General features: G+C 43.3%; 52 protein-coding genes and 2 pseudogenes (2 of these 54 running past the window's edge). 31 read left to right on the top strand and 23 right to left on the bottom strand.

All coding sequences use genetic code 11. The features are described 5' to 3' along the window. Positions 1-333 carry the end of a sensor histidine kinase gene (locus B9T38_RS05520; protein WP_086195830.1) on the top strand. The gene continues 942 nt to the left of window position 1, outside the view, so only the last 333 of its 1,275 coding nucleotides appear in the window; its start codon lies off the left edge, out of view; its stop codon occupies positions 331-333. 69 nt (positions 334-402) lie between these two features. On the opposite strand, the pseudogene B9T38_RS05515 reads toward B9T38_RS05520, so the two are convergent. Next, positions 403-1,710 (bottom strand): annotated as a pseudogene (locus tag B9T38_RS05515) (RNA-guided endonuclease InsQ/TnpB family protein). A gap of 56 nt (positions 1,711-1,766) precedes the next feature. Here B9T38_RS05515 and tnpA point away from each other — a divergent pair. The 6 genes and pseudogenes from tnpA (at position 1,767) to B9T38_RS05485 (ending at position 8,843) form a co-directional block, all read left to right on the top strand. Further along, positions 1,767-2,165, top strand: coding sequence for an IS200/IS605 family transposase (gene tnpA / locus B9T38_RS05510; RefSeq protein ID WP_086195829.1), 399 nt, complete (start codon positions 1,767-1,769; stop codon positions 2,163-2,165). A gap of 135 nt (positions 2,166-2,300) precedes the next feature. After that, on the top strand, positions 2,301-5,060 hold the full coding sequence (gene glnE, locus B9T38_RS05505; protein ID WP_086195828.1) for a bifunctional [glutamate--ammonia ligase]-adenylyl-L-tyrosine phosphorylase/[glutamate--ammonia-ligase] adenylyltransferase: 2,760 nt from the start codon (positions 2,301-2,303) through the stop codon (positions 5,058-5,060). An 18-nt stretch (positions 5,061-5,078) separates the two neighbouring features. Further along, positions 5,079-6,005 carry a branched-chain amino acid transaminase gene (locus B9T38_RS05500; protein WP_086195827.1) on the top strand — a complete coding sequence of 309 codons (927 nt, stop codon included), beginning with the start codon at positions 5,079-5,081 and terminating at the stop codon, positions 6,003-6,005. A gap of 165 nt (positions 6,006-6,170) precedes the next feature. Continuing rightward, complete coding sequence (locus B9T38_RS05495; protein ID WP_086195826.1) at positions 6,171-7,238, top strand: RNA-guided endonuclease InsQ/TnpB family protein; 1,068 nt, start codon at positions 6,171-6,173, stop codon at positions 7,236-7,238. A gap of 9 nt (positions 7,239-7,247) precedes the next feature. Then, a pseudogene (locus B9T38_RS05490) lies at positions 7,248-7,550 on the top strand (hemerythrin domain-containing protein); the annotation flags it as partial. A gap of 141 nt (positions 7,551-7,691) precedes the next feature. After that, the gene (locus B9T38_RS05485; RefSeq protein ID WP_086195825.1) at positions 7,692-8,843 is read left to right on the top strand and encodes an IS4-like element ISAbe18 family transposase; all 1,152 of its coding nucleotides are present in this window, start codon (positions 7,692-7,694) and stop codon (positions 8,841-8,843) included. A gap of 54 nt (positions 8,844-8,897) precedes the next feature. Here the strand turns inward: B9T38_RS05485 and B9T38_RS05480 are convergent, their stop codons facing one another. Together B9T38_RS05480 and serA are read right to left on the bottom strand one after the other, a co-directional pair. Beyond that, complete coding sequence (locus B9T38_RS05480) at positions 8,898-9,764, bottom strand: EamA family transporter (RefSeq protein WP_086195824.1); 867 nt, start codon at positions 9,762-9,764, stop codon at positions 8,898-8,900. A gap of 387 nt (positions 9,765-10,151) precedes the next feature. Then, complete coding sequence (gene serA, locus B9T38_RS05475) at positions 10,152-11,384, bottom strand: phosphoglycerate dehydrogenase (protein ID WP_086195823.1); 1,233 nt, start codon at positions 11,382-11,384, stop codon at positions 10,152-10,154. 355 nt (positions 11,385-11,739) lie between these two features. Between serA and B9T38_RS05470 the strand changes: the two genes are divergently transcribed. The 5 genes from B9T38_RS05470 (at position 11,740) to craA (ending at position 16,845) form a co-directional block, all read left to right on the top strand. Then, the gene (locus B9T38_RS05470; RefSeq protein ID WP_086195822.1) at positions 11,740-13,149 is read left to right on the top strand and encodes a D-2-hydroxyglutarate dehydrogenase; all 1,410 of its coding nucleotides are present in this window, start codon (positions 11,740-11,742) and stop codon (positions 13,147-13,149) included. Positions 13,150-13,261: 112 nt separating this feature from the next. Beyond that, positions 13,262-13,639 carry a hypothetical protein gene (locus B9T38_RS05465; RefSeq protein WP_086195821.1) on the top strand — a complete coding sequence of 126 codons (378 nt, stop codon included), beginning with the start codon at positions 13,262-13,264 and terminating at the stop codon, positions 13,637-13,639. 84 nt (positions 13,640-13,723) lie between these two features. After that, positions 13,724-14,722, top strand: coding sequence for a phosphoribosyltransferase-like protein (locus B9T38_RS05460; RefSeq protein ID WP_086195820.1), 999 nt, complete (start codon positions 13,724-13,726; stop codon positions 14,720-14,722). A 1-nt stretch (position 14,723) separates the two neighbouring features. Continuing rightward, on the top strand, positions 14,724-15,356 hold the full coding sequence (locus B9T38_RS05455; RefSeq protein WP_086195819.1) for an NADAR family anti-phage protein: 633 nt from the start codon (positions 14,724-14,726) through the stop codon (positions 15,354-15,356). Between the two features lie 259 nt (positions 15,357-15,615). Further along, positions 15,616-16,845, top strand: coding sequence for a chloramphenicol efflux MFS transporter CraA (gene craA, locus B9T38_RS05450; protein WP_086195818.1), 1,230 nt, complete (start codon positions 15,616-15,618; stop codon positions 16,843-16,845). A gap of 148 nt (positions 16,846-16,993) precedes the next feature. Here craA and B9T38_RS05445 read toward each other — a convergent pair whose 3' ends face one another. The 4 genes from B9T38_RS05445 to B9T38_RS05430 form a co-directional block, all read right to left on the bottom strand. After that, on the bottom strand, positions 16,994-17,299 hold the full coding sequence (locus B9T38_RS05445) for a DUF3817 domain-containing protein (protein WP_086195917.1): 306 nt from the start codon (positions 17,297-17,299) through the stop codon (positions 16,994-16,996). 297 nt (positions 17,300-17,596) lie between these two features. Beyond that, positions 17,597-18,145 (bottom strand): superoxide dismutase family protein, encoded by a 549-nt coding sequence (gene sodC / locus B9T38_RS05440; RefSeq protein ID WP_086195817.1) that lies wholly within the window; start codon positions 18,143-18,145, stop codon positions 17,597-17,599. 115 nt (positions 18,146-18,260) lie between these two features. Then, entirely contained in the window at positions 18,261-19,388 is a 1,128-nt protein-coding gene (locus B9T38_RS05435; protein ID WP_086195816.1) for an AI-2E family transporter, read from the bottom strand. 131 nt (positions 19,389-19,519) lie between these two features. Further along, positions 19,520-20,164: a ParA family protein gene (locus B9T38_RS05430; protein ID WP_086195815.1), complete on the bottom strand. Its 645-nt coding sequence runs from the start codon at positions 20,162-20,164 to the stop codon at positions 19,520-19,522. Positions 20,165-20,284: 120 nt separating this feature from the next. Here B9T38_RS05430 and B9T38_RS05425 point away from each other — a divergent pair, with 120 nt between their 5' ends. Beyond that, entirely contained in the window at positions 20,285-20,752 is a 468-nt protein-coding gene (locus B9T38_RS05425) for a Holliday junction resolvase-like protein (RefSeq protein WP_086195814.1), read from the top strand. Between the two features lie 33 nt (positions 20,753-20,785). Here B9T38_RS05425 and B9T38_RS05420 read toward each other — a convergent pair whose 3' ends face one another. Further along, positions 20,786-21,406, bottom strand: coding sequence for a class I SAM-dependent methyltransferase (locus tag B9T38_RS05420; RefSeq protein WP_086195813.1), 621 nt, complete (start codon positions 21,404-21,406; stop codon positions 20,786-20,788). A gap of 173 nt (positions 21,407-21,579) precedes the next feature. On the opposite strand from B9T38_RS05420, the gene B9T38_RS05415 reads away from it, so the two are divergent. Continuing rightward, positions 21,580-22,140: a hypothetical protein gene (locus tag B9T38_RS05415; protein ID WP_086195812.1), complete on the top strand. Its 561-nt coding sequence runs from the start codon at positions 21,580-21,582 to the stop codon at positions 22,138-22,140. Between the two features lie 101 nt (positions 22,141-22,241). Further along, positions 22,242-22,586 (top strand): protease inhibitor I42 family protein, encoded by a 345-nt coding sequence (locus tag B9T38_RS05410; RefSeq protein ID WP_240921589.1) that lies wholly within the window; start codon positions 22,242-22,244, stop codon positions 22,584-22,586. 126 nt (positions 22,587-22,712) lie between these two features. Here B9T38_RS05410 and B9T38_RS05405 read toward each other — a convergent pair whose 3' ends face one another. Beyond that, entirely contained in the window at positions 22,713-23,045 is a 333-nt protein-coding gene (locus B9T38_RS05405) for a HopJ type III effector protein (protein ID WP_086195810.1), read from the bottom strand. Between the two features lie 153 nt (positions 23,046-23,198). Between B9T38_RS05405 and crcB the strand changes: the two genes are divergently transcribed. Next, positions 23,199-23,579: a fluoride efflux transporter CrcB gene (gene crcB / locus B9T38_RS05400; protein ID WP_086195809.1), complete on the top strand. Its 381-nt coding sequence runs from the start codon at positions 23,199-23,201 to the stop codon at positions 23,577-23,579. Between the two features lie 108 nt (positions 23,580-23,687). Here crcB and B9T38_RS05395 read toward each other — a convergent pair whose 3' ends face one another. The 4 genes from B9T38_RS05395 to B9T38_RS05380 form a co-directional block, all read right to left on the bottom strand. After that, positions 23,688-23,942: a type B 50S ribosomal protein L31 gene (locus B9T38_RS05395; RefSeq protein ID WP_086195808.1), complete on the bottom strand. Its 255-nt coding sequence runs from the start codon at positions 23,940-23,942 to the stop codon at positions 23,688-23,690. 107 nt (positions 23,943-24,049) lie between these two features. After that, positions 24,050-25,348, bottom strand: a complete 1,299-nt coding sequence (locus B9T38_RS05390; protein ID WP_086195807.1) for an ABC1 kinase family protein — start codon at positions 25,346-25,348, stop codon at positions 24,050-24,052. 224 nt (positions 25,349-25,572) lie between these two features. Continuing rightward, positions 25,573-26,928, bottom strand: coding sequence for an MATE family efflux transporter (locus B9T38_RS05385; RefSeq protein WP_086195806.1), 1,356 nt, complete (start codon positions 26,926-26,928; stop codon positions 25,573-25,575). A 36-nt stretch (positions 26,929-26,964) separates the two neighbouring features. Continuing rightward, positions 26,965-27,426 (bottom strand): DMT family transporter, encoded by a 462-nt coding sequence (locus B9T38_RS05380; RefSeq protein ID WP_086195916.1) that lies wholly within the window; start codon positions 27,424-27,426, stop codon positions 26,965-26,967. Positions 27,427-27,550: 124 nt separating this feature from the next. Between B9T38_RS05380 and hemW the strand changes: the two genes are divergently transcribed. Further along, positions 27,551-28,705 (top strand): radical SAM family heme chaperone HemW, encoded by a 1,155-nt coding sequence (gene hemW, locus B9T38_RS05375; protein WP_086195805.1) that lies wholly within the window; start codon positions 27,551-27,553, stop codon positions 28,703-28,705. 180 nt (positions 28,706-28,885) lie between these two features. Here the strand turns inward: hemW and B9T38_RS05370 are convergent, their stop codons facing one another. Continuing rightward, positions 28,886-29,095 (bottom strand): cold-shock protein, encoded by a 210-nt coding sequence (locus B9T38_RS05370; RefSeq protein ID WP_086195804.1) that lies wholly within the window; start codon positions 29,093-29,095, stop codon positions 28,886-28,888. A 1,025-nt stretch (positions 29,096-30,120) separates the two neighbouring features. Beyond that, a complete protein-coding gene (locus B9T38_RS05365; RefSeq protein WP_086195803.1) occupies positions 30,121-31,944 on the bottom strand; it encodes an acyl-CoA dehydrogenase C-terminal domain-containing protein in 1,824 nt (607 codons plus the stop codon). A gap of 226 nt (positions 31,945-32,170) precedes the next feature. On the opposite strand from B9T38_RS05365, the gene B9T38_RS05360 reads away from it, so the two are divergent. Further along, a complete protein-coding gene (locus B9T38_RS05360) occupies positions 32,171-34,537 on the top strand; it encodes a hypothetical protein (protein WP_086195802.1) in 2,367 nt (788 codons plus the stop codon). Positions 34,538-34,596: 59 nt separating this feature from the next. Here the strand turns inward: B9T38_RS05360 and aroE are convergent, their stop codons facing one another. From aroE to hemF, 3 genes are all read right to left on the bottom strand, one after another. After that, positions 34,597-35,385, bottom strand: a complete 789-nt coding sequence (gene aroE, locus B9T38_RS05355) for a shikimate dehydrogenase (protein ID WP_086195915.1) — start codon at positions 35,383-35,385, stop codon at positions 34,597-34,599. A 133-nt stretch (positions 35,386-35,518) separates the two neighbouring features. Continuing rightward, on the bottom strand, positions 35,519-35,725 hold the full coding sequence (locus B9T38_RS05350) for a hypothetical protein (RefSeq protein ID WP_086195801.1): 207 nt from the start codon (positions 35,723-35,725) through the stop codon (positions 35,519-35,521). A 250-nt stretch (positions 35,726-35,975) separates the two neighbouring features. Continuing rightward, the gene (hemF, locus tag B9T38_RS05345) at positions 35,976-36,920 is read right to left on the bottom strand and encodes an oxygen-dependent coproporphyrinogen oxidase (protein ID WP_086195800.1); all 945 of its coding nucleotides are present in this window, start codon (positions 36,918-36,920) and stop codon (positions 35,976-35,978) included. Between the two features lie 273 nt (positions 36,921-37,193). Between hemF and hemN the strand changes: the two genes are divergently transcribed. Next, positions 37,194-38,558 (top strand): oxygen-independent coproporphyrinogen III oxidase, encoded by a 1,365-nt coding sequence (gene hemN / locus B9T38_RS05340; RefSeq protein WP_086195799.1) that lies wholly within the window; start codon positions 37,194-37,196, stop codon positions 38,556-38,558. 129 nt (positions 38,559-38,687) lie between these two features. On the opposite strand, the gene ribA is transcribed toward hemN, so the two are convergent. Next, a complete protein-coding gene (gene ribA / locus B9T38_RS05335) occupies positions 38,688-39,290 on the bottom strand; it encodes a GTP cyclohydrolase II (protein ID WP_086195798.1) in 603 nt (200 codons plus the stop codon). Between the two features lie 310 nt (positions 39,291-39,600). On the opposite strand from ribA, the gene dxs reads away from it, so the two are divergent. The 8 genes from dxs to B9T38_RS05295 all read left to right on the top strand — a co-directional run bounded on the left by dxs (position 39,601) and on the right by B9T38_RS05295 (position 48,464). After that, positions 39,601-41,508, top strand: a complete 1,908-nt coding sequence (gene dxs, locus B9T38_RS05330) for a 1-deoxy-D-xylulose-5-phosphate synthase (protein WP_086195797.1) — start codon at positions 39,601-39,603, stop codon at positions 41,506-41,508. Positions 41,509-41,624: 116 nt separating this feature from the next. Further along, a complete protein-coding gene (locus B9T38_RS05325; protein WP_086195796.1) occupies positions 41,625-42,455 on the top strand; it encodes an inositol monophosphatase family protein in 831 nt (276 codons plus the stop codon). A gap of 540 nt (positions 42,456-42,995) precedes the next feature. Next, positions 42,996-44,858 (top strand): DEAD/DEAH box helicase, encoded by a 1,863-nt coding sequence (locus B9T38_RS05320; RefSeq protein WP_086195795.1) that lies wholly within the window; start codon positions 42,996-42,998, stop codon positions 44,856-44,858. 388 nt (positions 44,859-45,246) lie between these two features. After that, the gene (locus B9T38_RS05315; protein WP_086195794.1) at positions 45,247-46,065 is read left to right on the top strand and encodes an ABC transporter ATP-binding protein; all 819 of its coding nucleotides are present in this window, start codon (positions 45,247-45,249) and stop codon (positions 46,063-46,065) included. Further along, on the top strand, positions 46,062-46,841 hold the full coding sequence (gene mlaE, locus B9T38_RS05310; protein WP_086195793.1) for a lipid asymmetry maintenance ABC transporter permease subunit MlaE: 780 nt from the start codon (positions 46,062-46,064) through the stop codon (positions 46,839-46,841). Before B9T38_RS05315 ends, mlaE begins: the two co-directional genes overlap by 4 nt. Continuing rightward, positions 46,841-47,512 carry an outer membrane lipid asymmetry maintenance protein MlaD gene (mlaD, locus tag B9T38_RS05305; RefSeq protein WP_086195792.1) on the top strand — a complete coding sequence of 224 codons (672 nt, stop codon included), beginning with the start codon at positions 46,841-46,843 and terminating at the stop codon, positions 47,510-47,512. Before mlaE ends, mlaD begins: the two co-directional genes overlap by 1 nt. An 18-nt stretch (positions 47,513-47,530) precedes the next feature. Continuing rightward, positions 47,531-48,157, top strand: coding sequence for an MlaC/ttg2D family ABC transporter substrate-binding protein (locus B9T38_RS05300; protein ID WP_086195791.1), 627 nt, complete (start codon positions 47,531-47,533; stop codon positions 48,155-48,157). Between the two features lie 16 nt (positions 48,158-48,173). Further along, positions 48,174-48,464, top strand: a complete 291-nt coding sequence (locus B9T38_RS05295) for an STAS domain-containing protein (RefSeq protein ID WP_086195790.1) — start codon at positions 48,174-48,176, stop codon at positions 48,462-48,464. Positions 48,465-48,702: 238 nt separating this feature from the next. Here B9T38_RS05295 and B9T38_RS05290 read toward each other — a convergent pair whose 3' ends face one another. Next, positions 48,703-49,716, bottom strand: a complete 1,014-nt coding sequence (locus B9T38_RS05290) for a CorA family divalent cation transporter (RefSeq protein WP_086195789.1) — start codon at positions 49,714-49,716, stop codon at positions 48,703-48,705. 149 nt (positions 49,717-49,865) lie between these two features. On the opposite strand from B9T38_RS05290, the gene B9T38_RS05285 reads away from it, so the two are divergent. Together B9T38_RS05285 and B9T38_RS05280 are read left to right on the top strand one after the other, a co-directional pair. After that, complete coding sequence (locus B9T38_RS05285; protein ID WP_086195914.1) at positions 49,866-50,465, top strand: LOG family protein; 600 nt, start codon at positions 49,866-49,868, stop codon at positions 50,463-50,465. Beyond that, a complete protein-coding gene (locus B9T38_RS05280) occupies positions 50,462-50,869 on the top strand; it encodes an NUDIX hydrolase (protein ID WP_086195788.1) in 408 nt (135 codons plus the stop codon). Before B9T38_RS05285 ends, B9T38_RS05280 begins: the two co-directional genes overlap by 4 nt. An 82-nt stretch (positions 50,870-50,951) precedes the next feature. On the opposite strand, the gene B9T38_RS05275 is transcribed toward B9T38_RS05280, so the two are convergent. Both B9T38_RS05275 and recG read right to left on the bottom strand, forming a co-directional pair. After that, positions 50,952-51,584 carry a ComF family protein gene (locus tag B9T38_RS05275; protein ID WP_086195787.1) on the bottom strand — a complete coding sequence of 211 codons (633 nt, stop codon included), beginning with the start codon at positions 51,582-51,584 and terminating at the stop codon, positions 50,952-50,954. Positions 51,585-51,718: 134 nt separating this feature from the next. Then, positions 51,719-53,764, bottom strand: coding sequence for an ATP-dependent DNA helicase RecG (gene recG, locus B9T38_RS05270; protein ID WP_086195786.1), 2,046 nt, complete (start codon positions 53,762-53,764; stop codon positions 51,719-51,721). A gap of 35 nt (positions 53,765-53,799) precedes the next feature. Here recG and B9T38_RS05265 point away from each other — a divergent pair, with 35 nt between their 5' ends. Next, positions 53,800-54,606 carry an NAD-dependent epimerase/dehydratase family protein gene (locus tag B9T38_RS05265; protein WP_086195785.1) on the top strand — a complete coding sequence of 269 codons (807 nt, stop codon included), beginning with the start codon at positions 53,800-53,802 and terminating at the stop codon, positions 54,604-54,606. A gap of 169 nt (positions 54,607-54,775) precedes the next feature. Here B9T38_RS05265 and plsB read toward each other — a convergent pair whose 3' ends face one another. After that, positions 54,776-57,352: a glycerol-3-phosphate 1-O-acyltransferase PlsB gene (gene plsB / locus B9T38_RS05260; protein ID WP_086195784.1), complete on the bottom strand. Its 2,577-nt coding sequence runs from the start codon at positions 57,350-57,352 to the stop codon at positions 54,776-54,778. 292 nt (positions 57,353-57,644) lie between these two features. Here plsB and B9T38_RS05255 point away from each other — a divergent pair, with 292 nt between their 5' ends. After that, positions 57,645-57,671, top strand: the start of a protein-coding gene (locus tag B9T38_RS05255) for an acyl-CoA thioesterase (protein WP_086195783.1). 846 nt of this gene lie beyond the right edge of the window; the window shows 27 of its 873 coding nt (coding positions 1-27); the start codon lies at positions 57,645-57,647; the stop codon falls past the right edge of the window.

Genomic DNA, 57,671 nt, shown 5'->3' with positions numbered 1-57,671 from the left:
GATGGTACGGGGCGCGTCATCATTCATGCAAATGAGTCCGAAACAGGGGTGCATATTTATGTACGGGATACCGGTCTGGGGATGAGTCGGGCGCAAATGGATCAGCTGTTCCAGCAGTCGGTTACGGTCAGTATTAAAGGGACTGCAGGAGAAAAAGGTACCGGTCTGGGCCTGGTCTTGTGTAAGCGTTTTATTGATTTGAACCATGGGCAAATTTTTGTAGATTCTACAGAAGGTGAAGGCACGACATTTAACGTGATTTTACCGGCAGCTACCAGTGCCCATCAGGCTTTAGCCCAGGAACAGCCTAAAATTGAAAAAGTAAAAGTTTGACATACTCCCTCCACTTTCGACTAGCTCCTTGCGAAACTCGTTTCTCAGGGATTCTAAAAGCAAAAGCTCTTAGGTGACTTCCTCACGGATTTCACTTGCTTTCTGCTTCACAGGGTGACCTTTACCGTATCCACCCTCCACAGACAAAACGGTATGTCCTACCGCCAAAATGTTACGAGAAGCATTAATATCCGCATTCTCGCTAAAGCCACACTCGACACAATTAAAGTTTGCCTGAGTGAGCCTGTTTTCTTTTGCAACGTGACCACATGAGCTACAAGTCTGACTTGTATATCTAGGATCAACTTTAACGAGTAAACCACCTCGCCATTGTTGCTTGTAATCCAACATATCGACAAGCATTGACCAACCTTGATCTAGGATTGACTTGTTCAAGCCTGACTTGGCTTTTACATTCTTTCCTTTGTTCTTGATTGTACCTTTTGCTGACTTCGACATATTGGCTACTTTTAAGTCCTCAACGACAATCATTGCGTGGTTTTTGCTGAGCGTTGTCGTGACTTTATGCAAGTAGTCATGTCGAATATTGGCAATATGATGGTGTAATTTATTGATCTTTAGATTAAGTTTTTTCCAATTTTGACTAAATTTGGTTTTCTTTCTCAACTTGCGTTGAAGTCTAGCCAACTTGACTTGATTGGCTTTAAAACTATTGATTGGTTTAAATACATCACCATTGGATGTTGTAAGTAACTTTTTAACGCCTAAATCAATGCCAATCGCTGATTTTGATGGATGGATTGGTGCTTCTACTGTGCTTTCAACACCAAAAGATATGTACCACTTACCAACATGCTTTGAGATTGTGACATTTTTGATTGTGCCAAGAATATCTTGTGATTTTCTGAATTTCACAACACCAATATCATTGGGTAACTTAACTTGATTACCTTTGACCCAACAATATCTATCAAATTGAACAATACGAATTGAATCATAACCATCAGATTTCTTTTTGAATCGCGGCATAAGCGGTCTAAGTTGAAGCTCAGTATCATCGGTCAACTTAAAGAATCTTGGTTTTTTGGCTTTAAATGGTTTTTGCTTTAATTTGGCTTGTTCTTTTGGGTTGAAAAACCTAGCCCAAGCATCACCAAGATCACGAACTTTTTGTTGAAGTGAAACGCCATTTGAGCTCTGTTCTAAAAAAGCACATTCAGGTTTTTTTCTGAGATCTGGTATTTTCTTAACCAAGTTATCCTTGGTGATGCGTTCATTCTTGGCAAGCATTTCAAATGAAATGGCTAAAACCTGATTCCAAACAAAACGTGCAGAGCCAAGCAACTTGTTTTAAACAAGCTCCTGTTCCGCATTAGGCTCAAGCCTAAATTTGTATGCTTTGTTGATTTTCGTCAATGAGTGTGCATGTAGTAATATATGTATAACACTATCACCAAATAAACACCCGATCAATGACAGAAATATATAAAAACCGCAATTCAGCCTTTAATTTACACGTACACTTGGTATTTATTACAAAGTACAGGAAGAAAATTTTAGGTGAGTTACACCATAAATATTTTATTGAGTGTGTATCTGAGATATGTAAAGAATTTGATGCAGAATTAAAAGAGTGTAATGGTGAAGCAGATCATGTTCACATGCTTATTCAGTACCCACCGACAGTTCAACTCAGTAAATTTGTGAATAATTTAAAATCCGTAACAAGCAGAAAAATGAGGAATGAATTTTTAGATTTACGTGGTAGCTATGCCAAGCCTGTTTTATGGTCACGATCTTACTTTGCAGGGTCGTGTGGTAGTGCGCCTTTGGATATTATTAAAAAGTACATTCAAAACCAACAAGGTTAAAATCTGTGAAATTCACCTCTACCCTGACTGTCGGGTGGAGGTGAATTTCACTTTAAGATAGAAAATCAATTTTTCTTTTCCACTATTTCTTTTCAGCTGCTATAACTAGAAAAAAATCAGGCTGAAGGTTTTAAGATGAATGCGGAACAATTGCACAACACATTGCGTGCGAGCCAATATGCAGAACAGGTGTTGGGAAAACACAGCGCTCTATTAGAACAAGATTATGCAATTGATCAATTTCTCCTTCCTTTAACCACCATTCAAATCCAGAACATTGTTCATGACACGCTAGAGCAGATTACAGATGAAAGCACCTGGATGCATGCCATTCGTGTGCTTCGTGCGCGCTTGATGTTCCGCTGGATTTGGCAGGACGCCAACCGGTTGACGGATGTGATAACCCTGACACGCGAGCTTTCCGATTTTGCCGATGCTGCTATTTGCGCGGCTAAAGATTTTGCCCGTGCTCCATTGGTGGTCAAGCATGGTGAGCCTATCGGCTACGGTGGTGAGGTGCAGGATTTAATCGTGGTCGCCATGGGCAAGCTCGGGGCACAAGAGCTTAACCTTTCAAGTGATATTGATCTTATTTTTGCTTTTGATGAACAGGGCGAAACCAATGGTCGCAAATGTATTGATGTACAGCAGTTTTGTATTTTGTGGGGGCAAAAGCTGATTTATCTGCTTGATCATATTACCGCAGACGGTTTTGTGTTCCGTGTCGATATGCGCCTGCGTCCCTGGGGGGATGGTTCAGCTTTGGCAATTAGCCATGTGGCCCTGGAAAAATATTTAAGCCAGCATGGCCGTGAGTGGGAGCGCTATGCTTGGATTAAAGCCCGCATAGTCACCGGTGGAACAGAAGGTGATGAATTATTGGAGATGACCCGTCCTTTTGTGTTTCGTAAATATGTCGATTACACCGCCTTTGAAGCGATGCGTGAAATGAAGGCGATGATTGAACGCGAAGTACAACGCCGTAATATAGAAGATGATATCAAGCTTGGAGCCGGGGGGATTCGTGAAGTCGAATTCATCGTTCAAGTGTTTCAATTGATTTATGGTGGCTCAAAACTTGAATTACAGGATCGCCAGTGTCTGGTCAGCCTGCATCATTTGGGGGAAGTGGGACTTCTTGAACAAAATGCCGTACTTGAACTGGAAGATGCCTATTTGTTCCTGCGCCGGATTGAACATGCCATTCAGGCACTCAATGACCAGCAGACTCAGTCCTTGCCCACTGAACCTGATCTAAGAAATCGCATGATTGAAACGCTGGGTTTTGACAGTTGGGAGCAATTTTTAGAGGTGCTGAATCAAAAACGCGCCAAGGTCATCTACCAGTTTGAGCATTTGATTAAGGAAAAAGAACCTGATCCGTTAATTGAAAGCTTTACTCAATTAGAGAAACAGCTGAATGAAGTGCTGGATGAAGATGCCAAAAATCTGGTGCATGAATTCTGGAATGGGCATGCGCTGAAAAAATTGCCAGCCAAAGCCGTACAGCGTTTAAAGACGTTTTGGCCACACCTGATTGAAGCGATTTTGCAGTCTGATAAACCGCAAGTGGCACTGTTACGTTTGATGCCTTTGGTCGAATCGGTCCTGCGTCGTACCGTGTATCTGGTAATGTTGATTGAAAGTAAGGGTGCGCTACAGCGTCTGGTGAAAATGGCCACGGTGAGTCCATGGATTTGTGAGGAACTGACCCATTATCCAGTACTGCTGGACGAATTTTTATCAATGGATTTTGAATTGCCGAAACGTCAGGATCTGGAAGATTCTCTGCGCCAGCAACTGTTACGTATCGAGATTGATCAGGTTGAAGATCAGATGCGCGTATTACGGTTATTCAAAAAATCCAATGTATTGGCTGTGGCTGCCAGTGATGTGCTGGCAGAAAGCCCATTGATGAAAGTCTCCGATGCATTAACCGATATTGCAGAAGTTTCAGTGAATGCTACGCTAAATCTGGCTTATCAAATTACTGCTAAAAAGCATGGCTATCCTTTAGATGCAGAGGGGCAGCGCTGTTCACTCGATCATATGGCATTCGCGGTCGCAGGCTATGGCAAACTAGGTGGCATTGAACTGGGTTATGGCTCGGATTTGGATCTGGTATTTATTCATTATATGAGTGAACAGGGTGATACCGATGGTATTAAACCGATTAGCGGTTTTGAGTTTGCCATACGCGTGGCACAGAAATTCATGTCGCTGATGACCACACAAACCTTAGATGGGCGCGTTTATGAAATTGATACCCGCTTACGTCCATCGGGTGAGGCTGGCTTACTTGTGACCAGCCTCAAAGCCTTTGAACAATATCAATTAAAAAGTGCTTGGGTATGGGAGCATCAGGCGCTGGTTCGTGCCCGATCCATTGCCGGTGAGGCTTCACTGCGAGAAAAGTTTGAAGATTTACGCTGCCGCATTTTGACCCAGCCACGGGATGAGGCGAATGTTCGAGCAGAAGTGTTAAAAATGCGTCAAAAAATGAAAGACCATTTAGGCTCTTCCAAAGAGCAGCAAAAAGATGGGATTTTTCACTTAAAACAGGATGCAGGTGGTATCGTTGATATCGAATTTATGGCACAGTATGCGGTATTAGCATGGAGTGGGTCGAATCCTGATCTCGCCCATTACTCCGACAACGTACGAATCCTTGAGGATGCCGCAAAAACGGATCGCTTATCCAGCGCCGACGCGACAGCATTGATTCAAGCTTATCTCCGTGAACGAGCCGAGAGCCACCGTTTAGCCCTTGCAAATCAATCCATGCAAGTTGCAGCTGACGACTGGTACGATACCCGAGAGGTCGTTTGCAAGTTATGGCAAAGATTAATTGATCCAACTGCAGCTTTTGCGTTGGATAGAAATGACTGTGTATAAAAATTTGGAGTGTGTGCCATGAATTTGGCTGATCGTGATGGTTTTATCTGGCAAGATGGACAAATGGTTGACTGGCGTGAGGCGAAAATCCACGTCCTAACTCATACATTACACTACAGTATGGGTGTCTTTGAGGGTGTCCGTGCTTATGAAACACCAAATGGTACCGCGATTTTCCGTCTCCAAGATCATACCAAGCGTTTGCTTAACTCTGCAAAAATCTATCAAATGAAGGTTCCATTTGATAAGGCAGCACTTGAGCAGGCTCAAATTGATGTAGTACGCGAAAATAAATTAGCTTCATGCTATTTGCGTCCAATTATCTTTATCGGTTCGGAAAAACTCGGTATTGCTGCAACGGATAATACTATTCATGCCACTGTGGCAGCATGGGGCTGGGGTGCTTACCTGGGTGAAGAAGCGATGGCGAAAGGTATTCGCGTAAAAACTTCATCATTTACCCATCACCATCCAAACGTGACCATGTGTAAGGCAAAGGCTTCAGGTAACTATACCTTGTCTATTCTTGCCCATCAGGAAGTGGCACATTCGGGTTATGACGAAGCGATGTTGATGGATCCGCAAGGTTATGTATGTCAGGGTTCTGGCGAAAACGTATTCTTGGTAAAAGATGGTGCATTGCATACACCGGATATCGCTGGCGGTGCTTTAGATGGTATTACCCGTCAAACGATCATTACCATTGCCAAAGACTTGGGCATTGAAGTGGTTGAACGTCGTATTACCCGTGATGAATTCTATATCGGTGATGAAGCATTCTTCACCGGTACTGCAGCTGAAGTGACTCCAATCCGTGAATATGATGATCGTGTGATTGGTGAAGGCTGTCGTGGTCCAATTACGACAAAAATCCAGAAAGCGTTCTTTGATGCAGTTCAGGGTAAAGATCCTAAATATGCACACTGGTTAACTTACGTAAAATAAGTTGATCGGTTAAGATGAGGAGGCGGAACGAAAGTTTCGCCTTTTTTATCAAATGGAGCGTAAAACTCTGTCCTTCAGGGCAGAAATATAAGCGACACGACATGAAATGTCGTTGAGTTTTTTAAAAATCAGCACCTTTAATTTAACATGAGCTAATATAAGCCCATGAAAACACTTAAATTACGCATAAAAGACAAACATTGCAAGGTGCTAGACCAATTAGCATCTGAGGTTAACTTTGTTTGGAATTATGTGAATGATTTAAGTTTCAAACACCTGAAAAGAACAGGTGACTTTTTCTCAGCATTCGATATGGCTAAATACACAAAAGGGACTTCAAAATTGTGTGGTTTGCATAGTCAAACGGTGGATGCAATCAGAGAAGAATATGCTGGTAAAAGAGAACAGTTTAGAAAAGCAAAATTAAAATGGCGTGTGAGTAACAAAAAGTCAGCAAGACGTTCACTTGGTTGGATACCCTTTAAAAAAGTAGCGATTAAATATGCTGATGGCTATGTGCAATATGGCAAGCATCAATTCAAACTGTGGGATAGCTACGGTATAAGCAAATACAGCGTTAGAACAGGCTCATTTGTTGAGGATAGTCGTGGGCGGTGGTATGTGTGTCTTGTTGTGGATAGCACTAAAGCTGAGAAACCCACCGCCACCAAAGCAATTGGCATTGATTTGGGCTTAAAAGATATAGCCACCTGCTCAGATGGTACTGTGATTTCAAATCCTAAATTCTATCGAAAATATGAAAAGAAATTAGGGATTGCCCAACGAGCAAGGAATAAAAAACGTGTTCGTGCATTACATGCCAAGATTGCAAACTGTCGTAAAGATCATTTGCATAAGGCAAGCACTCTGCTTGTGAAAGAAAATGCACTGATTGTTGTAGGTGACTTAAGTGCGAAAAAGCTGGTGAAAACCAAGATGGCGAAATCTGTTTTGGACACAGGATTTTCAGCACTCAAAACAATGCTCAAGTATAAATGCGAGAACGCAGGGGTATTGTTTGAGGAAGTTAGTGAGAGGTTCACAACCCAAATTTGTTCGTGCTGTGGTGAGATCACCTCTAGCAGTCCACAAGGTAGAACAGATTTGCGAATAAGAGTATGGGAATGTGAGTGCGGAAGTATAAATCATCGTGATTTAAATTCCGCTAAGAACATACTTGCGCTTGGGCATAAGCGTCTAGCAGTAGGAATCACCCTCCTTTCAGGTGGGTGAGGATGTCAAATTCCACTCATGATGACAGATTCTGGACTGAATATTACCCGTCATGCCTTGGCCGAACATCATGAAATGGATGAGATGATTGAAGAGCTGAGCGAAATATATTTCAGCAATCCCGGCTGGATTGTATTAGCCAAAAAGCTTTCTGAAAAGGTGCATCATCATCTGAAAGAGGAAGAACACGGTTTTTTTCAACAGGCTGGAAAAATTTTGGAAGAGGAACAGAAAACAGCTTTAGCAGTGCAGTACAAGAATGAATATCGGCGTTATAAAGAAATGAAAAAAGATATGCTGGTCAAAAACTAAAATTTAAATTCAAAATTACAGGATAAAAAAGATGGCATTAGTGCCACTGCTGTCCCATAGTTTGCTTTAAATAAAAAAACCTGAGTCCTAACAGTTAAAATATGAGTGCAAACAAACACTTTAACGACCAGGATTCAGGTTTTGTCACATCAGAATACCGTATTTCATGAGCTAATTAAACCTGTTGTGCGACAGGATTTTGAACAACTTGCTAAAGTACACCATGTTGGACAGAAATTTAGAGCGGCTTCCCGGTGGGATCAGTTTATTGCCATATTGATGTCTCAATTCTCTTGTAGGCAAAGTCTGAGAGATATTCAATCCAATTTGGAGTGCCAACAGGAAAAGCTAAGTCATCTCGGAGCAAAATCTATTCCCCGAAGCACGCTGGCACGAATCAATGAGCAGCAGCCTGCTGCCTTGTATCAACAGCTATTTTACAAGTTGCTTAAATACTATGAACACTCAAAAGTAGCTCATAAATTTCGCTTTAAGAATCCCTTGTATTCCTTGGATGCCAGTCATATTGACCTGTCGCTTTCCTTAAGTGAATGGGCCAAAGTTCATGACTCAAAAGCCAGCATGAAACTCAGCATAGGATTGAATCACAGCAATGATATTCCTGAGTTTGTTGCAGTTGAAAATGGCAAAGAAAATGACATGGTACAAGGCCGCAAATTCCAGTTTCCTGCTGGCAGCATTGTAGTTTTTGATAAAGGCTATGTCGATTACCAATGGTATGCAAATCTGACTGCTCAAAACATTGGATTTGTCACACGTTTTAGGCCTAAATCTGTGTATCAGGTGATCCAGCAACATCCAGTGCTTGAATCCAAAGGTATTCTAAAAGATGAAACCATTCAGCTGAATAGCGCACATGCCCTAAAAAGAAAAGCCCCAGTGTTAAGAAGAATTGAATATAGAGATCAGCAAAGTGGCAAGCACTTTAGCTTTCTCAGCAATAACTTTCATTTAGCCGCCTCCACCATTGCGGCGATTTATAAAGATCGTTGGAAAGTTGAGCTGTTCTTTAAGGCGATTAAGCAGAATCTCAAATTAAAAGCGTTTCTAGGCCGCAGCAGGAACGCAATTCAGACACAAATCTGGATTGCGATGATCGCCTATTTATTGGTGAGTTTCGCTCAACATTTAGGGAAAACAGGTTGGACAGTTCAACGTTTACTCAGAATAATTCAAGTGAATTTGTTTGAAAGAAGAACTTTAAAAGCTTTATTTTCACCCGATAAAATACCCATAAAACAAGAGGAAGCTCAAATGAGCTTCCTCTTGTGAAAAATTGTGGGACAGCAATGGCATTAGTGCCATCTTTTTTTGGAATTAACGATTTCAAGACTCGACTTTCTGGCTGGCTCTGAATGTCACTCCAACCGATGCCAGCATGACACACAGCAGGGCAATCCACTGTAACCATCCTATTTTTTCTCCAAGTAAAAGCAGTCCCGTGAGTGCAGCAAGAGCAGGAGAAAGGCTGGATAAGGTGCCATAACTCAGTTTGCTTAAATGCTTCAACGCTTGCAGGTCGAGGGCATAGGGAATGGCAGTGGCCAGTACTGCGATTGCCAACGCTTTGCCCCAGTACTGGGTCTCAACCAATGCAGCTGCATTGTGGTAGAGTCCAATCGGTAATAGCGTCAATGCAGACAAACTGATAGCAATGGTTAAAGCGTGCATACCAATATTCTGATGCACCACCTTTTGACCAAAATAAATATAAAATGCCCAGCATAGCCCGGCGCCGAGTGCACAAGCTGCAGCGAAAACTGAAAAATTCGCACTCTGTGTCTGCCCCCATGGCACCATCAAGGCAATGCCTAAAATGGCCATTCCCACCCAGATATAGTCACTGCGCTGCTTAATCGACAGTAAAGCCAGTCCTAAAGGGCCGATGAATTCCAGACCCACCGCAATGCCTTGAGGCAGTTTCCCCAAAGACATATAGAACAGGATATTCATGAATCCAAGTGCTGCGCTATAACACAGCAAATCGCGCCATTTAAAAAAAGACAGCCGCGACAAAATTTTCCAGGAACGGAACATGACCCCAATAATGATCGCAGCAAAACACAGCCTTAAAATCGTCACGGTCAATGGGTCAAGCACCAAGAACAATTGTTTGGCAAATGATGCACTGATTTGATAAGAGATCATGGACAGAACCATGAACACTACGGCAAGAAGTTGAGAGTTTGGCATGAGACACGCAGTTGGATGGTCCGTCGAATAGACCATGTTTCAGGTGCGCACAGTATAGCGGTTCATGCTGAATTTTTAAGTTTTTACTGGAGGAAAATTTAAATTCATAACTTTGAATTTAAAATAATTGGTGGATGCAGGATTGCTTTATCGATTTGAATTTAAATGATCCATTTTTTAATTTGTCTGCAATTTTGTTCTTTGCAAGTGGATCAGGGTAATCAGCAAGAGCAGCGATGCTTGTACAGCAGGAGTGATTTTAAAACTGGGTATAAACTAAATTGGCTTGTTCAAACAGCATGAGATAGATAAAACGCCAGATTTTAAAAATTTTGAAAAATAAAAAAACCACAGCATGAATGCTGTGGTTTTTTAGAAAATTTTAAATTAGAACAATACGCGAACGCGGATTGTGCCTTCAACTTCGTGAAGTGTATCGAGTGCTTCTTTAGATGCAGTTGCATCTACGTCCATCACCAGGTAACCGACATCACCTTTAGTCATCAATGACTGACCAGAGATGTTGATGCCGTGTTCAGCAAACAGGTTGTTGATTTTAGAAAGCACGCCAGGAATGTTTTTGTGAATGTGCAGTAAACGGTGTTTACCTTCAGTCAATGGCAATGCGATTTCTGGGAAGTTCACAGCAGAAAGCGTCATACCTTTATCTGAGTAAGCAACAAATTTCTCTGCAACTTCAAGACCGATGTTCGCTTGCGCTTCCATGGTTGAACCACCCACGTGAGGGGTCAAGATCACGTTGTCCAGGCCACGAAGTGGAGAAACGAATTCTTCACCGTTGGCTTTAGGTTCTTTAGGGAATACGTCCACTGCAGCACCGGCAATGTGACCAGATTTGATCGCATCAGCAAGGTCTTCAATGATCACACATGTACCACGTGCAGCATTGATGAAGATCGAACCTTCTTTCATTTGTGCAAATTGGTCTTTGCCAAAGAAGTTACGTGTAGACGGAACGTCCGGAACGTGTAGAGATACCACGTCTGCATTTGCAAGCAATTCGCCCATGCTACCGACTTGGCGTGCATTACCCATAGGAAGTTTAGTTACCACATCATAATAAATGACATTCATACCCATGCTTTCAGCAAGCACTGAAAGTTGAGAACCGATTGAACCGTAACCGACGATACCTAAAGTTTTACCACGAGTTTCAAACGAACCGACTGCAGATTTGTTCCAGCCACCACGGTGAGTAGAAGCAGATTTAGCAGGTACGCCACGAAGCAATAAAATGGCTTCAGCAAGTACCAGTTCAGCTACTGAACGGGTATTTGAATATGGTGCGTTAAATACTGGAATACCACGAACCATCGCAGCATCAAGATTTACCTGATTGGTACCGATACAAAAACAGCCAACAGCAATCAGCTTGTTGGCTGCTTCAAATACTTCTTCAGTCAGTTGAGTACGTGAACGAATACCAATGAAGTGGGCATCTTTGATCGCTTCTTTCAACGCTTCACCCTCAAGCGCAGTTTTACGATAGTCGATGTTGGTGTATCCAGCAGCATTTAAAGTGTCGATTGCGTTTTGATGAACGCCTTCTAACAACAAGAAACGAATTTTATCTTTAGGCAGTGAAAGATGTTGGCTCATTACGGCTCCGCTACAAAGGCCAAATTTAGTCGCGATATGATAACATACGAGAAGGGTCTATATACATTTCCTTTATGACCGAGACTATAGGTATTTTTGCCATACATATGTCAGGAACTACAGATTTTGGTCTAACTAAAACTGTAATTTTTAAGCCTAGATTGTCAAAATGCTTATTTTCACCGGGTTTTAGTAAAAAATGTCTTATAATGTCGAGTAGTGAAATCGATCACAGTTATAGTGTTGATTTTATGCTCACACCCAGTCTAAGACATTATTTTTTTGTAAATCTCTTTGCAAAGAATGCTCTATAGACCATCCACCACTTGTATATTTCTTGCTAGGTCTGCAAACGATGAATGCTCCAGTCGCTTTAACACCTGAGTTATTAACCCAATTGACAGCCATTGTGGGTGAAAACCGCATTAAAACTGATGCTGCTAGTCTCGATGCCTGGGGCAAAGACTACACCAAGCATTTCGATCCAAACCCATCAGTCATTGTTTTTCCATCAAGTACGGAACAGGTGCAGGCGATTGTTAAATTTGCCAATGAACACAATATTGCCATCACACCATCTGGCGGCCGTACCGGTTTATCTGCCGGTGCAGTAGCAGCCAATGGTGAAATTGTGGTCAGCATGGACAAGATGAACCAGATTCTGGAATTCTTCCCGGCAGACCGTATGGTGCGTGTACAAGCGGGTGTGGTGACTGAACAGTTACAAAACTATGCTGAAGAACAGGGCATGTATTATCCGGTAGATTTCGCGTCTTCAGGTTCATCACAAATTGGCGGTAACATCGGCACCAATGCCGGCGGTATTAAAGTGATTAAATACGGCATGACCCGTAACTGGGTGCTGGGTCTGACCGTTGTGACCGGTAAGGGTGATATCCTGCGTCTGAACAAAGGTATGATCAAGAACGCGACCGGTTATGCCTTACAACATTTGTTCATTGGTGGTGAAGGCACTTTAGGTCTGGTGACTGAAGCTGAAATCAAGCTGGAACGTCAACCGCAAGACCTGCAAGTGATGGTACTGGGTGTACCTGACTTTGAAGCAGTGATGCCTGTACTTCACGCATTCCAGGCGAAAATTGATTTAACTGCATTTGAGTTCTTTGGTGAACTTGCGATGCAAAAAGTGCTGGATCATGGTCATGTACAACGTCCGTTTGAAACGGAATGTCCATTCTATGTACTGCTTGAATTTGAAGCGCCATTTGAGCCAATTATGGACAAGGCGATGGAAATTTTTGAGCATTGCATGGAACAGGGTTGGGTGCTCGATGGCGTAATGAGCCAAAGCCTGGAACAGGTACACAGCTTATGGCGTTTACGTGAAGATATCTCTGAATCAATCGCACCGTTTACACCATACAAAAATGACATTTCCGTATTAATTACGCATGTTCCGGCATTTATTAAAGAAATTGATGCCATTGTTGCGGATAATTATCCTGACTTTGAAATTTGCTGGTTCGGTCATATTGGTGACGGTAATTTGCACTTGAATATCTTGAAACCAGAGAACCTGTCTAAAGATGAATTCTTTGCCAAATGTCAGGTGGTGAATAAATACGTATTCGAAACCGTGAAAAAATATGACGGTTCGATTTCTGCGGAACATGGTGTTGGTATGACCAAAAAACCTTACCTCAATTACACCCGTTCTGAAGAAGAAATTGGCTACATGAAAGCCTTGAAACAGGTATTCGATCCAAACGGTATTATGAACCCGGGTAAATTATTTGATCTTTAATATTTAACCTGTAAGTTCTATGCGCCGATGACTACATAATTGTTATCGAGTATGAAAAAAAGGCATGGCATCATAGATGCTATGTCTTTTTTTTTATGGGGGATATTTCCCAATGTTACGTTTACTCTCTACCTGTATCATTTGTTTGGGGTTAATGTCGGGCTGTGCCACGACCAAAAAACTAGCGTCTAAAGTAAATATGGGTTCATCCGATACCCCAATGGCCCAAGTATTAAAAGAGCGGCCGGAACTGCATAAAAATCTGACTACAGTCGATGTGCGACAATATTTTAACCGCGCCGAGTCACCTACAGCAGCACAGGTGAAAGTGACTGAAACCGGATTAATGGATGATTCGGTTCGTTCGATTCGGACCACGTACAGTTTTAAAAATGTAGAGGGTGACTGGAAGAAAACAGGTACGCAAACAGAGTATCAATGTATGCGCAGCAAAAACACCAAGTCTTTTCAAAAAGCAAAATGCTCTTAATAAATATTTGATTTATGGTTGAAAATTAGGCTGTGATGCCTCATAAAAGGCGTATCGATTGATGCGCTTTTTATTGAGAAAATTATGCAGGAATATATTAATAATATAGTGGAAAAATTGAAAAACTATAAAGGTTTTTATTTTCCTATAATTACAAGTGGAGGTGAATTATCTCCAACAGCTTTGCAACAGCATGTACAAACATGGTTGAATCAATTCGAGGAGCATGAGCGTTTCAGTTTAGCTAGAATTACAAGCGATTTATTGAATAAAAGATATATAGAAGAACATGAAGAAAAAAAATTTATTGATTCATTATTTAATAATAATGGGATTAAAAAAGATAATTTAGTTGCTACTCCCTTAACGATACAAAGAAATGGAGAAAGCCAAAAAGTTATGGTTGATTATTATAAAAGTGTAGTCGCAGAAAAGGGATATGAATATAACCCATCAGTATTTATATATTTGGATGATTTCATGTTTAGCGGAGGTCGTGTTTTTAATGACCTCTCCAATTTTATTTCAATTATTAAAAAAGATATGACAATTGTGGTAGTTGTATTGGGATGGCATGAATATGGACAATGGTATCAGAGTAATAGACTTGAAGAAAAAATTAGAGAACATAATAAAAATAATAATTTAAATGTAGAAATTGAATGGTTATCTATTCCGGCTGCAAGAATGGAAAATAGAAAATCTTATATGAATTGTTCAGATATTTTGTGGCCGATGGAAGAAACTCTTAATTTAAGTGAATTAGCGTCAAAAAAAATAGAAAATTTTTCTTACCGTTTAGGTTTTGTTAAAAATAGTACTTTTGATAATAATCAGGATAGATTATTTCTAGAAAAAATATGTTTAAAGTATGGCTTTAAAATTATTGAAAAATGTATTTCACCAAGCACAACTACTAAACCATTAGGTAATTCACTTTATGGTTACGGTTTTGGTGGACTTGTATTTAACTATAGAAATTGTCCAAATAACACTCCTATTATATTTTGGTGGGGAAGTACAAATCCTTTCGACCCAATGAGTACCCAATGGTATCCATTAATGCCAAGGAGAGTTTATTAATATGGATAAATTAGCTGAAAGAATTTATGATCCAGACAAAGATGACTTAGCTATTTTTAGAAAAACTCATGAACAGTGGGGAGGGTTTTCAAATATGGCTTCAGGATTTCCTATAAGGATCAATGATCATATTTTGTTATCATCTGAGGCTTTATATCAAGCATTAAAATTTACAGATTATCCAGATATACAAAAGAAAATTATAGCTGAACGTAGTCCAATGACTGCAAAGATGGTTGCTAAACCTTTTAAAAATATGATTCGTCAAGATTTTGAAAATAAGAAAATAATTTTTATGAAATGGTGTGTTAGAGCTAAATTATTAAATAATTATGATAAGTTTTCAAAAATTCTATTAGCATCTGAAAATAAGATAATTGTTGAGGAATCTCGAAGAGATAATTTTTGGGGAGCAAAAAAGTTAGATAATGATAGGTTGATAGGCATTAATGTCTTAGGTCGAATTTTAATAGAATTGCGTGAAGAATTAAAAAATAACACGCTCTTAGAAATATTAGGGCCTATAGATGTTCCTGAATTTTATTTATATGGTGAACCTATACAGCCAATAAAAAAATTAGTGGTTCCACCTTTATCAAATACATCTCCATCTATAGAAGACTTATTTAATTAACAATTCTAAAGATTAATCCTCTTATTAAACTCTGCTAAACTACACCTACTCAAGCAAGTAGGTGTATTTGTTTGAGATTAATTATTCTTACGAATTTTTTATTTAAACACCTTGTGAATGCGGTGTTTTAAGTCACTTATAACCAAGTGCATTTCCTAAACTTTAATTTAAACACTCAATGCTTGGCATTGGGCTGACGCTTCTCTCCCTAAAAATAGTGTGTAGCCTTCTACAAGCCTAAAACATATGTAGAAAAACAATGCAAAACGTTAAAACCTCCACCTTAAACCGTGCCACGCTGATGTTTCCATTGGCATTGGTGCTGTTTGAATTTTCAGTCTATATCGGCAATGACCTGGTTCAGCCAGCCATGCTCGCCATTACCAAAGACTTTGGCGTCAGCAGTTCATGGGCACCATCTTCCATGTCGTTTTATCTGCTCGGCGGGGCATGTGTGGCCTGGTTGCTCGGCCCATTGTCCGACCGACTGGGACGAAAAAAAGTGCTGCTGGCAGGGGTACTGTTCTTTGTACTGTGCTGCTTGCTGATTTTACTCACCCACACTATTGAAAGCTTTTTAGCACTGCGCTTTTTACAGGGGATTGGCCTCACGGTTATTTCTGCTGTTGGTTATGCCGCCATTCAGGAAACTTTTGCAGAACGCGATGCCATTAAAGTTATGGCGCTGATGGCGAATATTTCCCTGCTTGCACCCTTACTCGGTCCCGTGATTGGTGCATTCCTGATTGATCACGTGTCATGGCATTGGGGTTTTATTGGTATCGCATTTTTAGCCTTTTTAAGCTGGTTTGGACTGAAAGCCAAAATGCCGGATACAAAGCTGAGCATTCCAAAACAACCATTCAGCTACATTCTGGATGACTTTAAACAGGTCTATAAAAACAAACGATTTTTAATCATGACTTTGGCCTTGCCAATGGTCAGTATGCCGTTGATGCTGTGGATTGCACTATCACCGATCATGCTGGTGGAAGAACTGGGTTTTAGCAGCATGCAATACGGCTTGGCACAGTTTCCTGTATTGGGTGGATTGATTGTCGGGAATGTGGTGCTGATTAAAATTATCGACAAACTGGCTTTGGGTAAATCGGTACTGATGGGCTTGCCGATTATGCTGCTCGGAACTGTGGTTTTACTGGCTGGAGTGATCTGGCAGGATTATCTGATCTGGTGCTTAATTGCGGGCATGACCTTGATTAGCTTTGGTGAAGGCATCAGTTTTTCCGTGCTGTATCGTTTTGCGCTGATGTCATCGGAAGTTTCCAAAGGGACTGTTGCAGCTGCGGTTTCGATGCTGTTGATGTTCAGCTTCTTTATCATTATTGAACTGGTTCGGATGATGTATGAACACTACCATTATTTGGCCTATAGCGTGGCCTGTTTTATTTTGATTGCGCTGTGGTTTAGTTTTCCGCGCACTATACTCAAACAAATTTTAAAAGAACGGGTGGAGCAGGGGGTATTTTGATATTCAGACCTCTCCCTTGCGTAGCAGCGCTGCTCATCTCCTGAAAGGAGGGGAATATACTGATTTCAAATCAGTATTTTCTTCCAGTAGGAAATGAGGGTGTATCCTTATTATTTCCTGAAAAAGAAAATAGCCTTTTAATCAGAAATTATAACTTGGATTCAGCAATCGGCTGCTCAACAGCCTTCAACTTACGATCGAAAACAAAAGTGCCAAACGGTAAAATAGATGCGATTAAACCCAGAATAAACATCTGAATCGACCATTTCTGTTTTTCGCACACGATAAATAAAACAATTAAAAACAGGATAAACAGTACGCCGTGCCCCATACCGACATATTTCACCATGATCGGGTTATCCAGCATATATTTCATTGGCATCGCGATGAAAAGAAGTAACAGAAAGGAAATACCTTCTAAAAGACCGACAACACGTAAAGTTTGAATATTCATGGTCATGTTTAAATCTATGAGAATGAACCCTGAGTGTACCGAATATTGCCGTAAGGGTGAATAAAAGCTCGGTATATTTTAAAAAATTATCAAACACTTATAATCAGGTGTTGAAATCGGTCTTTCAGGCAATTCAGGGTTTTTCTAAAGTTCAATTATGGTGAATATAGCCTATTTTTTCTGTAGTGCTGTCAATTTATCGACCTGAGCGTTGCTCCATACTCTCTGTTATTTGCAGGTCATCATAAAAAAGCAGACACTCTGCCTGCTTTTGGATTTTATGGTTTTAGGGATACATTATTGAATCACACCACAGGCAATTCGGTTTCCGCCACCGCCCAAAGGTTTAGGTTCGTCGGCATAGTTGTCGCCACCGGCATGGACCATAATCGCCAGACCTTGAACATCAGCCAGGTTTAAACGTGGGGCCAGCAGTTTTTGCTGAGATTTGCCTGAAGCCTCCACTGTAATGAGGGGTAAATCGCCTAGATGGCCAGTGAGTGGCGTACCGTGATGTGGTGCCTGGTTTGGATTGAAATGACCGCCTGCTGCAAGCGCTGCGCCCATTTTTCCATCTTTTTCTGCCGGGCCACAGAAGCCTTTTTCATGAATATGGAACCCGTGAGGGCCGGGTGGCAGATCATTTAAATCGGTATTGATGAGCAGACCAGACGGGCTATCGAGTAATTCGACAGTCCCAATTTTATTGCCTACACCTTGCGCAGTGACGGCATTGACTGTTACCCGTTGAGCTTTATGTTCGTTTATGGGCATGGTGCTGGTACAACCGGCTAAAAATATGGCACCCATTGTTGCCATTGCACCTGGTTTGAATAGTGCTTTCATGACTCGAAGCATCCTGACTTTTTTATAATTGGCACCATTGAAACAAAGTCGTGGATGCAAGACCAGGTGATTTAAGTAGTACAATGTATAAGTTTCTTAACTTTTACCTGCCAGCTTAATCAGGGTGATGGGTTTCATCATCAATATCATGAGCGAGCGTGGCTTTGGGCATCATTAAACCTTCGGTTTCATTGGTTTCATGCAGCCATTCACGCCAGATTGCCAGTAATACCGCCAGAATGACCGGGCCGACAAATAATCCCACCATACCAAAGCTGGCCAGACCACCCAGCACACCAAACATAATCAGCAGGAAGGGAATTTGAGTGGCACCGGAAATCACCAATGGACGGATCACGTTATCTGCGGTACTGACAATACACACGCCCCATACCATCACCCCAATCGCTTGTATGGTATGTCCTTGAGAAAATAACCACAGTGAAACAGAGGTATAGGCAACTGGAGGTCCAAAAGGAATTAGTGCCAGCAGGAAGGTAATAATGGTCAGTACCATCGGGTTAGGTACATCGGCCACAAAATAGCTGATGCCCGCCAGTATCGACTGGGCAATGGCAGTCAATCCAACGCCATAGACCACGGCACGGGTAGTATCGGAAATGGTGGCAATATAATGATGGATACGCGGACCAATCACCATTTCCAGGGCTTTGCTGACCTGATGTAAAATGGTGTGACCATCACGGTAAAAGAAAAATAACGACATCACGGCAAAGCAGAGCTTGATCAGATTTTTGCTGACTTCGTTCAGTACCGCTTTCCCGTAATTTAAATGACCCTGAATCCAGATCGAGACGGACTGGATAATGCTGTTCGGGTCCTGATTAATCTCTCTTAACGTTCGCGAAATTTCTTTGCCAATAAAAGGTAACTGCCGGATAAAGTCAGGAACATTCAGGTGACCGGAAAATACCTGTTTCTGTAATTCGTAATACAGATTTCGCCCTTCATGCTGTAACATGAAAATGGCAAAAATAATCGGTAAACCCAGAACCAGAACCACAGAAAGAATCATCACTGTGGCACTTAGCGTAGGGCGCTGTCCACACATGCGTAATACCGACTGATACAGCGGCCAGGTGACATAGGCAATAATTGCCGCCCAAACCACAGGTACAATAAAATATTTGAGCACATGAAAACTCAAATACATCAGGACAAAAAATAGTCCAAATAATAAAACCTTTTGTAATGTGGGCGCGTAACGTTGCACTGAATTCACTGACTACTTCCTAAGTTCGGAGTTCATCTTAACCGAAAAAAAAGCTCCCGAGAACGAGAGCTGGGTAAGTTGTGATGAATATTTATTGCACATTTCTAGGCAAAAGTTTGCGCTGTGTCTATTTAATGCGATTAAAACCAGGCGCTGGGATCATCAACAATTGCATTTAACAGCGGTTGCCATTGATCTTGCATAGCCCGATAGTTTTTTTGTGTTTTATCAAAAATACTCAGTCCCTGCATGGCAAGCTGGGCATAGGCAGCACGCTCGGAAATCCAGGCTACCGGCTGTTGTTCAATTTTTTGGAAAAAATCCTGAATATCTTTGGAACTGGCAGTGTTTGCTTTCATGCGGTTAGCCAACAGTAAAATCTGTACCTTCCCTTTGCGGATGCGTTTAATATCCTGTAAATGTTTCAGGAAACGGCGCGTACTATCAATATCAAAGAAAGACGGCTGCAATGGGGTAATAATGGCATGTGCTTCACTGATTAATTGTTCGGCATGCTCGCCAGATAAGGCTCCTGGTGCATCAATAATCAGATATTCGATATTTTTAGGTACATCGCCAATTGATTTTTCCTGACGCCAGTCCAGACTTTGAATAGGAGCCGCCTCTGGCGGTCGTTGTTTTAACCATTGCAAAGCTGATTTTTGATTATCGGCATCGGCAAGTGCGACTTTATACCCCTTTTGTGCCAAAGCGGCAGCCAGATTAATTGCAGTAACGGTTTTACCGCATCCACCTTTTTGATTGGCAATTAAGATAGTTTTCATAACCCTGATGATTTTATTCTGCTCAGTCCTAGCATATCATTGTTTGATGCAGTGAATATGACTCGGGACAAAAGTCTTAAGGTATAAGTAGCGGTAATTTTTTGAAATTAAGGAATAATAATGTCCATTTGGATGGCAATGCTGATTGGGGCGTGTATAGGTGTGGTGCTCACCACCATGATTTTAAGCAATACTCGGAATGGACGCATTAAAGCAGAGTATGAACAGTACATTGCGGAACTGGAGCTGGAGCATCAGCAGGCTTTGGCGCATGCGCAAAAACGCAGTGTAAATACCAGTCGTGCAGTGCTAAAAGGCAAGATGGCAGAGCAGCTGGCGCCGATTATGCCCCAGTTTCAATATTTACCCAGTGATGCCAAATTTTTGGGTGATCCGGTCGATTATGTAGTGTTTGATGGTTATACCGACCTGCGTGATGGCGAAGGAAGTCCTGATGATATTGAGGTGGTGCTGATTGATATTAAAAGCGGCGGTGCACGCCTGACTAAAGGTCAACAGGCGATTGCCCAGGCCATACGGGAAGGGCGGGTACGTTTTGAAACAGTACGTATCGATTTTGAAGATTAAAATGGTGATGTGAGCCCGCCATTCAATTTAAGATCATTGTTTCTGAGCGCGTGCAAACAGCATGCGCTGTGCAAGGCTTGGAATACCGGCTGCATCCAGATAATATTTTTCTTTAAAGCTGAAATCTGCATCCAGCAAGGCCTGTTCAATATTGCGGTTGAGATGACAGCCATCGGCAAGGCGTTTTTGAATGGGTGTCAGCAGGTTTTGCAGATGTTGCAGTGTCGGGTGGTCAGACAGTACATGTTCGACCAGATGCAAGGTTCCGCCAGGCTTGAGTACGCGATGTAATTCTGCCAAGGCCTGACCTAGATGTTCAATACTGCAGAGTGTCCAGGTACTGATGATATGGTCGATGCTATTGTCGGCAAAAGGCAGCTTTTCTGCACCGGCCTGAACATGCTGCACATGAATGGCACTTTCGTGCACACGTTTAATCGCCAGCTGATAAATATCGGCATTCGGTTCCAGTGCGTAGAGCGTATCGACATTTTGATAAAAAGGCAGATTGATCCCGCTACCAAAGCCAATTTCCAGCACTTCGCCTGTAATGGGTAATAGCAGTTCGCGACGCTGATCCATCAGGCTGGGTGTTTGCATCACTTGATTGAGCAAATGCGGAAAAATGTGTTGCTGGTAAAATTTATAAATCATTGTCACTTAATTTTTCTTTCTTTATATCATTTTAGTTTAACCAATCTTCAGCTCAGAAAATAAGACAAAAAAGTGACTTAATATATCTCTATTGTTACCAAGTCCATATATTTCTTTAAGTTTACTCATTTAAAATTAAATTAGAAATCAAGAAATATGTTAGGGGCATAAAGATGATCAGGTCAATATTATTCAGTACTTTACTTGCTGCCAGCATGTTGCAAATGAGTGCCAGTGCTTCTGTCGATTATAATATTGCGAAGGGCTTGGCTCCGCTGGCAAAAGACCAGTCAATCAAAAAACTGCAATCGTTTAAAGGCGATTTTCGCATTCTAGGTTCGAAAATTTATACCAGTGATGAACAGGCCAAGTTTTCACCGATTGATTATGCCGTGAGCTGGGGGTTGTTTGCCGAGCCTGAAATTGCACGACATATCTCGGTCAATCAGTATGACCGTTATTTAAACTGGAAGATTGATCGCCTGCCAGTGCCTGCCGAACAAGCTATGCAAATGGTCTCGAATATGCACATCATTCCTGCCAACCCTCAAATTGCCAAACAGATTAAACATGTGAAACGCGGTGATCTAGTGCGGCTAAAAGGCGAGCTGGTGGAAATTAAAGATAAAGATTTGGTTTGGACTTCATCTTTAGTCCCGACAGATACTGGAGATGGTGCCTGTGAGTTATTCCGTGTCAGTTCAATTGAATGGATTGAACGGGTGAAAGGCTAACCGTTTTTTTATAACAAGATGATGAAAAGATTAAATTTATGAAATCTTTAGTACTTAGTTTTGCTGTAATACTGGGGTTCAGCATGGTGGGGTGTAGCAGTATGAGTCCAACGTTAGATGGAAAAACCCATAGTTACTCATTAGACAGTCAATGCCCGGCTTTGCTGGAAATGAAAGTAGGACAAACTCTGGAACTTACTGTGCCAGAAAATCCGACTACAGGTTATATCTGGCAAGTGGCCGAGCCGCAGAGCATCTTAAAAGTTGAAGAAATTTATCGGCAAGATCAAGTGAAAAGCAAGCAACCGATACTGGGTGTAGGTGGGCAAAAACAGTTTATATTTACTGCACTGCAACCGGGTGAAGCATGGATTCACGTGAAACATAGCCGTGCGTGGGAACAAAATCCGGTAGATGAGTGGCGTTGTCGGGTCAGAATTTCCTGATTTAATTTTCTAGATTACTTTGTGAAAAGGGATATTTATTGATTTTTTAAATCCCTCCCGACCTCCCTTTTTTCTAAGGGAGGAGAAAAGCCCTCTTTAATCAAGAGGGCTTTTTATAAAGAAAACTTATTTTGCTGTTAAAGCTTGCCCGTCAAACTGAATACCATCCCAGCCATTTTGCATAAACTGGCGAATGTTCTGGTGGTCTGTGGCTTCAGGAGTCGCTAATACCGCTGCATAGTGTTCAGCAAACAGGCTTAAAGTCTGTGCCTGATCTAGACCATTGAGTTGGGCAAAAGAAAATACTTTGGCACTGCCTTGGTTTTCCGTTGCAGCATTGGCCTGTTTGCCATTTTGAAACGCTGTAGGGCTATGCTGATAACGTGCATCAATATATGCAATCACGTCTGCAAATTTGATTTCACCTGCCTGAAGCTGTGCCAATAAATCCTGAGCCATAATTTCCTCAATTCATAGAAAAAAGTTTAAAAACCGCGTGACTATAACAATTTTCACGGCATCATTTCATTACTATTTCAACGCATTTGTACGCTATAGTGAACAAAAGATTTATATCATCTCGATCTTTAACTCAATCACATTGGAACAGATATGAATTGGCTACTGGTAGCTTTAGGGGGAGCAGTCGGCGCAAGTTTGCGTTATGGTGCAGGGGTATTTTTATTTAAACCAAGCAGCGGATTTCCATGGACGACATGGTGGATCAATATCTTTGGCTGTCTGCTTGCCGGTATTTTCTTTGCTTATAGCCAGAAATTTCCTGTTTTGCAAAATGAAGCACGTCTGTTTCTGATGGTCGGCATTTTAGGCGGCTTTACCACTTTTTCCAGTTTTGGTTTAGAAACTTTTCAACTGCTCAAGCATGGACAAATTGTACTGGCTTTAGGCTATGCCATTTCCAGTGTGATTACAGGAATTATTGTGTTGGCGCTCGGTTTTTACCTGTTCCAAGGCTTATTACAGAGTCGATAACAGCTCAAAATTTTTGTCATATCAGAAAAAAAGAAGCCCAAGCTGGAGGATATGGCTTGGGCTTTTCAAGTCTTAAGATTAACCTTTAAATCTTAAAACAGTATGAATTTAATGTGAGCATTTGAAACGTGCGAAACGTTTATTAAAGCTGGCTACACGGCCTTCATTGCTGGTTTGACGTTGTTCACCGGTATAAAACGGATGTGAGGCACTGGAAATATCCAGAGTCACATAAGGATAAGTCTGGCCTTCATATTCACGGGTCTGGGTCGGTTTTAACGTGCTGCCAATAACAAAATAGACATCTGCATTGGTATCGTGGAACAGTACCTGTTGATAGTCGGGGTGGATATCTGGACGCATACATTTCTCCATCGTATATTTTAAATTTAAAGAAATGTTATAACATAACAATTATCGAGTCAAATAAAACCCGGGCACTATGGGTGAACCGGGTGGGTGTGGCTTGATCAGACTCGAGGTGGCACCAGCTCCTCAAATAAATCATTCAGGTTATCATTCACTTTTAAATGAATTAAATTCCAGTAATGTCCGGAAACCGTGCGGTTAACCATTAAGGTATCCGGTGAAGGCTTAAACACATCCCAATATTTTAATGATGGTTTTAGCAGTTCGACGCCATCATGATGGGCAGAGTTTTCGGCAAAATCGTAATGGGTGATCAGCGGACGCATCAACACTTCCAGCCACTGGCGATATAGATCTTCAGGAAACTTGCCTTGCGTGGTGATGGAATGCAGGTCATCCAGCTTCTGTTCCATTTCGGCAATATTGCCTTCGCGGGCGGCATTAATCAGGGTCTTGAAATTCGAGACAATTTCAGTAGACAGGGTTTTGACACCGCCATAGTCGTAAATAATCACCGTCCCATCTTCACGAAAGGCAAAGTTGCCCGGATGCGGGTCACAGTGGAAACGTTTCAGATAGAAAATTTCCTGACCAATGGCACGGAGCAGGCGGCGACCCAGTTCATTACGGGTGTCTTGAGACCAGGTACTGGCCGTTTCGATGCTTTCGCCCTGTTCCAGGCTTAAAGTCAGAATATGACGCGAAGAATAGTCGCTATAGACTTGAGGAATAATAATTTTATTGTCTAATGTTTGATGAAATGTACGTGCGACTTCTAAGTTTTGCGCCTCAATCTCATAGTTCAGCTCATTATCCAGACTGTCCTGAATTTCCTTAAACAGCTGATCTTGCAACTTGCGGTCAATTTTCAGTACACCCATTAAGCGCAAGGCCAGACGCACCTGTTTCAGGTCACTTTCACAGGCTTCATCCACGCCCGGATATTGTACTTTGACCACCACCTGCTGACCGTTCGGCAAGATGGCTTTATGTACCTGCCCAATAGAGGCCGCAGCAAAAGGCTGTTCATCAAAACTTTTAAAGATTTTCAGGAGCGGTTTACCCAGTTCTTTTTCAACTTGTGCTTTAATTTCAGCAAAAGGCATGGCTGGAGCCTGACGCTGTAACTTGCTAATGGCACGGGCCACTTCTGGTGGGAAGATGTCTTTGTATTGTGAAGCAATTTGCCCCACTTTCATCACCGCACCTTTCATTTCGCCCAGCGTATCGGCAATCTGCAGTCCGATATCCTGAAAAAGTTTAGTGCGCGAAGCATTTTTTTGTTCTTCATCGGCATTAAAATTTTTAATCGAGTTTGATACGGTTTTAGTTGCAATACTCGCCGTCATACTGGCAAGTTTCATAAAGCGACGACCGGGGGTCCTAGCCGTTTTTGCCATGCGATATTCCTCAGCATCATCATAGATGGGTTTTAATGATCATAGGCGTTAAACAGGATATTGCCTACTTGAAATTGTTAAAAGCTGCATTTTCACAGTGAGATTATCAAAAAAAAGAACGTTTTTGAGTGGCTAAATAACTGAAATATTGTGGGTTATTTCCCTATCTATGCTGTATTGATCTCATCCCTTTTCCCATGAAAAGGGATGAGTCTATGTAATTTTTAAGGCATTTTCAGGCGATGGTTGATTTTGTATAAACGGGTTAATAAGAGTACACAGGCCACGGTTAAACCGACAATCAAACCGACCCAGACACCAGCGGCTTGCATTTCGGTAAAACGCGCTAGATAAACCCCGACCGGGAAGGCGATGACCCAATAGGCAATCATGGTAATCCACATTGGGCCTTTGGTGTCCTGCATGCCGCGCAGGCAACCTGCGGCACTGACTTGCCAGGCATCCATCAGCTGATAGGCCATGGCAAACAGCAGCAGATATAGCGCGACCTGAGTGACCTCGTAATCCGAGGTGTAAATTGACACAATTTCTGGCCGGAAAAACCAGATCAGTGCCATGGTAGCGAAAGCAAAAACAGTGCCGGTGGCTAGACCCAGATATTGTACCTTATGCATCGCCAGCCAGTTTTTTTCCCCATAATAAGTGCCCACACGAATGGTCAGCGCAATGGCCAGTGACATTGGAATCATAAATAATTGTGAGGTCACGGACATGGCAATCTGATGCGCGGCCACCAAGGTTTCGCCCAAGGGGCTGAGCACAATCGCAGCCGTGCTGAACAGGCTCACTTCAAAAAAGATGGCCAGGCCAATCGGGAAACCAAGTCTTAAAATACGCTTGATCCAGTCCGGATTGATTTTTTCAAATGCGGCAAAGGGCTGTGTTTTTTTGTAGGCCGAAGCTTTTAATACATAGGTTGCGAGTGCAATAAACATCAGCCATTGCAAAATCGCCGTGGCAAAACCACAACCGGCTGAACCTAATTCCGGAATTGGTCCCCAGCCATACATGAAAATAAAGTTAAGCGGAACCAGAACAATTAATGCAATCAGGCTAATCGCCGTCACGGGACGTGGATGACCCAGCGCTTCCGAATAGCCACGCAGCGCTGCATACATAGTCACAGCGGGCATACCTAGACCAATAGCATGCAGGAACAAACTGGCTTTGGGCAGCAAGACTTCTGGTACGCCTAAAACAGGCAATAAAAATGGCATGATCTGTAAAATCAGTGCAGCGATGATGCCCAGAATCAGCGCGATCCACAGCGACTGCCGTGCAATACTGGCAATTTTTTCCGGCGTACGTGCGCCGTTGGCTTCTGCGACCAAAGGCGTGGTGGCAATCATGATGCCGCTAAACAGTAGCATGACCGGAATCCACAAACCTACCCCGACAGCAATTGCGGCAAGGTCCACTGGAGATAGATGTCCGGCCATAATGGTATCAATCAGTCCCAAACCGGCCTGGGAAAATTGAGTGACCAGAATCGGAATCATCAAATGAAAGAGCTGTTTTAATTCATAACGGGTCGTTGTAACCGACGATACATGAGACACAAAAATTACTCATCATGTGCTTAGAATAATGAGGTGTTAGCGTTGTAAAGTGAGAAGCACACCAATAAAAATCACTACGCCACCTAACAGGCGTTGCCAGTTCACCGGTGTTTTTTCTGTTCCAAGTAAACCAAAATGATCCAAAAACATCGAAGTGACGAGTTGACCAAAAATAATTAAACCGGACAGGGTCAGAAAACCGAGTTTGGGCGCGGCATAAATACTGAGGCTAATGGCATACACCCCCAGAAATCCGCCCAACCATAAATACCATGGCAGTTGCGCAAACGTGGCAAAACCCGGTTTTTCTACCGGCTGAAAAAACACCAATATGGCCAGCAGTATTGTACCAACCAGAAAAGATAAAAGGGCGGCTTGTAAAGGCGAATTTAAATATTCTCTCAACTGGCTGTTGATAGCCGTTTGAAAAGTAAGCGCGATACCAATCCCCAGTGTCAGCGGGATGAATAACAATAACTGAGCAGATATTTTCATCATTTTGATCATCTAATTATTGTTGGCTTTTAACAGTTTACAAGAGACAAGATAAGATTTCAGCAGTGTCTTGATAGAGTCATGTTAAAATGCAAATCTTCCTGTTTTCTTGTTTTGAGCTTGTTCCTTGGCTGAATTAAATCCTGCACTGGTTCCTTTATCTTTATACATTCATATGCCGTGGTGTGTGCGTAAGTGTCCGTATTGTGACTTTAACTCGCATGCCGTACCGGATGGAAAACTGTCCTTAGATCTGGAACAGCAATATTTACAGGCTTTGGTCGAAGACTTTAAAACCCAGGTCGATTTTGCCCAGGGGCGTCAGATTCATAGCGTGTTTATTGGTGGAGGTACGCCGTCACTGATTTCTGCAAAGGGTTATCAATGGCTATTTAGCCAGTTAAAAAGCTTAATTCCTTTTGAAGATGGCTGTGAAATTACCCTGGAAGCCAATCCGGGAACAGTGGAGCATGACCCCTTTGCAGGTTATTTGGCAGCAGGGATTAACCGTCTTTCCATTGGTGTGCAGAGTTTTAATAGTAAGCAGCTGCAAAAATTAGGGCGTATTCACAGTAATGATGATGCGATCAATGCCATTCATTTGGCCCGTGAAGCAGGTTTTGAACGCATTAATGTCGACTTGATGCATGGTTTGCCGGAGCAGACGTTAGAACAGGCTTTGCTTGATTTAAGACTGGCTGTGGAAAATGGTGCCACGCATGTGTCGTGGTATCAACTGACCATTGAACCCAACACGGTATTTTTCCGTACCCAGCCGCTTTTACCCATTGAGGATGTACTGGATGATATTCAGGAACAGGGCGAAGCCTACCTAAAAGCCAATGGTTTTGTGAATTATGAAGTATCGGCCTGGCGTAAGGAAAAACCTTCTGCGCATAATTTAAATTACTGGCAGTTTGGCGATTATCTGGCGATTGGGGCAGGGGCACACGCTAAAGTGACGCGACCCGATGGCGTGTACCGTTTCCAGAAAACCCGTTTGCCCAAGGATTATCTGGCCAAAGTACCGGCAGAGCATTTGCAGTTTAAACGTATTGAAGATGAAGACATGCCGTTTGAATTTATGATGAATGCGCTACGGTTAAATCAGGGCGTGGCTGCCGAACTTTATGCCGAGCGTACAGGTTTGAATTTAGAAAATTTGCATGAGCTTTTAACTTCATTACGTTCACGTCAGTTGATGATTGAAGATCAAAACCGTTTGTCTTGTACAGAGCAGGGGCATGTGTTTTTAAATTCGGTGCTGGAAGAGTTTCTGTGACTTGCAATTAATCCCTCGATTGATGTCCTGATGCAATATAGAAGCCGTAGATATGGGCGATTGAATTTCCATTCAACTGCATAGGAGGCAGAGTGAAGTTTTCAGTTTTCTATGCAGCGTTGTCTGAACGCTAAAAACAAAAAAAGCACTATCAAAGTGCTTTTTTATCGATGTTACTTATTATAAAGCAACAATATTCACAGCATTCGGGCCTTTTTGACCTTGCGCAATACTGAATGATACATGCTGACCTTCAAACAATGTTTTAAAGCCAGAATTTGCAATTTCACTGAAATGAGCAAACACATCTGGACCAGATTCTTGTTGAATGAAACCGAAACCTTTAGTTTCGTTAAACCATTTTACTGTACCGTTAACTGTATTAGACATAATATAACCTATCGAATTTTAATAATTTTTAGCCATCTTAAATGACTGATAATAACTTTGAAAATAATAATGAATTGAGCTTAAGATCTGAAAAAAACGAAGGATTATGACTAAAACTGCGATACTTAAAGAAGATTTACTAAACAAGATTTTTTCTAGTTGAGTTAATCATACATGAAATAAATAAATATTCAAGTTTCTTATATGTATTATAATTTTTTTTTATAAAAATAAGCGTTAAATAAACCAGATATTAAATAAATTAAATTTATTCAATTACTTATTTTTAAAACCAAGATGCTTGTTTTTCTATTGATTGCTGGTTCTCGCTCAGCATTGTTTCCTGTTCTGCAGTAAGTTATGACAATAGGCAAGTGAAAAGAAACGTTTGCTACATATTGTGCAACCATATCCACATCTCAAAAGCGATTTAAACAGGGGCGATTTTCTGTAGGCGAAGGGTAATTAACTGAATGGGGGCAGAAAAGATATATTTACCTTCGTTGAACTGCGGGCATACGGCTACTTGCCCGCCGATGAAACAATATTTAAATCGAAGAGCCGAGGAGAATATTCAGGGAGGAAATAAACACCGGCATCAAGTTTACTCGATAGGGAAAACGCTTAGCTTTGTACGCTCTTACGTACATTGATTTAGGGATTTTGCGGATTGGAACCGCAGTTCTTTTTTCTTAAGATCAAGTCATACAGGAATAGGATATTCCGGAACAGAAAACAACAATAATACGTTCAAACACCAGGACTGTGAGGCAAGACAGGAGTCATGCTTAATCAACCCATACGAAAAACCCCGGCAGGATGCCGGGGTTTTTTCTTTGTCATTGCGTCATGCTCATCAGCTGTGCTGATGAGCACTATCTCATTTTTAGGGCTGGCTACCGCAACTTGCATACAATCAGTAACCCTCCGCAATGGCATTATTTGATATGAGTGCTTTTATGGAATATGGCTTGAAAAAAAAAGAGCACCGAAGTGCTCTTTTATTTTAACTTAAACTTTACAGCTTAGTAGTCAAAGCTAAAGTGTTCAGGTGCCAGTGAAGTCATGGTTTTCGACGGATTGACCATTGCTTCGGCATGACCTTGGGTACGTGGCAGCAGGCGTTCAAAGTAGAAATCTGCTGTTTTGATTTTTGCTTTGTAGAATTCAGGCACTTCCTGACCTTCACCAGCAGCCAGTTTTGCAGAAGCTACAGCTGCTTGTTGCGCCCAGAAATAAGCCATCATTACATAGCCAGAGAACATCAAGAAATCGACAGATGCAGATGAAACGATGTCGCGGTCTTTACGTGCCGCCAGCATAATACGAACGGTGAGAGCATTCCATTGTGCGCAAAGCTTGGTCAAGTCCCAGGCAAAACGGCGCATGTATTTGTTACGCGCATGCTGACCACAGAATTTCAGGATTTCAGCCGTGTAATCGCGAATCACTTTACCTCTAGAGGTTAACAGGACTTTACGGCCAATCAGGTCAAGTGCCTGCACACCGGTGGTACCCTCGTAAAGGGTAGAGATACGTGAGTCACGAACAATCTGTTCCATGCCCCATTCTTTGATGTAGCCATGACCGCCGTAGACTTGCATACCGTGGTTGGCAGCTTCAAAACCCAATTCAGTCAAGAAACCTTTCAGGATAGGGGTGTAGAAACCCAGGTGATCATCATGTGCTTCATAGGCTGCAGTATCACCCTGTATTAAGGCATCAGCCATTTTGTCGGCAATTTGCGCGGCGTAATAAATCATTGCACGACCGCCTTCAGCAATCGCTTTTTGAGTGAGCAGCATACGACGAACGTCAGCATGATGAATGATCGCATCAGCCACTTTTTCAGGGTCTTTCTTACCTGAAAGGGCACGCATCGACATACGCTCCTTGGCATAAGGAAGTGCGCCCTGAAATGACAGTTCAGCATGGGCAATGCCCTGGATCGCGGTACCGATACGCGCAGTGTTCATGAAAGTGAACATGGCATGCAAGCCTTTGTGTGGCTCGCCAATCAGGTAACCCGTTGCATTGTCAAAGTTTAAAACGGCGGTTGCAGAAGCGCGAATCCCCATTTTGTGTTCGATTGAACCGCAGCTGACTGGGTTGCGCTCACCCACTGTACCATCTGCATTGACCAGGAATTTTGGCACAATGAATAGCGAAATACCTTTGGTCCCGGCAGGTGCATCTGGAAGGCGGGCAAGAACAATGTGAATAATGTTTTCAGTTAAATCATGTTCACCGGCAGAGATAAAGATTTTAGTCCCTGAAATGGCATAGGTACCATCTGCCTTGGGTTCCGCCTTGGTTTTGACCTGGCCTAAGTCCGTACCACATTGTGGTTCGGTAAGACACATCGTACCTGACCATTCTCCTGTCACTAGGTTAGGCATATAGGTGTTTTTTTGTGCTTCAGTACCAAACTGAAGAATCGTGTTCATACAGCCGACACTTAAACCCGGATACATCTGGAAGGCCCAGTTCGCAGTACCCATCATTTCTGATTTGATCAGGTTTAAAGATTGCGGCAGGTTTTGACCGCCAAATTCTTCAGGGAAAGACAAACCTTGCCAGCCGCCTTGCACGAACTGGTCATAGGCTTCTTTAAAGCCTTTTGGGGTTTTAACTTCACCATTTTCAAAGTGACAGCCTTCTTCATCACCCGATTGGTTGAGTGGAGAAAGTACGTTTTCGCAGAAATCTGCCGCACCTTCAAGAATCATGTCTACAGTGTCAGCATCCGCTGCTTCACCATTTGAAAGCGTTTTGTAGTGTGCCGGGTAATCAAGCACTTCGTTCATTAAAAAACGAATATCATGCAAAGGGGCTTTATATGCTGGCATAGTCTTAATCCTAATTTAGAAATAGTTCTGGATTATCTGTATCGATACCTTGATTATTCACATTTATCATCAAAAAACATTGATAAGGATAGCGATTAAAAATGTCAGAAATGCGAATTATAAAATATGCTCGACCCAATAGTATCAACATCCTATTATGTTATATTGGGTTGTAATTCTGTAGCTTAGAACAGAATAAAGTATAATGAATATAAGGCGTTTACATGTGAAGGCACAACTAAAATATTTAACTTTTTGTCTTTGTAGTCTCAGTTTCGCAGGCTGTTCACAGCATGTCATAAAGACCAATCCGAATCAGGTGGCAACTGTAGAGCAAAGAGCGATTCATGGTCTAAATGCGATGTTTGAAACATCTAGTTATGATTTTCGGGGCAAGCTCAGTGTACAGTCTAGTCCGGACATAGGACGTCAAAAAGCACAGCAACAAGTCAATCCGGCGATAGCATTTGAACCGGCATTGAAAAAACGCTTAGATCAATATTTAAAAGCGCAAAATATCCGTTTAAACAGCACTGAAAAACAAAACCTGTATGCCGCTATGGCGAAACAGCAGCAAGCGCATGCGGACAGTTTTGCTTCAGAGGACAAGCTGAGTTCATTCAATATTTTTGCATTGAATTTACTCAATAATACGCAATTTGAATATGATGGTTCTGTGCATTATCGAGAAAAGACCGCTGCTTTAAACTTGGCAGCCCGTTATGAAAAGCCGACCTTGCTGGTGCAAATGAAAGTACCGATGGTGGTCGATTTTAAAGAATATAAATTTTATACCAATTATTTTTCTTTGATGCCGTATTTGGTGAATAAAGATGGTCAAAACAGCTTTGCCTATATTGATTTCTCGAAATATAAAGCTGATTTTGAACGGGTAAATGTAGCGAAGTTGGCTGATTATTTAAAAGCGGTAAATGCCTTGCCATATATTTTGGCTGATGCTAGACAAATCAAAAGCCTGCCACTGAGCGTTGCAGAGAAGAACGGTCAGTTGACTGAAAAAATACGTTTTAGCAGCACCTTGGAAGAACTGATGTTGCAAATGGCCCTGTTTGAACAGGTGAATGAGCCGTATTTAAAGCGCTCCGTGCTGGGCTATACCGCGGCTACTAAAGTGAGCGATGCCGGGAGTGAAAAGCAGGCGGGAGAGGCTGTAACCCAGGCTGTGGAAGATACTGCTTCACTTGTGCAAGCGGGTAAAGCTGATGCTGTGGCTCAAGACGGCACAGCCTATAGTGCAACACTTGCCTTGCGTGAACTGGTCAGCGACAAACTTTATGGTTCAGCCGATTCACTGGTAGACGAAGAGGATGTAGCGCTAGAAACAGAAACGGATGATGAAAGCCCGACAGAACAAGACACTGCTGATGAAACTATTACTCTTACAGTAGACGACTGCCAGCGTATAATTGCTACGCCAAAAACAGCCCAAGTCGGTGATTTAACATACTGCGTTTCTGCTTATGAATTAGATGCTTTTAAGCGTGTTGAACCGGTACAGATCACGGCTTCGGTTGAAGCGAAGGACCGTTCGGTACACGAAAAATTAGCTTTGGTCTTTGCACCGTATGTTTCTGAACAGTTTATAGATGCAGCGCATTTTGCTGAGCTGTGGGCAACGCACCAGCCTGAAATTCGTCAGGTTCTGGCGGCAAGTTCGCCAGCTAAAAAGACCCCGATACAAATAGATGTCGGTTTAGATGCTCAGGGACGTGCGGCACAGGTCGATTATGCTGTGCAATTCCTTACTGAAAAGTACGGTAAAATTGATGTACAGGCCGATATGCGTGTATTTAATTATGGGCAAGCCAGCAAAATTGACCGCGCTGCATTGCGCGATGCCAAGTCGATTCAAGAAGTGAGCAAAGGTTCAATTTTAGAAAAATGGGTGAAAGATGTAGGGCGAACTCTGGAGCAGCCAGTTGCTGTGATCGAAGGAACTAAAGCCGAAGCACCCGCCTTAAGCTATGAGGATGAGTTGAATCTGTTGGCCGATAAAACCTATCAGCAAGCCCAGTCGTTCAGTCAAACCTACCAAACCTTATTTTTGCTCGATATGGCTGCAGAGCAAAGTGAGTGGGTGAAAAACCTTAGTCCGCAAACCTTGCAAGAAATGGCAGAGGTGTATGCCTACTGGTTTAGCGATGAACAGTATTATGATCCTAAAGGCAAAGAACTTCAGCGTATTAAGGCCTTACAGAAAAAGCATCATCTTGAGGATGACAGCCAATTCAACCGGGCTATAGGCAGCCATGTTAATACCTTGACTGAGCGTGCTGTAGGCGAAGGTAAGGTCGCTGCAGCTTGGCACCAAGCTGTGAAGCAGTATAAGCAGCCACAGCATATTTTTGCCCAGCAATACCTGAAAGCATACCGGGAGGAATATCCGGACAATGCCGCCGACTCGCGTGTGCTCAAAGAAACTGCGCAGATTTTGGGGCAAAGCTATATCGACAGCAAGCATGGAAAATTAAGTCAGAAAACGATTCAAGACCTGACCCTTCAACATGCTGAAGTTATTAATTATGAAATATATATGGAAGTGTATGAAAATATGCAGAAATATGTAAAATAAACAGGAAGATGGTTCAAAAGAACCTCAGATTATCCTGAGGTTCTTTTGATGGATGTTAGTTAAAGAAAGTCTTTTAATTCAGGTTTAATGCCGTTCCAGATATAAAAAGCTTCAATCGCCTGTCCAACCAGCATGCCATAACCTTCCGAGGTCGGAACACCGCGCGCTTTGGCTTGATCTAAAAAGCTGGATGGCTTGCCATAGGCCATTTCATAGGCATGCTCAAATTGTAAAGCTTCAGGTAAAACCAGGGCATCACCGGTTAAACTTGCCGAAGTTGCATTAATGACAATGTCAAAATGACCAGCCAGATCATTTAAAGAAGTGGCTTCAAGGGTGGCTTGCGGCACAGCAGGTCTTAAATCGGTAACCAGTTGTTCTGCACGGGCTAAAGTACGGTTGGCGATGACAATTTTTTTCGCACCCGCCTGTACCAAGGGGTAGATGACACCACGGGTTGCACCGCCCGCACCAATAATTAACAGCTCGCTATTGTCGAGTTTCCAATCTAGGGCCTTGATGGCATCGACCAGACCTTGACCATCGGTATTGTCGCCATACAGCTTGCCATCCTGCATCCATAGGGTATTGACTGCCTTGGCAATTTTGGCACGTTCGGTTAATACCGCGCAGGCCGAAAAAGCTTGCTCTTTGAAGGGCACGGTCACATTCATGCCCATACCGCCCTGAGCAAAAAACTCCTGGATATTGGCTGTAAAGCCATCCAGTGGAGCAAGGCGTTTGCTATAGCTCAGGTCAATGCCAGTTTTTTTGGCAAAAGCATGATGCAGTTCTGGAGAACGTGATTGTTCGATTGGATTGCCAATCACGGCAAATTGTTTGCTCATTTCACAAGGTCCATGTGCGGAAATGGCATTCAATATACGTGATTTTTCCTGCGGGCTAAAGCCACTACGGAAAGGAAAAATGACAAAGAAGAAAGAAGAGGGGAAATCGTTAAAGCGGTAAAGTTAAATCCTGTTAAGGATTACAAATTTCGCGAATGGTATCTTCCAGCCACATGGCTGCAGTAAAAAATAGGGCAAAACCTGCAAATACGGTAAAGCTAATCGACACGCTGTCTGCAAGGGTGTTGTGTGAAAGCAAGGTAATGGTGATAGAACACACAATCAGGGTTAAAATACACCAAAATAAAATCACCTTATTATTTAACATTGTGTTGAGCATCGTTTCTCCTTCAAGCATACTTTTTTGTATTTATCCATGTTGATTAAATCAGTATAGGTCATGAATATCATGATCCAGTCTAAACGATTTTTGTGACACACTCGTGTCTAGTGCTGTAAGGAAATATGTCGGTTTTTCTTATATTAAAGGCATAATTAACTATATTTATTAGTTCAAGTTATTGATTTTTTAAAAAGTTATTTCAGTGAAAAATCCCTTTTTCTGTAGTGAAAAAGGGATAAAAACTTTGTTATTTTTTAAGTTCGGTCAACCAGTCATGCGGTTTGAGATAATAGTCGGTTAAGCATTTTTCAGGCGAATTTTCCTCCCATTCTGGACGATACGACCAGGCTGCCAATGGGGGCATACTGACCAAAATCGATTCAATTCGACCACCGGTTTGCAGACCAAACAAAGTCCCCCGGTCATAGACCAGGTTATATTCGACATAACGGCCACGACGGTAAAGCTGGAAATCGCGCTGTGCTTCGCTATACGGTTTATCCTGATTGCGTTGAAAGATGGGAACAATCGCTTCCAGATAACCATTGCCGACGGCTTGAATGTATTGAAAGCAGGTTTCAAAATCCCACTGATTTAAATCATCAAAAAATAAGCCGCCAATACCACGCTGTTCGTCGCGATGTTTTAAATAGAAATAATCATCACACCATTTTTTGTGTTCCGCATACACCGTATCACCAAATGGTGCACATAGCTCATGCGCAGTTTGATGCCACGCCAAGACATCTTCATTATTTGGATAAAATGGTGTTAAGTCGAAACCGCCACCAAACCACCACACTGGATCCTGACCTTCTTTTTCGGCCACAAACAGGCGCACGTTGGCATGTGAAGTTGGCACATTGGGATTCTTCGGATGAATCACTAAAGACACACCCATAGCCTGGGCTTTAGCACCGGCAATTTGGGGATGGCGTTCTGTGGCAGAAGCGGGGAGTTTAGCAATGTTGATGTGAGAGAACATGACTCCGCCTTTTTCAATGACGCTGCCCTTTTGCAAGACCCGTGAACGGCCGCCACCGCCTTCAGGGCGCTGCCAGTCATCAATTTCGAATTGAGCTGTGCCGCCTCCTTGTTGTTCTTGTTGTTCAAGTGCCGAGCAAATACGGCTTTGCAGATCAAGCAGGAATTCGCGAACGCGTTGAATATCGGCAGATGTAGGATGCTGCATCAAAGCCCTCATAGCGGAAAAGAAAACTGAGATACATCAAAGCATAAATTGTATAAAAGAGTAAGGATTTTTATGCAGCATGTTTTTTATTGAAATAGATACCATCCATTTTATTGAGACTTTGATTCAAAGTGATCGCTGAAAAATATCCCGACTAGATCACTAGGTTGAATTCTATAAGCAAGCCCAGCAAAATGAGTTGAATATGTGATGCAAAATATGGGTTCGGTTATAAGTATAACCGGCTGTTGCAGTAGAGAGTGGATAGCAACGATGACGCGTTCTTTAATTCAAAAATATAATGTACCCGGACCCCGTTATACCAGTTATCCAACGGTGCCGTATTGGGAAGCCGAGCCATTTTCGCTTGATCTGTGGAAGCAGAGCTTAAAACGTTCATTTGATGAATCCAACTCAAGTGAAGGCATCAGTCTGTATATCCATCTGCCATTTTGTGAAAGCCTGTGTACCTTTTGCGGCTGCCATAAACGTGTCACGAAAAAGCATGAGATGGAACAGCCTTATATTCAGGCCGTGCTGAAAGAATGGGACTTGTATTGCCAGTTGCTGGTAACAAAGCCGAAAATTAAAGAAATTCATTTGGGCGGCGGCACACCGACCTTCTTTTCGGTTGAGCATTTACAACAGTTAATTCAGGGCATCTTGGCAAAGGCAGAGGTGGCTGCCGAGCATGAATTCAGTTTTGAAGGGCATCCTAACAATACCACCCGTGAACATCTGCAAGCCTTATATGATCTGGGCTTTCGTCGGGTCAGTTACGGAGTTCAGGACTACAATGAAACGGTGCAAAAAGCCATCCACCGGATGCAGCCTTTTGAACATGTACAGCGTGTCACGGAGTGGGCACGTGAAATTGGTTATACGTCCATTTCACATGATCTGGTTTTTGGTCTGCCTTTTCAGAGTTTGCAAGATGTGCTGAATACCATTGATCAAACCAATCGGTTAAGGCCGGACCGTTTGGCGTTTTATAGCTATGCGCATGTGCCCTGGATTAAGGGCAATGGCCAGCGTGGTTTTAAAGATGCCGATGTACCGAAAGATGAAATAAAACGCCAGTGCTATGAAGAAGGAAAAAATAAGCTACTGGCGCAAGGTTATCATGAAATTGGTATGGATCATTTTTCTCTAGAAAAAGACAGTATGTGCCAGTCCTTTAAACAGGGGACTTTACATCGTAATTTTATGGGCTATACCGCATCCAAAACCCAAGTGATGATTGGCCTGGGTATTTCTTCGATTAGCGACAGTTGGTACAGCTTTGCGCAAAATGAAAAAAAACTGGAAGACTACTATGCACGTCTGGAGCAAAATGAAATTCCGGTGGTCAAAGGCCATGTGCTGAGTACAGAAGACCTGATGATCCGTAAACATATCTTGAACTTGATGTGTACTTTTACTACATCTTGGGCATCGAAAGAGATGCAATTTCCTGAATTGCCCGAGGTTTTGCGGCAACTTGCAGAAATGCAGCAGGATCAGTTGTTACAGATTGATGAGCAGGGCATTACTGTGACTGAGCAAGGCAAGCCTTTTGTTCGTAATATTTGTATGGCTTTTGATTTGCGTTTAAAACGCCGCGTTCCGGAGAATCGCATTTTTTCGATGACGATTTGAATCTCCCCCTCTTGCGCAACAGTGTTGCTCATCTTTACCAAAGAGGGGGAAGCATCTCTTTCTTTTTTAAAGGTGAGGAGCACTGCTCCGCAAGGGAGGGATTTATTTAAAAAGAGGAGATGAGATGATTTAAAAATCGCCTTTCTTATACATATGCGCCATGCGTTCATGCTTGGTTTTTAGATATTCTGCATTGAAAGGATTCAAACCGACAGTTAGCGGCACACGGTCCACCACATCAATGCCCAGTTCTTGTAGTGCCTGAATCTTTGAAGGGTTATTGGTAATCAGTTTAACCTGCTTGACCTTTAAATGATCCAGCATGATGGTACACATGTCATAGTGTCGTGCATCCGCGGGCAAGTTCAGCATCAAGTTGGCATCAACCGTATCGTGTCCCTGATCTTGCAGGGCATAGGCACGAATCTTGTTGGTTAGTCCAATACCGCGACCTTCCTGACGTAAATACAGAATCACGCCTTGACCGGCTTCATTAATCAGTTTCTGGGTGGCTTGCAGTTGCGGGCCGCAATCGCATTTCAGTGAAGCAAAGGCATCACCGGTTAGGCACTCAGAATGTATTCTCACCAATACCGGCCCGACAGGCGGCATATCCAGACCTTTAGACAGTGCTACATGTTCTTCACCCGTTTTAGGATCTTGAAATACCGTGATTTTAAATTCACCAAAAGCGGTTGGTAATCTTGAAGTCGCGACAAATTCTATGGGCACTGCTTAACTCGTTAAATAGTTTATTAATTAGCTAAAGTATAGCTGAATGATTGGACATTAGTTGAATTGTAAAGATGAATTTATGCAGAAGATTTTCTTTTTTGTATAAAGCGAACGATAATGGTTGATAAATAGTAAGATTATTCAGGATAATCTCGCTCATGAACAAACACCCAGTGTAGAGATTTGCCTCTAAACTGCATCGCTAGAAATGTGGCTGATTTAAAGGTGATACAATTCGATCATTATGCTCGAATAAACCCATTGACCTAGCTTAGGATTTGCCAGGCTTTAGAAGGCTTCGCCATTTATGTTGTATACAGAAATACCGACTCACCGACCTGTAACTCCGTTGCTGAATGCGATTGATCATCCGCAACAATTACGATTGCTCGAGCGCAGCCAATTAGAACAAGTGGCAGATGAGTTACGTCAGTACATTTTGTATGCAGCAGGACAAAGCGGTGGACACTTTGGTGCTAACCTGGGGGTGATCGAACTCACTGTGGCTTTGCACTATTGTTTTAATACGCCGCATGACCGTCTGATCTGGGATGTGGGGCATCAGGCCTATCCGCATAAAGCCTTGACCGGTCGCCGTGAACAGTTGACCACCATTCGTGCCAAAGACGGTTTGGCTGCCTTCCCGGCGCGTGAAGAATCGATATTCGATACTTTTGGCGTGGGGCATTCTTCAACAGCCATTTCTGCGGGATTGGGCATGGCACTGGCACGCCGTTATCAGAACGATCCGTGTGAAGTGGTGTCGATCATTGGCGATGGTGCCATGACCGCAGGGATGGCCTTTGAAGCCATGAATGATGCCGTTGCACATAATGCAGATTTAATCGTGGTACTGAATGACAATGACATGTCCATTTCATGCAGTACCGGTGGATTTGCCAAACATCTGGCAGCCATCTGGGAACGTGGCGAATTTGTTAATGTTTCGGATGAAGGTGAAGCCTATGTGCAGCCGCATCCAGCATGGACTTATAATTCACGTCTGCACAGTGCGGCAACAGATGCGGCAGATAACCTGTTTAAAGCCATTGGTTTTGATTATTTTGGCCCATTTGACGGCCATGATGTCAATCAATTGGTACAGGTATTTAATGCCCTAAAAAAACGTAAAGGTCCGCGTTTAATTCATGTCTATACCAAAAAAGGTAAGGGTTTTGCACCAGCAGAAGCCGACCAGATTAAATACCATGCCATCAGCAAATTAAATACCGCATCTTCAAGCAATGCAGCACCGAAATATTCCGATGTGTTCGGACAATGGCTCTGTGATGAAGCTACCCAAGATCAGCGATTGCTGGCGATTACGCCGGCTATGTGTGAAGGTTCGGGCATGGTGCAGTTTGCCAAACAGTTCCCGGAACGCTTTTTTGATGTGGCGATTGCCGAACAGCATGCCGTGACCCTGGCAGCAGGGATGGCCTGTGAGGGTTTAAAACCAGTCGTAGCGATTTATTCTACTTTTCTGCAACGCGGTTATGACCAGCTGATTCATGATGTGGCCTTGCAAAATCTGGATGTCACTTTTGGCATCGACCGTGCCGGGCTAGTGGGTGAAGATGGTCCAACCCATGCCGGTGCTTATGACTATGCCTTTATGCGTACCGTACCCAATATAGTCATTATGGCGCCTAAAGATGAAAATGAATGTCGTCAGATGCTGCATACTGCTTATTTATATAATGGTCCAGCGGCGGTACGTTACCCGCGTGGCAATGGTGTAGGGGTTGAAATTCAGCAACAAATGACGGCTTTGGAGATTGGTAAAGCAGAAATTGTGGCCAGTTTTAATGAATCTCAAGAAGACCAGATCAGCATTCTGGCATTCGGTAGCCGTGTCAGTGTAGCGGTAGAAGCAGCACAAACACTCGCTGCTAGCCATGAGGTGGGAGTGCGTGTGGTGAATATGCGCTTCGTTAAACCGCTGGATGAGCAGATTATTGAACAGTTGGCTGCGACAACCAGTCTATTTGTCACTGTTGAAGAACATGCCGTGATGGCAGGCGCAGGCAGTGCGGTAAACGAGTATTTGGCGCAGGCGCAAATTGTTAAACCAATCTTGAATTTGGGGCTGGCAGACATCTTCATGCATCAGGCTTCACATGCACAGATGCTGCAACAAGCCGGGCTAGATGCCAAAGGAATTGAAAAATCAGTTGAATTGGCCTGGTCAAAGCTTATGCAGTCGGTGTCCTGATCGATTTAAAAAATTTTAGAAACATTTTTCCCCTAAAAGCCCTCGTATTTGTTAAAATGTGAGGGCTTTTATGCATTATTCTTTATCAATATCTTCAAATTTGTAGTGGGTGTTCAATGGAACCTATGGTGGTGATGGCTGCGCGTGCGGCTCAATTAGTTGGTCAAGAGCTTTTAAAAGCGCATCAAAATCGTCATAAACTCGATCTACAAGTCGAAGAAAAAGGGATTGATGGTCCGGTAACGCGTGTAGACCGTTATTTGGAACAATTGACTATCGATACGCTACGTAAAAGCTATAAAAACCACAGCTTCCTTGGTGAAGAGTTTGGTCTGCAAGAAGGTAAAGGTCACGATGCTGAATGGTGCTGGGTGATCGATCCACTTGATGGAACTTTAAACTTCATTAACGGTTTCCCGCATTTCTGTATTTCTATTGCTGTTCAGCACAAAGGTGTGACTCAACACGGTGTGATTTATGACCCTGTGAAAGATGAGTTATTCTCTGCCAGTCGTGGTCGCGGTGCCATGTTGAATCAACGCCGTATTCGCGTAAATGTCAAAGACAGCCTGCAAAATACTTTCCTTGCCGTAGGTCATGCTTACCGTGCTAAACGTAACGGTGAAGTGATCTCTTATGCAAAAAACCATTTTGAGTCATTATTGAACGTGACTGAAGCGGGTGCACAATACCGTCGTGCAGGTTCTGCTGCATTAGATTTGGCTTATGTTGCTGCAGGCCGTTTGGATGGTTATTTTGAACTGGGTCTGAAACCGTGGGATATCGCTGCAGGCGAGCTCATCGTGAAAGAAGCGGGTGGTACTGTAGTGGATGCACGTGGTGGTAGCGACTCTATGGAAAATGGTCAAGTACTTGCTTGCTCTATGAAAATGCTTAAGCCTTTAATGCAAGCTGTTGTTCCGGCTTGGGGTGACGCAGCGAAGTAAGATCGATTGAATCGAGTGACATGACAAAAAAGCTCTCCTTGCGAGGGCTTTTTTTATTTCTGCATTAAATTCCTGATTCAATGAAAATGCCGGATAGCATCTATTTGCCCGCATTTTTATCCAGATAAAGCGTTACAATATTACCTGTTCAAAAATTAAACAAAATTGAGTTGTAAAATAGACTGTTACTGAAAAAAACAGTATGTATGCATCATTTGATCGAAAAAAATGATTACTTTTTTAAATGGTTCTGTTATTATGCCGGCACGCACTTAAATTTCCGTTCTTTACCTGAACATTATCTTCTAATCATTGTATGCGCGTGCTGTCCATAGAGAGGACATATCCTTCGCGCCCCAATCGCTTAAGCGATTCCTTCAGGTTTGCGGCCGTAATCATGCGTGCGTTATATCCACATCGTCGTTATTCGGATCGCTGCTGAATCCTTATTTTTTCAGCTCTAATTGCTGTGCCGCTTTTTGCCGATGTCCATATTGTAATTTATTAAATGGAGCACCCATTTCAGGGTGAATACTCTCTATGAGCAAAACTTTTGCTGATTTTTCCCTCGATGAGTCATTAACACAGGCTCTTGAAGGTTTAGGCTTTACTACGCCAACTCCTGTACAAGAACAAGCGATTCCTGCTGCGCTTGAAGGTAAAGACCTTTTAGTATCAAGCCAAACTGGTTCTGGTAAAACAGCTGCATTCTTGCTTCCAACTTTGAATGCACTTGCAAATCAAGATACTTTCGTACCGTTTAAAGAACGTATGAAAGCAATTACTCAACCATCTATTTTGGTAATTTCTCCGACGCGTGAGCTTGCACAGCAAGTATGTCAGGATGCGATTGCCTTGGTTCGCCATATGAAAGGCGTACGTGTAGCTGCAATCATGGGTGGTATGCCTTTTGGTAAACAAATCCAGCAGTTAAAAGGCGCACAAGTGGTTGTAGCGACTCCAGGCCGTTTACTTGACTTGGTTAACCGTCGTCAAATTAAACTTGATAAAGTGGATTCGTTAATTGTCGATGAAGCTGACCGTATGCTTGACCTAGGTTTCTCTGAAGACCTAGAAGCTATTGGTGACTTGGCTGCAAACCGTAAACAAACATTAATGTTCTCTGCGACATTTGCTCCACGTATCATTACACTTGCAGAACGCATGATGAATGATCCGATGCGTATTTCGATTGAAACTGGTCACTCTACAAATACTGATATTACTCAGACTTTGCATTGGACTGACGGTTTCGAACATAAGAAAAAACTGCTTACTCACTGGTTGAACGAAGAAGACGTTGATCAAGCAGTCGTATTTGCGTCAACTCAAGAAGACACAGATATGTTGGCTGAAGAACTTGCTGAAGCAGGTCTATCAGTTGTAGCACTTCATGGTGCTATGCCACAAACTGTTCGTAACCGTCGTTTACGCAGCATCCGTGAAGGCCGTGCTAAGATCCTGGTTGCAACTGACGTTGCTGCGCGTGGTCTTGACGTACCAACCATTTCTCACGTAATCAACTTCGGTCTTCCAATGAAGAACGAAGACTATGTACACCGTATTGGTCGTACTGGCCGTGCCGGTCGTACTGGTAAAGCAATTACACTTGCAACTTACCGTGAACGCGGCAAGATCCGTGCTTTAGAAGACTTCCTGGAAGCACGTTTGAACGTATCTGAAATTGAAGGTCTTGAGCCATCTCCACCTCCTGCACGCGGTAGTCGTGATGGCGGCGGTCGTGGTCGTGGCGGTCGTGATGGCGGTGGTCGTGGTCGTGGCGGTTTTGGCGGTCGTGATGGCGGTGGTCGTGCACGTTTTGAAGGCGAAAGTAACTTCAAACGTCGTGAAGGCGGTGATGATCGTCCACGTCGCAGCTACGATGACAAACCACGTGGCGAACGTCCAGCATTCGGTGGAGAAGAGCGTCCACGTCGTGAATTCAATAGCGACCGTCCACGTCGTGAAGGTGGTTTCGGTGATCGTCCACAACGCAGCTTTGGCGGTGAAGATCGTCCACGTCGCGAATATAATGGCGATCGTCCACAACGTAGCTTTGGCGGTGAAGAGCGTCCACGTCGTGAAGGTGGTTTTGGCGACCGTCCACAACGTTCTTTTGATGACCGTCCGAAGCGTGATTTCGGTGATCGTCCAGCTCCACGTCGTGAAGGTGGTTTTGGCGACCGTCCTCGTTCTAACGATGACAACCGTGGTAACCGCGTAGACTATAAACCAGCAGGTGATCGTCCACGTCGCGAATTCAATGGTGACCGTCCACAACGCAGTTTCGGTGACCGTCCACAACGTTCGTTTGGTGATGATCGTCCTAAGCGTTCTTTCAGTGAAGATCGTCCTAAACGTAGTTTTGGTGAAGATCGCCCACGTCGCAAATTTAACGACTAATAACGTTAGATTTGGGTAGTAAAAAACCGGTGGAAACACCGGTTTTTTTATGGGATTAATCTTTGATCTTGTTGGATAGAAATGTATACTGGCTCATAGTTTGTCTTGATTCTGTTAAATATGAATAATGAATCTAATTATTATGTTTGGAATTTTAATCAAGAGGTGATTATGCCTTATATTGGTTTAATTTTATTACTCATCAATATTGCATACTATATCTATAATAGCTTTCTGTAATACATTATCCTGTTTGTTAAAATAATTGCACCACAATTAAATAATTAAAAAATTATGGTAAATCGGTTGCTTTTTACCTAAAGGTAACATTTTAAACCCGAATCCTTTATAGTATGCATGCTGAAAAAATGCAGGAAAACCCTCAGCTATGAATAATCAAATACCTCAGCAAGCTCAATCTTGGATTGAAGTCCATGATTTGAGTTTTAAACGAGGGAAACGTGTCATTTTCGATAATGTCAGTTTAAAAATTCGGCGTGGCCAGATTACCGCGATTATGGGGCCTTCAGGTACGGGAAAAACCACGTTGCTGCGTCTGATTGGTGGTCAGTTGACGCCTGAGCATGGTGAAATTCTCTTGGATGGCAAAAGTATTGCAGATATGTCACGTCAGGAATTATTTGCTGCACGTGCACGTATGGGTATGCTGTTCCAAAGCGGTGCGCTGTTTACCGATATGAGCGTCTATGAAAACGTGGCTTTTCCGTTACGTGCACATACGCAACTTTCGGAACATCTGATTGCCGAGCTGGTGGCACTCAAACTGGAAGCGGTAGGCTTGCGGGGTACTGAAAAGCTGATGCCTTCAGAGCTGTCAGGCGGGATGAACCGTCGTGTGGCCTTGGCTCGCGCCATTGCACTGGATCCGGAACTGATCATGTACGATGAACCTTTTGCCGGACAAGATCCGATTGTAAAAGGGGTACTTGCCCGTTTAATTCGTACCTTGCGTGAAGCACTGGATTTAACCACGATTATTGTGTCGCACGATGTGGGAGAAACCCTATCTATTGCCGATTACATCTATATTATCGCGGAAGGGATTATTCAGGGTGAAGGCACGCCGGCTGAATTAATGCAACATGAATCGGCATTTGTCCGTCAGTTCTTAACTGGTGCTGCTGAAGGTCCTGTCGATTATCAGTTTAGCCATACGGCTTATTTAAGTGATGAGGTGCGTTCATGAATGCTATTGCCTCATTAGGTAGACGCGTCATTGAACGCGTTCAGGGGATAGGGGTGGCAACCCAGATGTTGCTGCAAATCCTGTTTTCCATGCCGACCTTGCTCGGGGTCAAACTGTTTATTTACCAAATGTACCGTATTGGTGTGATGTCTTTATTGATTATTGCCGTATCGGGTTTATTTATTGGTTTGGTACTGGGCTTACAAGGCTATTCCATTTTGGTCAATATCGGCTCAGAAGCCATGCTGGGCACCATGGTGTCTTTAACCTTATTAAGAGAGCTGGCTCCTGTAGTAGCAGCATTGCTGTTTGCAGGGCGTGCTGGTTCAGCTTTAACGGCTGAAATTGGCCTGATGAAAGCCACAGAGCAGCTGGCCAGTATGGAAATGATTGGGGTCGATCCGCTAAAGCGTATTGTTTCCCCGCGTTTATGGGCTGGTATTGTCAGTCTGCCGATGTTATCGATTATTTTTGGTGCCATCGGCATCATGGGCGGTAAAATGGTCGGCGTCGATTTTTTAGGGGTAGATGAAGGTTCTTTCTGGAGTGGCATGCAAAATAGCGTGCAGTTCTATAAAGATATTTTCAATGGCACCATTATTAAAAGCCTGGTTTTTGCATTGCTTTGTACCTGGATTGCGGTCTATCAGGGTTATGCCTGTGTGCCAACTTCAGAAGGGATTGCAACATCGACTACGCGAACAGTAGTGTATTCCTCATTGTGTGTTTTGGGTTCTGATTTTGTGTTGACTGCGGTCATGTTTGGAGGTGTTTAATGAAATCACGTGCAAGTGAGCTGGCCGTAGGTATTTTTGTCATTCTTACCGGTATTGCGTTATTTTTCTTGGCCATGAAAGTCAGTGGCCTGATGGGAACCAACCTGCGTGACAGCTATAACATGACTGCGAGTTTTGACAATGTGAACGGTCTGAAACCGCGTGCCAAAGTGACCATGAGTGGTGTCACCATTGGTCGTGTTACCGATATTACCCTTGATCCGGTATCGCGTTTGGCAACGGTGTATTTCGAGCTGGATGGCAAGTTAACGTCTTTCAACAAAGAACAGCTGAAAAAGGTTCAAGCCAATGCTTTGGAAGAATTGCGCTATAGCACAGAATACAGTGAAGCGGATCCTGCGAAACAAAAAGAAATGGAAAAGCAACTTGTTGTTAACATGAACTCCATCACCAGTATTGATGAAGATGCTTACATTATGGTTGCAACAAATGGTTTATTGGGCGAAAAATATTTGAAAGTGGTACCAGGTGGTGGCCTGAACTATATCAAACGTGGTGAAAGCATTGCCAATACTCAAGGCACCATGGATCTTGAAGATCTGATCAGCAAGTTCATTACTGGCGGTGCGGGCAAGTCATCAGCGAAAGCGGCGGAAGAAAAAACATCAACTGAATCAACAGAAGATGCGCAAACTTCATTTGTTGAATAATTTGGAGAGGAGAATTTAGTGAATACCTTACTTAAACATACACTTGGCATAAGTGTTTTATCAACAATGATGGCGAGTGCTGCTTTTGCACAACCAGCTGAAACTCCACCAGCTTTTGTAAAAAAAGTGGCGGATGGTCTGATTAGCCGTTTAAAAGCGGATCAGGCAAAATTGCAAAACAATCCTGCTGCAGTGAAAGCGATTGTGCGTCAAAACCTTGATCCTTATATTGATTCACAAGCCTTTACCCGTTTGGTGATGGGAACCTATGCCACCAATCAGTATAGTACGGCTGCTCAGCGTGCCAAGTTTGAACACAATTTTCGTGAAACTTTAATCGAAAATTACGGTACAGCGTTTGCTAAATATACCAATCAGACTTATAGCCTGCGTCCATATAAAGAAACCAATAGCAAAAATCCGGTGGTCACGATTGATTTCAACAACAAAGGTGAAAAAACTCCGGTCTCTTTCCAGTTGGTGGATAAAGGCAATCAATGGAAAGTGCGTAATATCAATGTAGCGGGTATTGATTTAGGTTTACAGTTCCGTAATCAGTTTGCTGCAACGGTAAAACGTAATGGTGGCAATATCGATAAAGCTATTGCGAACTTCCAACCAGATGCATCTGTAAATAAAAAATAACCGGGAAGGGTGTTCAGTGATTCAATTCATTCATCAGGAATTGCAGGTTTCCGGCAAAATAGATTATGCTAATGCAGAGGACTATTACCAGCAAGGTTTGAAACTGATTCAATCGCAGCATCAGTTTCCGGTGGTGGTCAATCTGGCAGAGCTGGAACAGGGCAGTACGCTGGCACTGGCAGTACTGGTGCGTTGGTTGCGTCAGACCCCGAAAGCTCAGGGTCTGCAATTTAAAGCAGTCCCTGAGAAAATGATGAAAATCATTCAGGCCTGTCATTTGCAAGATGATCTGCAATTGATTGGCTAAACCAATAAAAAAGCACCGGAAGATGCTTTTTTATTGAGCTGAGCTTGTAAGAGATGAATATTGAGCAGTCCTCTCTCCCTCAGGGAGAGAGTTAGAGAGAGGGGATAAAATTAGAATTCTAGATTTCTTCCTGTAGCTAGATTGGCGAGTAAAGCAGCTTAGATAAGTAATGAAATTGATGGGATTTAAAATACCTCCCTCTAACTCTCTCCTGGAAGGAGGGAGGATAAATGATGCCTCAAATCCATTTCTTCCAGCGGAAATAGGCCAGCGGTCCAATAAAGAAAGCCGCTAAAATAATACTGACCATAATGAAGCTGGTAGTTCCTCGTGCAAAGGGCAGTACATCGGTATTCATGCCATACACACTGGCAACCAGCATCGGCGGCGCAAGCATACTTGGCAAGATCGAGAAGCGACGGATGGTATCGTTCTGTTCGGTATTAATGAATCCCGAGGTGGTATCCAGCAAGAACCGAACCTTCTGGAACAGGAAGGCATCATGTTCGACCAGAGATCGAACGTCTTCGCTCAGTTCCCGAATATCGGCATCATAAATATGACTGCCCAACGCACGTGGACGGGACAGGAAAGTCAGGACACGGCGCAAATCGATTAAACACAATTGTGCTTTTCCAAGTATGTCTTCCAATTGTGCCAGACGGGTAATCATGTCATCCAGATCGAGAATCTGTTCACGATGGCGGTTGTTGAGCACTTCGGTAGAGTACTTTTCTAGATCCTTGTGGATATCTTCCAGGATATCCGCAAGTTCATCCAGTTTGGCTTCTAGCAAACCAAGCAAGACCCAGGTCGGGTCTTTATAGTCAATCTCATAGTCATTGCGGCGGGCACGGGCACGGAAAGCACGAAAGGCCACCAGTTTTTCACCACGCAGGGTAAACAGGTGTTGTTTATGCAAAATAAAGGCTACCGTTTGCACGGTTGCCAAAATGCTCGAGTTGTCATCGGTTTCGCCATCGACCTGAAAATTTTTATTTTTCGTCAAAAAGTAGGTGCTGATATGTAAAATACCATCATCATCACGGTAAAATCGTGCCGATGAAGAAATATCCTCCAAGGATTTTAGCGTCGGTAAATTTTGCTCATAAGCATCTAAGACCCATTGTTGTTCTTCTTGTGATGGGGCAATGAGATCGATCCACACTAAATCCGGGTGGAGATCAAAACCACCATTGATGGTGGCATCTTCCAAACTACCGCGCTCTGTGGCGTAAAAGGCTTCAAGCATGCTGTCTTTTCCCTGCGCAGTATAGGTGAATTGATGGGTGTATTTTAGACAAGGAATTGAATAAAAACACTGATTCAATCGCTTTTTTATTAAAAAATCTCCTGAAAATTTACTTTATTAATATGACATCTGCAAAACAGGCTGAAACAATGACGAAATCGATCGCAATTTTTTGTGGCTCAGCTTTAGGTACCGATTCGATTTTTTTAGATACCGCACAAAAAGTGGGACAAACCCTTGCTCGGCAAGGTAAAACGCTGGTCTATGGCGGTGGCCGTTCTGGCTTGATGGGTATGGTAGCCGATAGTGCTTTACAGGCAGGTGGCAAAGTCATTGGGGTAATCCCAAGGGTGTTGGTGGATCATGAGCTGGCTCATCCGCATTTAACCGAATTGCATGTGGTTGCGAATATGCATGAACGTAAAACCAGGATGTCGGAACTTTCTGATGCCTTTATTGCCTTGCCGGGTGGTGCAGGTACGCTGGAAGAGATTTTTGAGCAATGGACCTGGTCACAGCTCGGTATTCATTTAAAGCCCTGTGCATTTTTAAATGTGGCCGGATTTTACGATGATTTGCTGAAATTTATTCAGTTGACCACAGCAAAAGGTTTTACTCAGCCACGTTTTGCAGACAGTATGATTGCTTCGGACTCCATTGAAGAGATTTTGCAACAATTTGATGCTTTTCGAGCGCCACAACCGAAATGGGGTATGGCTGATCAAGAAATTTTGGTGAAACATGCATGAATATCATTACTGTGGCGGCGGCCATTATTTTAAATGATCAACAGCAACTGTTAGTGGTGCGTAAACGTAACACGTCCTGCTTTATGCAGGTGGGTGGCAAGCTTGAACCCCATGAGCCACCCGAAATCACAATGCTGCGTGAAATTCAGGAAGAAATAGGCTGTCGGGCCTCGATTGAGCAATTCATCGGTCGTTTTGAAACTGCCACTGCCAACGAGCCGGATCATCAGCTGGTGAGTTATTTGTATTATGTGACTTTAGATCATGCCCCGAAAATTGCCGCAGAAATTGCCGAAATGAAGTGGGTCGATCTGGAGGATCAAACTACCCCATTAGCACCTTTAACCCGTGAAATTGTCATGCCGTGGGTGAGGCGGTTTTTAACACAAAGCACGATGTCCTGATTGGCAAAAGGATTCTTCCCTCAAGGGTGAGCCGACACCTCCCTGGGAGATAAGGGGAAAATCCGTATGTCCTTTCCAAAGATTAAATCTCTGCACTGGCAATACAGGCTGCATAAACTTTTTGACAGCCTAATGCTTCAAGTTTCTGTTTTAAAGCATGTAGCGAACTGCCAGTCGTGACTACATCATCCAGCATCAGCACTTTGCGGTAACGCACACGGGTCTTTGTGGTAATCACAAATTGCTGGTCAATTTGATCCAGCCGTTCGATCCGGCTCAAGCCTTTTTGCGAATGTTGGGCCAGTCGTGCAACCGGTTGCCAGACTGGAATATTCAGCTGTTTTGCCAGGAGTTTCGCAAGCACCAAAGACTGGTTATAACCACGTTCTGCCAAACGCTGATGGGAAATGGGCATCGGGACAATGGCTTGGATTTTGGGAAGTTTGAGACCGATAAGTGAGCCCACAAGCAGATTTTGAAAGTGCAGCTGTTGTTCATATTTGAATTTTTGAATGATGCGATCCATCGGATAGGCATAATGACAGGCCACCTGAATCTCCATTTCCTGTCGTCGGATGGTCTGTTTCAACCAGGGCAATTGTTGCCAGCAATCTGTACAGACTGAATGATGACGTTGCTGGTCTATGCCACAAAGTACACAGGGGAAAAGGCTCTGCATGGCTTTGTGCAGTAAGGGGTGAATCAATTGCAGCATGTTTTCTTCTTCTTTTTATTTAACTTTATTTTGCACAGTTTATTGGTGGTTTCAAGATCGGCAGCATCCATGCCACTTATACGATAATAAATAACCGACTCAGCCTGTTATTTTATAGGTGTCTTACATTATTTTTATACATAGGCATAGCGAGGGGCTTCAGGTAACCAGCGTTTTAACAGGGCTTCTGCATTGTCTGGATAGTCTTTTAGGATTTGCTGCGCGACATAATGTGCCTGATTGAGCAAATGATCATCACGTTCTAACTTGGCGACCCGAAAGCCCATGTCACCGGTTTGCTTGGTGCCGAGCAATTCCCCCGGCCCGCGAATTTCCAGATCTTTTTCGGCAATGATAAAACCGTCATTGGTTTCACGCATAATCCGCAGCCGTTCCTGTCCATTTTGCGAAAGCGGATTTTTATATAGCAAGGCACAGAAACTGGCAGTCGCACCACGACCGACCCGACCGCGTAACTGATGCAGCTGTGAAAGTCCCAGACGTTCAGCATTTTCAATCACCATGATGGATGCATTTGGAACATCCACGCCAACCTCAATGACCGTAGTAGCAATCAAAAGTTGCAACTGATTGTCTTTAAACTGCTGCATTACGGATTGTTTTTCATCGGCTTTCATTTTGCCATGCACCAGACCAATGTTGAGCTGCGGAAAGCGTTCCTTAATTTCCTGATAAGTCGCTTCAGCAGCCTGTGCATCCAGCGTTTCCGACTGTTCTACCAACGTGCAGACCCAATAGGCCTGTTTGCCTTCAGCACAGTTTGTAGCAATACGCTGTAGCACTTCTTCACGGCGGTCCAAAGGAATGGTGACGGTCTGAATTGGGGTGCGGCCCGGTGGCAGTTCGTCAATCACCGAAGTATCCAGATCACCATAAGCAGACATGGCGAGCGTGCGTGGAATAGGGGTAGCAGTCATGACCAGTTGATGTGGGGTCATGTTATTGGCACCTTTATTGCGTAGTGCCAGTCGCTGATCGACCCCAAAGCGATGCTGCTCATCAATAATCACCAGACCGAGTTTGGCAAATTGGACATTTTCCTGAAACAGGGCATGAGTACCTACCACCAGATTGGCTATGCCTTGTTTAATGGTTTGCTCAGCTGCTGCACGAGCTTTACCTTTCTGTTTGCCTGAAAGCCAGGATACATTCAGACCTAAAGGCTCAAACCATTTTTTAAAGTTCAGATAATGCTGTTCCGCCAGGATTTCCGTTGGTGCCATCAGTGCCACTTGCCAGCCTTCTTCCAGCGCATGACAGGCAGCAACGCCAGCCACCAGTGTTTTACCAGCACCCACATCACCCTGAACTAGACGTAGCATCGGCTTGTTCTGTTTTAAGTCCTGCATAATTTCTTTGGAGACCCGTTTTTGTGCACCGGTCATTTCAAAAGGCAAGCCAGCCAATAACTGCTTGGCAAAATTTTTACTTGGGCTAAAAGAGGGGGCGGCAATCTGCTGGATATAGGCACGCCGTGAGAGCAGACTGATCTGATGGGCCACCAGCTCTTCAAAAATCAGCCGCTGCTGGGCCGGATGAGAACCTTGCGCCAGCTGTAGCATATTGGCATTCAGTGGCGGTTCATGAATATATTGCAGTGCCTGTTTTAGCGCATAACCATTGGTGAATTTTTCCGGCAATAATTCTGGCAGCTCATCACTATGCTGTTTTAGTGCCTGTTTAACATATTCACGCAGCTTGGGCTGGGTTAAACCTTCTGTTGCTGGATAAATGGCAGTAAGCTGGGTTTTCGGTAGGGGCGTATGTTCGGTAATCAGCTGAATTTCAGGATGATACAGTTCCAGACCACGTGCACCGACACGAACTTCACCAAAAATGCGCAAGCGGTTGCCGACTTTGGCTCGATCGGTCAGGGCTTTATAGACATGATAAAAACGTAAGGTGACTTTGCCGAAATCATCCTGTAGCTGTATGGCCATAGATTTGCGTTTACCCGGTGGGAAGTCGACCCCTTTCACAATACCTTCAAGCAAATAGCTACGCCCCACGACCAATTGGTTCATGGGGATGATCGTGCTACGATCTTCATAATCACGCGGTAGATGAAACAGCAAATCATCTGTCGTAAAAATATTCAGTTTTTCCAGTAGTGCAGCAGAGGCAGTTCCTACCCCTTGTAATTGATGGACTGCAGCCATTCGCCCTCAACTTGAGTTAAATCATCAGGTGCTTAATGCATATATTATTTATAGGTTATGGTCAAACATCTACCCGTGTTGCTAAACAATTATTTCAGCAAGGGCACCAAATTACCACAATCAGCCAAAGTCCGAAAACCGATCACTATGCGACTCATCTGATTCAGGATGTGCATCAGCTGAATTTAACGCATCTTCCACCCATAGATTGGGTCTATGTTTTATTGTCGCCGTCACAAAGTACTGTGGAAGGCTATCAACAGACTTATGTCGATTCGGTTGCTCCGATTGTTCAAGCCTTAAAGTCCCATCCAGTGCAAAAAATTGTGGTGGTGTCGTCAACTCGGGTTTATGGTGAAAATGCGGGTGAGCGGATTGATGATGAATCTGTTATTCAACCTGTGGATGAGCAGGGTAGATTACTCTGGAAGATGGAGCAGCTCTATCAACAGGTATTCGCTGAACGCTGCATAGTCATTCGTCCTACAGGGATTTATGGTACATCTGTAGCGAGGATGATCAAGCTGGCTGAAACGACCCAAAGCTATCCTCAAATTCACTGGTCTAACCGGATTCATATCGATGATCTGGCCCGGTTTCTAGTGCATTTGATTCACGTGGAACATCCGGAAAAATCTTATATTTGTACCAATAATCAGCCTATACCTTTACATGAAGTGATTCAGTGGTTTCAGCAGCAACTCAATTTGCCTGAACTGGTTGTGGAAAGTCAGAAGGAAACAGGGAAACGGATTTTTGCCAATCGAATGGAGAAAACTGGATTCCAGCTAGAGCATGAGGATTGTTTTAGGGATTATGCGGAATTATTAAAGACGGAGTGAATGTCCCTTGATATTTGAAGTCCCTCCTCCCTATGGGAGGAGGTTAGGAGGAGGGTTCTTTAATTAACCTCTCCCGGACCCTCACTTGTGCTTTATAATAGCTCAGGAGAGTATTTAACAGACCTCTCCCTAGCCCTCTCCTAAAAGGAGAGCGAACGGAGAAGGAAGATTATTTCTTCTTGCGTTTCAAACGGCGTTTCGCTTGCTGCGCCGCAACGGCATCCAACGCTTCTTTCAGCTCTTCATCGCTGAAGGCAGTAATGTGCTGAAGCATCTGCAAGGTCACATCATCCAGTACCAGATTGGCGTACTGAGCCACGTTCTGGAAGTTCTCGTCAAACACAATGGCGTTATCTTCATTGTTACGGATATAGCCCTGCTGAGTCAGCACTTTAATGAAACTCTGGAATAGCGATTTATCAAAGAACTCCGGTGAGTTGAACTCATACAGTACCGACAAACGTTGACCAACCAGATGACTCAGCTCTTCCACCTGACGGGTAGAGATGTTGCCTGAACCACGCTGGGTGATTAAAGCCAGCGTCATGTAGTAACGTTCCAGACTCTGCATCACAGGCGCAGCAAGTACCACCAGCTGGTTGTGATCTTCCGAGTTGGGTGCAGGGGAAAGCAGGTTGCCCTCGCTATCTTCAGCAATCAGTTTGGCCTGAATCAGCGCTTCTGCATAAGCACAGATCTGATCTTTCAGCTCTTCATCTTTCCATTTCAGGAACAGTTCCGCTTTCAAAAATGGATAAAGGGTGCGGATGACATTGATCAAATCGCCACGGCGAATCGAACCGTTATGTTCAACCAGCGCAGCAATCAGTGACGGCAACACGAAGGCATGCAGAATGTTGTTACGGAAATAAGTCAGCAATACTGCTTGATTGTCTTCAATGGCAATGATATCGCCCAGGACATGCTTCACACGTTTAATCAGTTTCAGTTTTAAACCGTAGGCAATAATTTCTTTGCCTGAAAGCGGTGTTACCTGAGTACGTGTGTCATAAGGCAATGCAGTCAATAACTTACGGTAGGCATCCAGTTGCTTGATGCAGATTTCTTCATCCAGCGTGTGTTTAGGCGTGGCCAACAGAATTAGCGAAAGCAGCGATACCGGATTGATCACCACGGCACGGTTAATGTTTTCCAGAATCGCATGCGCAGCACTGTTTACTGTATCAGACACTTCTTGCGGAATCGGATCATCATTCTTGGCAATTTTAATATTTTCCGCACCATGCTGTTTCAGCATGTCATCGAGGAATACCGGCTCACCAAAGTTCACATGCACCTGGCCAAAGATACGTTCGATTTTGCGCAGGGTTTTTACAATCCCCATGATCGATTCGGATTCTTTATCTTTACCGTTCATTTCGCCGACATAAGTGGCCCCTTCCATCAGGCGTTCATAGCCAATATACGTCGGTACAAACACGATCGGTTTAGAACGGCCACGCAAATGCCCGTGAACCGTCATGGCCAGCATGCCGGTTTTGGCTGGCAGTAAACGTCCTGTGCGCGAACGGCCGCCTTCAATAAAGTATTCCAGGGGCGTGTTACGGGACAGAATATTGAAAAGATATTCTTTAAAGACAGTAGTATATAGACCATTACCGCGGAAAGTACGGCGAATAAAGAAAGCACCGCCACCACGTAATAACTGACCGACAAAAGGCATGTTCAGGTTATCGCCGGCGGCAATGTACGGCACCATCATGCCGCGTTTATAAATCACATAAGACAGTAATAAATAGTCAATATGACTGCGGTGACAAGGAGTATAAATAATCTCGTAGTCTTTGGCCAGTTCCCGCACGGTACTGAAATTATGCACCTCTACGCCATCATAGAGCTGGGTCCATAAACGGGTCAGCGCCATATCGGCAAAACGCACGGCCGAATGTGAATAGTCCGATACAATCTCGTTTAAATAGCCAATGGCACGACGTTCAGCTTCAATCATGCTGATTTTGCCACGGATGCTTTCACGGCGGATGGCATCCTGCACATCAGTAGATTTGATCAGTGAATGCATCACATTGCGGCGATCTGAAAGATCCGGGCCGAGCACGACTTCACGCTGACCATCTAAATAGTTGTTTAGTTTGTTAAGAATATACGTCGCAGGTGACAGGTTCGGATGGGTTTGTTTGGCAAATTCGATCAGCTGGCGTAAAGACTGCCCTTGATGGAATTCCAGATAGGATTGGCGACCATGCAGGCCAATATTCACCAGCTGTTTAACCGTACCTGGTGTTGCCCAAGTGTCGGTAAATAGCAGTTTCAGCCAGGAATCTTCTTTGTCTGGTGAACGTCCCCATAATACGGTAACCGGAATCAGTTCAATATCAACCTGAGGATGATGTTCCAGAATGTCGATCAGGCGCAATAAGCGTGGCGGAAAGGCATGCAGTGGCGGATTGAGTAAATTGTTTTCATCATGATGCTGCAAGAACAGTACTGATGCTTTTTCTTTATGATCACCCACCACCAGCGGATCTAATGCCGGTGACAGTTTCAGACGGCGAGTTTCGCCATCGACAATCAACGCATTGCTACGTGAATAATTTTGTAATACATAGCACACCACTTTTTGCTGAACAGTTTGCTCTGTCCGGGAATTTACTTCTGTAGTTGTCGGTTCAGTAGGAACCTCACCAAGAACATGTGGGGTTACCACCAGGTCAAGCAGCTTACTGGAAAGCTGACGATAGATTTGACCAAAGCCACTCTTGGACATACATACTCCTACTTAAATGACCGAAACCACAGATTTTCTGAGGGGAAATAGTTTTGTAGTATTGTAATTGAAAACAATATGTCATTTTCTGACAAAATGCATATTGAGTGTTAAATTTTATCGTTAAAAATCGTATTTTTAGCGAATATTCAGCACAAATCGCATGACAGGCCAGTCAGTTGAACTGTAGGGCTTTAGTCGGGATTTGTGGCAGAATAGCAATTATAGCTTAGCTGATTGATTGAAATTTTTCGCCTAGATTTTAGGTATCCCACATTAAAACAGGTTGCTTATGAATGCCTTAACCCAAGAGCTGGTT

Source organism: Acinetobacter sp. ANC 4218 (assembly GCF_002135245.1).
Classification (GTDB): Bacteria; Pseudomonadota; Gammaproteobacteria; order Pseudomonadales; family Moraxellaceae; genus Acinetobacter.
Note: the sequence above shows the minus strand (reverse complement) of the source record. Positions and strands in the feature narration are given on the sequence as shown.

What these genes read in the sequence shown, in the direction of transcription:
- sodC (WP_086195817.1), bottom strand. Translation starts at nt 18,145, where the DNA reads ATGAAAGCACTATTCAAACCAGGTGCAATGGCAACAATGGGTGCCATA.
- dxs (WP_086195797.1), top strand. Translation starts at nt 39,601, where the DNA reads ATGTTGTATACAGAAATACCGACTCACCGACCTGTAACTCCGTTGCTG.
- B9T38_RS05415 (WP_086195812.1), top strand. Translation starts at nt 21,580, where the DNA reads ATGATCAGGTCAATATTATTCAGTACTTTACTTGCTGCCAGCATGTTG.
- hemF (WP_086195800.1), bottom strand. Translation starts at nt 36,920, where the DNA reads ATGCAGCATCCTACATCTGCCGATATTCAACGCGTTCGCGAATTCCTG.
- B9T38_RS05420 (WP_086195813.1), bottom strand. Translation starts at nt 21,406, where the DNA reads ATGATTTATAAATTTTACCAGCAACACATTTTTCCGCATTTGCTCAAT.
- B9T38_RS05280 (WP_086195788.1), top strand. Translation starts at nt 50,462, where the DNA reads ATGAATATCATTACTGTGGCGGCGGCCATTATTTTAAATGATCAACAG.
- B9T38_RS05285 (WP_086195914.1), top strand. Translation starts at nt 49,866, where the DNA reads ATGACGAAATCGATCGCAATTTTTTGTGGCTCAGCTTTAGGTACCGAT.
- aroE (WP_086195915.1), bottom strand. Translation starts at nt 35,385, where the DNA reads ATGAGCAAACAATTTGCCGTGATTGGCAATCCAATCGAACAATCACGT.
- B9T38_RS05365 (WP_086195803.1), bottom strand. Translation starts at nt 31,944, where the DNA reads ATGCCAGCATATAAAGCCCCTTTGCATGATATTCGTTTTTTAATGAAC.
- B9T38_RS05455 (WP_086195819.1), top strand. Translation starts at nt 14,724, where the DNA reads ATGGATAAATTAGCTGAAAGAATTTATGATCCAGACAAAGATGACTTA.
- plsB (WP_086195784.1), bottom strand. Translation starts at nt 57,352, where the DNA reads ATGTCCAAGAGTGGCTTTGGTCAAATCTATCGTCAGCTTTCCAGTAAG.
- B9T38_RS05445 (WP_086195917.1), bottom strand. Translation starts at nt 17,299, where the DNA reads ATGAATATTCAAACTTTACGTGTTGTCGGTCTTTTAGAAGGTATTTCC.
- B9T38_RS05465 (WP_086195821.1), top strand. Translation starts at nt 13,262, where the DNA reads ATGTTACGTTTACTCTCTACCTGTATCATTTGTTTGGGGTTAATGTCG.
- B9T38_RS05325 (WP_086195796.1), top strand. Translation starts at nt 41,625, where the DNA reads ATGGAACCTATGGTGGTGATGGCTGCGCGTGCGGCTCAATTAGTTGGT.
- B9T38_RS05275 (WP_086195787.1), bottom strand. Translation starts at nt 51,584, where the DNA reads ATGCTGCAATTGATTCACCCCTTACTGCACAAAGCCATGCAGAGCCTT.
- B9T38_RS05390 (WP_086195807.1), bottom strand. Translation starts at nt 25,348, where the DNA reads ATGGCAAAAACGGCTAGGACCCCCGGTCGTCGCTTTATGAAACTTGCC.
- B9T38_RS05480 (WP_086195824.1), bottom strand. Translation starts at nt 9,764, where the DNA reads ATGCCAAACTCTCAACTTCTTGCCGTAGTGTTCATGGTTCTGTCCATG.
- B9T38_RS05405 (WP_086195810.1), bottom strand. Translation starts at nt 23,045, where the DNA reads ATGGCTCAGGATTTATTGGCACAGCTTCAGGCAGGTGAAATCAAATTT.
- B9T38_RS05265 (WP_086195785.1), top strand. Translation starts at nt 53,800, where the DNA reads ATGCATATATTATTTATAGGTTATGGTCAAACATCTACCCGTGTTGCT.
- tnpA (WP_086195829.1), top strand. Translation starts at nt 1,767, where the DNA reads ATGACAGAAATATATAAAAACCGCAATTCAGCCTTTAATTTACACGTA.
- B9T38_RS05500 (WP_086195827.1), top strand. Translation starts at nt 5,079, where the DNA reads ATGAATTTGGCTGATCGTGATGGTTTTATCTGGCAAGATGGACAAATG.
- mlaD (WP_086195792.1), top strand. Translation starts at nt 46,841, where the DNA reads ATGAAATCACGTGCAAGTGAGCTGGCCGTAGGTATTTTTGTCATTCTT.
- crcB (WP_086195809.1), top strand. Translation starts at nt 23,199, where the DNA reads ATGAATTGGCTACTGGTAGCTTTAGGGGGAGCAGTCGGCGCAAGTTTG.
- B9T38_RS05395 (WP_086195808.1), bottom strand. Translation starts at nt 23,942, where the DNA reads ATGCGTCCAGATATCCACCCCGACTATCAACAGGTACTGTTCCACGAT.
- B9T38_RS05495 (WP_086195826.1), top strand. Translation starts at nt 6,171, where the DNA reads ATGAAAACACTTAAATTACGCATAAAAGACAAACATTGCAAGGTGCTA.
- hemN (WP_086195799.1), top strand. Translation starts at nt 37,194, where the DNA reads ATGACGCGTTCTTTAATTCAAAAATATAATGTACCCGGACCCCGTTAT.
- B9T38_RS05320 (WP_086195795.1), top strand. Translation starts at nt 42,996, where the DNA reads ATGAGCAAAACTTTTGCTGATTTTTCCCTCGATGAGTCATTAACACAG.
- B9T38_RS05370 (WP_086195804.1), bottom strand. Translation starts at nt 29,095, where the DNA reads ATGTCTAATACAGTTAACGGTACAGTAAAATGGTTTAACGAAACTAAA.
- B9T38_RS05315 (WP_086195794.1), top strand. Translation starts at nt 45,247, where the DNA reads ATGAATAATCAAATACCTCAGCAAGCTCAATCTTGGATTGAAGTCCAT.
- craA (WP_086195818.1), top strand. Translation starts at nt 15,616, where the DNA reads ATGCAAAACGTTAAAACCTCCACCTTAAACCGTGCCACGCTGATGTTT.
- recG (WP_086195786.1), bottom strand. Translation starts at nt 53,764, where the DNA reads ATGGCTGCAGTCCATCAATTACAAGGGGTAGGAACTGCCTCTGCTGCA.
- B9T38_RS05350 (WP_086195801.1), bottom strand. Translation starts at nt 35,725, where the DNA reads ATGCTCAACACAATGTTAAATAATAAGGTGATTTTATTTTGGTGTATT.
- serA (WP_086195823.1), bottom strand. Translation starts at nt 11,384, where the DNA reads ATGAGCCAACATCTTTCACTGCCTAAAGATAAAATTCGTTTCTTGTTG.
- B9T38_RS05410 (WP_240921589.1), top strand. Translation starts at nt 22,242, where the DNA reads ATGAGTCCAACGTTAGATGGAAAAACCCATAGTTACTCATTAGACAGT.
- glnE (WP_086195828.1), top strand. Translation starts at nt 2,301, where the DNA reads ATGAATGCGGAACAATTGCACAACACATTGCGTGCGAGCCAATATGCA.
- mlaE (WP_086195793.1), top strand. Translation starts at nt 46,062, where the DNA reads ATGAATGCTATTGCCTCATTAGGTAGACGCGTCATTGAACGCGTTCAG.
- B9T38_RS05430 (WP_086195815.1), bottom strand. Translation starts at nt 20,164, where the DNA reads ATGAAAACTATCTTAATTGCCAATCAAAAAGGTGGATGCGGTAAAACC.
- B9T38_RS05380 (WP_086195916.1), bottom strand. Translation starts at nt 27,426, where the DNA reads ATGATGAAAATATCTGCTCAGTTATTGTTATTCATCCCGCTGACACTG.
- B9T38_RS05425 (WP_086195814.1), top strand. Translation starts at nt 20,285, where the DNA reads ATGTCCATTTGGATGGCAATGCTGATTGGGGCGTGTATAGGTGTGGTG.
- B9T38_RS05460 (WP_086195820.1), top strand. Translation starts at nt 13,724, where the DNA reads ATGCAGGAATATATTAATAATATAGTGGAAAAATTGAAAAACTATAAA.
- B9T38_RS05470 (WP_086195822.1), top strand. Translation starts at nt 11,740, where the DNA reads ATGAATGCTCCAGTCGCTTTAACACCTGAGTTATTAACCCAATTGACA.
- B9T38_RS05290 (WP_086195789.1), bottom strand. Translation starts at nt 49,716, where the DNA reads ATGCTTGAAGCCTTTTACGCCACAGAGCGCGGTAGTTTGGAAGATGCC.